Below are 56,524 nucleotides of genomic sequence, written 5' to 3' on the forward strand. Positions count from 1 at the left end.
CCGTACGACCGCTTGAGGTTCTGGGGCCGTAACCTGCTGGCCCTGAGCGCCTCCGCCCTTGACGGCTCACCCAGCTCGCGCACGGGGGGCGGTCCGTACCCCCCTGCCGCGCGGTGTGCCATGAGGTTCGGGTCGCGTTGCCGCCCCGAGCCGCACGCACTGCCTTTGGCGCCTCGGGCGGGGAGTAGGTCGGCAGTTCTTGATCATGTTCAGGTAAGGAGGATGAGCCGGTGTGCTCGGTTTCAGCCAAGGTGACGCCCTCGTGGCTCACAGCCCTGAGGGGTGAAACTGCTGGCTTGGGATGCGCGTCGAAGAGCCATGACCTGGAGAGCTGGAAAGATCATCGTCGCCCTCACCCTGGCTGCGGGGGTGCTTGCAGGATGCGCCCGAGCGGACGAGGACGTGAACACCGGCCGGACGGTTCCCTTCGACCTGTATACGCATTGCGGAATCAGGGAGGCGCGGATCGGTTCGACGTACTTCGAAGCGGAGACCCCACTCTCCGATGGGTCGGGAAACCCGCCCGCAGGGTGGGACAACCCAATCCAGCACGGCACGATGAGCTTGAACTCCGAAACGGAGGCCATCTTCACCGACGATGCTGGGCATGTGGTGAAGTTCCGTGCCCGGCCGGACGGGAGTGCCTTCAAGCACCTCTGCGCGTAGCCGGGGGTTGGATCGCTCCGCTCGATGTGCGGCGCGGTGGTCTTTCCGATGCTGACCGGCATGGCAGGTGGTCCGCCGATGGCACGTGGGAGAGGGTCTTGAGTGCCGTCCTCGGCGGCGTTGCTGCTGCTTCCAGGCGGGCTTGTCGAAGCATCGCATCGATGAGGACACGGCAGGAAGACCGCCCGCGGGGCTCACTCCGTAGGCCTCGCTGAAGGCTCCGTCTTCGGCGGCGCCCACGTTATCGCCGCACCGAGGGCTCCCCGCGGACCTACGGACGTGCCCCCCGGCCCGACCCTGAGCTCAGTGTTGCTGGTCATGGGTGGTGCTGGGCGTGGCGTAGGGTGGGGACCACCGACGCGGGGTGGAGCAGCTCGGTAGCTCGCTGGGCTCATAACCCAGAGGTCGCAGGTTCAAATCCTGTCCCCGCTACTGAAGCGGCGTGAGGCCCGGATCCTGTGGATCCGGGCCTCACGTGTGCACCTGCACCTCAGGCCGTCCGCCGGACGAAGTTCACTGCGACGGTCGTGGGGTGCATGCTCCGTGGATCGCGCTCGCCCGCGCGGCTTCTGGGGCGTAGCCGTGCTGAGCGGGGACTGTTCCCCCGATGTCGGCGCCTCGTCCCGGTTCGCAGCGATGCCGGGTAAGGCGCCGTCGGTAACCTCGCGGTGGACCAGTCCTGCGGTACGACGGTTGGTCCGAAGGCGGGGGCCTCCCCCGCCGCCAGGAGGCGTAGCCGAAACCGGGCCGGTGCGGCCTGATGGACTCCGCCACTCGGGCCGCAGACCATACTGGTCGAGCCCTGATCACCCACCTGGACGGTTCCATGGCCAAGAGCAGCTCCACATCGACCACTGTCCCCGATACCGTGTGGCTCGGGCGTGGGCGTCACCTCGGATCCGAGCCCGAGCGGGACGTCCGGCGCAACCTGCTCGCCCTCAAGGCGGCCGGGGTGATCGATGACTTCTCGGACCTCGACCCGATCGAGGCGGCCCGTTCGACCGATCTGTTCCCTCGGGACGAGTCCGCCGATGCCGGCCCGTCTGCACGCCGGCTCTTCGAGGCCCGCTGGCTCGTGGCCGACGGTGTCACCGTGCGCGCTCAACTGACCACGTACGAGCCGGAGTCCCGCCGCGTCGAGCGTGACGGCGTCGCATGGGTGCTTGCCGCCGAGGCAGAGCGGGCGTGGGAGGCGAGCTGGCCCTCCCCCGCCACCATGTTCTGGCCCGACAGCGACCAGGTCGCCTGGGATCACGATCGGATGCCGGGCGTACGGCTGCGCAGGACGAACCACCTTCCGAAGGACGACGGCGAGTTGCGGCGCCTGCTGCGGGGCTGCACCCGGCAGAGCTGGTTCATCCATGTCGTGGTGCACGAGGCGATGACGCCCGACGCGCGGGGGCGGCGGCCGATCACGGCGTTCCTGCCACCGAGCCTGCGGCACCAGGTGGTCGAGCACCGGGCCGCGCCGGAGCAGGCGCTGATCGTCGACTTCGCGATGAAGCGTGAGCTGGGCGTGGGACTACCGCGCGGCGGAGCCGTCGTCCTGCCCTCGACACCGCAGGTCCCGGGCTACGACGCGGAGCGCTTCACCGTACGCGATGTCTTCCTGGACGGCACGGAGCCGACCGAGCTCCTCGGGGCGATCGCGGGGTTCGCCTCGCTGCCGCGACCGCTGCCGACCGACGCCGAACAGGTCCTGACACGACTGCGGCAAGGCTGGCACCTGCTCACCCGGGACGAGGAGCTTGTCCACGCACGGGCCATGGTCACCAGGTATGCCAAGGCGCTCGAGGCCATGACGGCGTCCTGTGACCTGTACCGTGAAGCGGCCGAGTCGGCGCTCGCCGCGCTCGCCGAGACGCCCGGCGGCAAGGACGCATCCCGGACACTCTCGCCGGCTGCGGCCGAGCAGGGCACCTCACCGCTGAAAACCCTCACGAAGAAGCTCGCCCTCTTCCGCAGCCCGAACCGCTAGAGCGCCCGATCGTGCATACGACTGTCAACAGGCCACAGCTGCAGCCATCGAGCCGTAGAAGACCCCGTCAAAGAGCAAACTGTTCGCTCACCGCATCGGGCGCGTGGCGGAGGGCCTGCCCCGGCGGCCTGTGCGGGGCCGGGGCAGCCGGTGGGTGGGACGCCGTGGCGGGGTCAGCGGCAGGCGCCGGTGTCGTCCGCCGTGCCCGGGAAGGCCGCGGCCTTCGTCTGGGCGAAGTTGGTGACGAACGCGTCGTACACCGCGGGCGTGCTGATCCGCAGCATCGTCTCGTCGTTGTCGCGCAGGGCCGGGCCGCTCCAGTTGTGGCTGCCGGTGAAGACCAGCTTCTCCCGCGCCCCCGCGTACATGCCGTCGATCATGAGGTTCTTGGAGTGCACGATGCGGTTCGGGGTGCCGGAGACGGAGTCGTGGTCGTGCTGGTAGCAGCGGGGGGTGAGGCGGGACTGGCCGTGGAGGGCGGTCCAGGTGCCGGTGTCGGTCTCGCTGTAGACGATGTCGACCGTGCAGCCGGCCGCCGCGAGGGCGCGCAGTTTGTCGGCGACCGCCTGGCGGGTGATCTTCAGCATCGCCACGCGGATCGCGGTGCGGTGGGTCCCGGCCGAGTCGCTCCAGGTGCAGCCGACGTTGTCGAGGGTGTTGACGACGGTGTCGGTCTCGTCGGTGGTTCCGGCGCGCGGGAAGAAGTACGCCTTGTAGTCGCCCGCGCCGGCGTACGTGTAGTCCCAGGCGGCCCGGTTCTGCTGCGTCAGCTTGGCGAAGTACGAGGTGTACGCCGCGTAGAGGGTGGAGTTGCCGGCGAAGCCGACGGCGCTGTTCCAGTAACGGGAGTAGTTCGAGGGGGTCAGGTTCGAGGTCGTCTGCAGGACCACCTGCGTCGCCGCGCCGCCGCCGACGCTGCTGAACAGCAGGAACTTGTTGTGGTTGATCCCGCTCGTGGTCGAGCCCAGGCACGACCGGCCCTGGGCGCAGAGGGTGACGTACGAGGTCTTGGTGATGTCGGTGCCGAGCACCGCCTTGAGCGTGTCGTACGACGCGGGGTTGCCCTCCGGGGCGCTGACCGTCGTCTCGTCGAGGACCACCTGCACGGCTATCCCACGGGTGCTGTGGGCACTTGCGAGGTCCTGGGCGATGGTGGCGTCCCAGAGGTGGTACATCGCCATGCGGATCGTCGAGCCGTCGTCGGCGGCAGAGACGAGTTCGCGGACGCGGTTCCTGATGGCGTTCTGCGCGGCCGGGTCGGCGGACGTCGGGGTGTTGAATAGCGGCCCGAGCGCCGGTACGGCGGCCGTCTCGGCCGACGCCGTCTCCTCGGCGGTGGCGCTCTGCGCGGAACCGATGGCCCCTGCGGTCAGCACCAGGGCGATAACGGCCGCTGACAGGCGTCTGCGGAGGCTGGTCCTCATAAACTCTCCTCGTAGGAACTCCACTTGTAATGATCATGACCCTAGCGCCTGCACGTCCGCGCGCGTGATCGTGTGGACATGAGAGGCGAAGGGCCGCCGCGTGAAGCGATGACGCGCTCCGGCCCCGCCGGGCACGTCATCGTGTCGGGTCACTGAACGCGTCAGCTGACCCGACGACCGACCGCCAGCGTCAGTTCGAGGACCCGGTGTGGCGAGGCGAGATCCGGAAACAGCTCCCGCAGCTGCGACATCCGGTACCGGACCGTCTGGGGATGGACGAACAACGCCGCCGCCACCTCGTCCCGCCTGCCCTGGTGCAGCAGCCACGCCCGCAACGTCTCCTCCAGTCGCCGTGCGGTCGCGACGGGCAAGGTCCGCAACGGTGCGAGGGCCCGGGCGCGCAGGTCTGCGAACGCGTCCACGTCGGCGCTCAGCACCAGCTCGGGCAGGTGGTCTTCGGTGTCGCGGATGTCAGGGGAGAGGGAGCGCGCCCGTGCGGCTCGGGCGTACGAGGCGGACGCACGCGTCCATGGCCGGGCCGGGCCGACCACCGCGGTACGGTCGGTCAGCTGCCGCAGGAGATGGGGCCGGTCGGCGTCGGGGACGAGCAGCACACCGGTGGCGTCCGGCAGATCGTCGAGAACGAGGGTGCTCGGGTCGAGCGTGCGGTAGGCCGGCCGGGCCTGGGCGGCGGGCAGCAGGACCGCGGTCAGCGAACCCGGGGGCTGCCACCCGGCCCGTTGAACAGAGGTCAGCAGCACGTCCGGGCTCGCGCCGGCGAGGAGGTCGCGGGCCAGGTGTTCCAGGTGGCGCTCGTGGGCTCTGCCCCGGGCGGCCAGTTCGTCGGCGTGGCCCGCGGCGCTCGCGGCGGAGAGCTCGTCGATGTAGGCGAAGGTCAGTTCGGCGAACTTGGCGACCTCGGCGGCGGGCAGACCTGCGGCAACGGCACCCGCTGCCAGGCATCGCCAGGCCACGCGGGCGCCGACGCGGTACGCGCTGAGCAGGGCGTCCATCGAACGGCCGTCGCGCACCTCGCCGCGGCCCAGCTCGTAGGCTGCGTCACCCCCGTCGCCGCCTGTGGCGTTTCCGCTCGCGAGGTCCAGGTAGTGCCCCAGGGCGGTACGGACGGCTCGGCGGATGGTGCCGCCCATGCGGCCCGAGAGGGCGTTGGCGTAGGGGGGGACCTCGTCGATGATGGCCTGAACGACCTCGTCGGCGGTGGTCTTCAGCGCGGCCCGAAGTGCGGTGACCGTCGTCTCATTGAGGGCCAGTTCGCCGGCCCTCCGGATTGCATGACTCACGTTTGTTCCCCGCGAACAATTCAGCCGACCAGATTCACATCCTGCGGTCAGGACTTTACCCCCTGCGGCGTAGCAAGCTGGAGTCATGACGAGTGCAGCCCTCCGCAGCAGGGCGTGGAAACTACTGGAGATGGTCACGACGCCGCTGCTGCCGTCGGACTACCTCGACCTGGTCAGCCCGCTGCGTGCGGGAGCCGACCTGCGCGGGCGCATCGAGGCCGTCCACCCCGAGACGGGGGACGCCGCGACTGTCGTGATCAGGCCGGGACGCGGCTGGCGCGGCCACGCAGCCGGCCAGTACGTGCGGATCGGCGTCGACGTCGACGGGGTGCGCCTGTGGCGTGCCTACTCCATCACTTCGCCGACGAACCGCCAGGACGGCCGCGTCACGATCACCGTGAAGGCGATCCCGGACGGCAAGGTCAGCAACCACCTGGTCCGCAGGACGAAACCGGGCACGCTGATCCAGCTCGACCAGCCGACCGGTGACTTCGTGCTGCCGGAGGCCAAGCCCGCCAAGGTGCTCTACCTGACGGCCGGCAGCGGCATCACGCCCGTGATGGGCATGCTGCGCGACAGCGAGTTCGACGACGTCGTCATGGTCCACTGCGCGCCCAAGCCGCAGGACGTGATCTTCCGCAACGAACTGCACGACCTGGTCGCGGACAAGAAGCTGCGGCTCACGGAGGTGCACACCGACACGGACGGCATGCTCGACATCGCCCGCCTCGACGAACTCGTGCCCGACTGGGCCGAGCGCGAGACCTGGGCCTGCGGGCCCGCGGGCCTGCTCGACGCCGCCGAGGAGCACTGGAACGAGCACGGCGTACAAGAGCGCCTGCACACCGAACGCTTCCGCCCCGGCATCGTCGTCGCCGGCGACGGCGGCGAGGTCACGTTCAGCGCCACCGGCAAGACCGTCGACGCGGACGGCGCCACGCCGTTGCTGGACGTCGGCGAGGAGGCCGGCGTGCTCATGCCCTCCGGGTGCCGCATGGGCATCTGCTTCGGCTGCATCACGCCGCTCAAGGCCGGCGCCGTCCGCGACCTGCGCACCGGCGAGATCACCGAGGCCGAGCCGGGCGTCCTCATCCAGACCTGCGTGTCCGCCGCAGCGGGCCCCTGCGACATCGAACGGTAGGAGCACCTTGACCGCCATCGACCCCACCGCCCACCTGACCGCCGAGCAGATCGAGGAGCTCGGCCGCGAACTGGACGCGATCCGCGACGAGGTGATCGCCGACCGCGGCGAGAAGGACGCCGCCTACATCCGCAAGGTCATCTCGGCGCAGCGCAAGCTCGAGCTGGTCAGCAGGGGCGTACTGCTGTTCTCGATCTTCCCGCCCGCGTGGCTGATCGGCACCGCCGGTCTGTCCGTGGCGAAGATCATGGACAACATGGAGATCGGCCACAACGTCCTGCACGGCCAGTGGGACTGGATGCGGGACCCGAAGATCCACTCCACCACCTGGGAGTGGGATCACGTCTCGCCGTCCGAGCAGTGGAAGCACTCGCACAACGAGCTGCACCACACGTACACCAACGTGATCGGCAAGGACAACGACCTCGGCTACGGCATCATGCGCGTCGACGAGGACCAGAAGTGGCACCCGTTCCACCTCGGCCAGCCGCTGTGGAACTTCATCAACGCCTGTTTCTTCGAGTACGGCATCGCCGCGTACGACCTGGAGCTGGGCAGGAACCTGCACAAGCGCCGCCGCAAGAACCCGGAGTTCCGGGCGCGGGCCAAGGCCGTGGGCCGCAAGATCCGCAAGCAGGTGCTCAAGGACTACGTGATCCACCCGCTGCTGTCGGGCCCGTCGTTCCTCACCACGCTCGCCGCCACGTTCACCGCGAACCTGGTCCGCAACATCTGGTCCCACTCGGTGATCATGTGCGGGCACTTCCCCGAGGGCGTGCAGGTCTTCGAGCGCCGTTCGATCAAGGGCGAGACGCGAGGCCAGTGGTACCTGCGCCAGATGATGGGCTCGGCGAACATCAGCGGCAGCAGGGCCATGCACTTCATGACCGGCAACCTGTCGCACCAGATCGAGCACCACCTGTTCCCGGACCTGCCGAGCAACCGGTACGCCGAGGTCGCGGTGAAGGTGCGCGCGCTGTTCGAGAAGTACGAGCTGGAGTACGTCACCGGCCCGCTGCCCAAGCAGGTGTTCTCCGCGTGGCACAAGGTCTTCCGGCTCTCGCTGCCGAACAAGAAGCCCAAGGTCGAGACGCCGGACCGCGAGCAGCAGCTCGTCGCGGCCTGATTCCCGTATCGGTTCAGATCCTTCGACCGCACCGGGGGGGCAGCCCTGGCCGGGCACCCGCCGAACCGGGGCACATCGCGACGGCCGTGGCCAGGCGCAGGCGCACGTACCGGATCGGGTGCGGGAACACGCGCCACGGAGGACGGACGTGTCGGCGCTGATCTCCGCGGCGAGGTCGGGCCGGACGAGGGTGGTGTCGAGGACATCGCGAGTGCCCCGGGGCATCGCGAGTACCCCACGACGAGGAAGAACCCGGGCCACGTGCGGCCCGCCGTCGCGCCGGTCCACGGATGGCCGGTGCCGGCCGGGTGAGGTGCTCGGCGAGCACGCCGGGCGGCGTGGGCAGGCCAGGGCCTCAGTCGGCGAAGGGGGCGGTGTGGCCGGGCGACTGTTGCCCCGGGTGCAGGAACCGCCGACCGCCCTGTTCGTCACGCACCGCGAGGAACCCGACGTCCGTCAGCCGCTGTGCGATCTTCTCGCGGCGGATCGCGCCCACCGTGAACGCCACGGTGACCAGCAGCGCGACCGCCCCGCCGGAGGCGACCGCTTCGACCGGCGACTTGTCGACGAGCATGAGGGCGGTCAGGACCGCGCAGGCGAGGTAGACCATCACCTTCTGTCTCCGGTCGGCGACGTACAGGGCCATGACGTCGAAGGTGATGAGGTCCTTCAGCACGGCCACGGCACCGGCCGCTTCGGGGAGCGGCTTCAGCGAGCCCTGCTCCAGCCCCGGCACCGTCCCACTGTTGCCCGCCTGCGGATGGGCGGTGATGGTTGCCGCCTCACGGACGCGCGCGTCGTGGTGTGGGTCCCGGTACATCCGGACCTGGACGAGCGCGTTCTTGAACCCGGTCCTGTACGCCGTGCCGTAGGTGTAGCCGTACTGCTCCGCCACGTGTGCCAGGGCTGCCGCCTTCGACGTGGAGCCCTGGGGGGCGATCTCGACGATGTCCTGCTGACGGGCGATCTGCTGGAGCATCCCCGCTATGTGACGTTCTACGGACATCCTGTTCCCCGCCCCCTGGGACCCCGCGCCTGGGGCCGACCGGCGCACAGCCTATGGGGTGCCCCGCCGATCGGTACACGTGTCATCGGCCACCGCCGCCGGGGCCGGCGCCACCACAGGCCCGCGGGCGGCGGGCGCAACGCCCGGCGCGGGAGGTGGCAGCGCCACTACCTGACCATGCAGGAACCCGACCACTCTCATCCGGCCGTGGTGCGCGTCAGCACACGGCCAAGAGAGCGCATTGTGCCGCCTGTCCGTACGAACCCGCGTGTCTTGGGCGGCTGAGGGAACCGGGCACTGGTGAAGTCTGCTGCGTCCCTGTCCTCCGCTTCCTGGAAGGAAAATCATGCTGTCTTTCCGTAAGACCTTCACGACCGTCACTCTGGCCGCTGCAGCGCTGATGGCCGGCTCCGGTGTCGCCTCGGCCAACGACTACTCCGAGCGGGGAGCGGAGCCGTCGCTCGTTGCGCAGTGCAATGACTTCACCACGCAGCTCGGCGTCGTGAACTTCAACCAGGGCCCGGTCTGTGTCGACTTCGGTTCCTCCTACGGGCAGGAGGACAAGAACGGCGGCGGGATGGACTTCTCCTGCAACGGGGCCGTTACGCAGCTCGGAGTGGTGAACTTCAACAAGGGCCCTGTCTGCGTCAAGTTCTGACGCGCGCACCCGTCGGGCGGGCTGCCCTGGGCGCGCCCCGAGGACGGCCGCGCGTGTGCGGCCGGGAAGGGCCGGCACTCACCGCTCATGCCGCTACGGCCCGGCCCCCAGGCAGCACCCGCTGAAGAAGCCGGACACGTGCCGGGCCCGGACCTCGCGTGGAGGGCCGGGCCCGGTGGCGTGTTCACCGTGAGGTGTCGTGCCCATCCCCGCGGTGCCGCACTGCCCGGAACCAGTACCCGCGCGGGCAGGCCGTCAGGTCCGTGGAGTGAGGTCTACCGGGATGTGGCCGGCCGCATTCCACCGGTGTGCGCGGTCGCCGCGTCATCCGACCCGGGCGGCATCGTCGACCCGGATCGGACACCGGGCGGACGTACGGTCACGGCTGTCGCTGCTGCGCCGCGGCCCGGGCCTGCTGGGCGATGTGCTCCAGCACGACCTTCGGTTCGGCGGACGGCGCCACCGCCTTGCCGATGTTCCTTTTCACGGTGTCGCTGACCTGCAGCCAGGACGGATCGTCGACCGGATAGAGCCGGGCACCGCGCAGAGCACCCAGGAACTGGTCGACGCTGGGGTCCGCCGCGGCGTCCTGGGACGCCTCGGCAGCGCTCACCGTCGACGGCAACAGGTGGTAACGCCGGGCGAAATCAGTGAGGTTCTTGTCCTCGTAGATGAAGTTCAGGAAGAGGCCCACCAGTTCTCGATTGCCGCTGTGCTTGAAGGCCATCATCCAGTCGGCGACGCCCACGGCCGGCGGGGCCTCCTCGGCGTCCAGCGTGTCCGACACCGGCATGCGCAGGGTGTCGACCTTCATGCCCTTCTTCCGGGCCTCGTGGAGGAGGGAGGGATAACCGTTGAGCATCCCGACGTCGCCGCGCAGGAAGGCCGCGAAAGCGTCCTTCCGGTTGAGCTCGGCCGGCGGGACGGGGCCGGTCAGCGCAGGCGAGACCAGGTTGTCCCTGATCCAGCGGAACGTCTGTGTGTTCTGTTCGGACGCGAGGCTGTAGTTGCCGCGGTCGTCGGTGTACCCGCCGCCGTTGCTCAGTTCCCAGATCAGGGCTTCGGCGTGTGCCTCCTCGGGGCCGAGCGGTAGGGCGTAGGGGTAGAGCACGCCCTCCTCCTTCAGCGCCATGGCCGCGTCCTTCAGGTCGGACCAGGTCTTCGGCGCCTTCGCCCCCGCCTTCTCGAACAATTCCGCGTTGTAGAAGAGCAGTCGGCTGCTGGCTACGAACGGGAAACCGTAGAGGGTGTCGTCGACCGATCCCGCATCCGCGAGTGCGGGCAGGAAGTTGGCCTCCGTTCTGATCGACATGACCTCACTGGCGGCGTAGAGACGGCCCTGCGCGGCGAAGTCGGAATACGCGCCCATCAGGGCCACGTCCGGGGCGTTGTTCTCCTTGACCATGCGGGTGACTTCACGGTCGACGTCGGCCCACGGGTGGATCGTCACCTCGACCCTCTTGCCCGGATGGGCGGTGGTGAAGGCCTTGGTCAGCCCGTCCCAGTACGCCCTGGAGCTGGTCGTGGGGCTGTCGCCGTACTCGGGGACCACCAGGCGCAGCGTCGTCCCGCCGCTCTCGAACGAGCCGCATGCGGTGACGAGGGAGCCCAGCAGTCCGAATGTGGCCACTGATGCGGTCACGCCGAAGAATCTTGGTCGCACGGATCGTTCCTCTTGTTCTTCTGGACAGTGCGCCGGGAATTCTCTCCGACCCCGGGGCGAATTGCGCCCCCTGGTGAACGTTTGTGGTCGTAGCTCCAAGGGGGGCGCATCCGAGTGGTGTTTTCCGATATGCCGACACTGATTCCGGCGCGCGTAAACCACGCCACGATGTCCAGAAGGACTCCGGTGAGGAGCGTTGACCAAGGGATGGGGAGTGACGCCATTGGCTTCTTGGTCGGTCACCGTGGGTCGCGATCCGCGCATGCGGGGTCGCCGACCGTCCCTCGGAGCCGGGCTCGGCGCCCACGGCCCGACTCGCTACGTGCCGGGCCTGGCTGCTCCGGTGGTCAGTGCGCAGCGCCGCGTCCAACGGGAGAGTCAGGACAAGGACAAGGGTGGCGACCCGTCCGGGCATGGGGTCATCCGTGCAGCTCGCCTGCTCGCGTTCTCCGGGCAGGCGCTACACAGCCGAGCTGCGAGCGGCCCCACTCCCGCTATGACCGCGATCGCTAGCCGCCCGCATTCCGTTCCGCGATCCGCAGATTGTCGGCGATGTCCACACGCACCGGATGCCCGATCGGCAGGCCCGCGCTCTGGGCGTAAGCCCGGCGCAGGACCGTGAGGCCGTCGCGGCGGAGGCCTGCGGCGAAGAGGGTCGAGCCGAGGGTGTTGGCGGTGGTGAGGGTGGATTCGTGGGCTGCTCCGAGCCGGCGGGCGCGGCGCTGCCACGTGTCGTCGAGCACCGCGACAGCCTCGGAGACGTCGCCCTGGATGGCCAGGGCCGCGCCGAGGTTGTGGGCGCAGTCGAGGGTCGCGGGGGCGTCCGGGCCCCAGGCGCGGGCCGCACGGTCGGTGGCCTCGCGGGCGACCTGCGCGGACGCAGCCGCCCTGCGCTGTTGGTAGAGGGTGGAGCCGAGCAGGTCGAGCAGACCGATGGTCTCCTCGTGGTTCGCTCCCAGCTCCGCCTCGCAGTCGGGCAGCAGGCGGCGCAGAAGCACCTCCGCCGCGGCGAAGTCGCCGGTGTCGAACAGGACACGCGCCGTGCGGAGCTGCCGACGCAGGCCGGAGCGGTTCGGGCCTTTACGACGCCACACGACGCCCCCTCGCCCACGGCGTCGTCGCCGTGTCGCAGTTCCGGTGGTGCGGCCAACCATCGTATAACCGCCGCACGTTGCTCAGGAAGGGCGCGGGCTCGGGCCGCGCCGCGGTGCCACTTTGCTGTTCGGCTCTGCGACGGAAGGGGCGGTGCGTCCGTATGACGGTGTCGCGGGCACCCTCCGCGAAGGTGTTTCCTGTCAGAACGGGCAGTCGCTGACGTGTGCCAGGTGCTCGTCGCCCGTGATGTACACGTTGTTCACCCAGCCCCAATGCCGGCTCGGTGACTCCAGGTAGGTCCACCACCGACTGCTGTAGCCCGAGTCGCTGATGAGCTCTCCCTGCTTCTGGCAGTAGGCGGTCACGGTGGTCTGGGACACCGTCGCCACGACCTGGCAGTTCTGACGGGAGGGGAAGGTCTTGCACTGCTCGAAGGGGGCTCCCGAGGCGGCATTGCGGACGTTGACTCCGGTCGCCCACACGTGGACCTTCGTGAAGTCCATCGCCGCCGAGGCGGCGGCGGGCTGCGCGGTCGCCGTCGCGGTCGCGGTCGCGGGACCGGCCAGTGCCGCGGCGGTGACGAGGAGGGCCGTGGTCAGCCCTCTGGACATGCGTGGTGACAGCTTCGTCATGGTGGAGGCCTCTTCCGGCGTTGGTCGCGGGCGGCGGGTGCCGCGCCGTTCACACCAGCGACGGGAGGTGGGCGCCTCTCGTATGAGTACGGTGCCGCAGCGCTCGTCGTAGGACGGCTGCCTCAGGGCCCCGGAGTGTCCCGTGGCTCCGGGAGCTCCAGCGCTTCGCGGGTGCCGAGCCGATGGAAGATCTCGTACGCCTCATGCTCGAACTCGCGTCCCGTTCCGGTCTCGCCCTGGGCCAGTGCGGCGCGGGCCAGGTCCCGCAGGGTGCGGGCACGCCACAGCGGCAGTTGCAGCTCGTCCCACAGACCCAGGGCCCGCCGCAGGGTCTCGGTCGCCGTCTCCCAGTCGGACGCGACGAGGTGCCACTCGCCGATGGTGCGCAGGACGAGCGCCTCGCCGAACATGTCCTGACGCTCGCGGGTGATCTCCAGACACCGGTCGAGCCGCTGCCGGGCTTCGGCCATCCGGCCCTGCCGGAACTCGACCTTGGCCAGGGACTGGCTCGCGTACATGACGCCGAAGGCGTCATCCGTCTCCTCGAAGATGGCGAGGGACTGCCGCAGGAGGGGCTCCGCACCCGCAAGGTCACCCCGCGCCCGGTGACACAGGGCCAGTGAGCGCAGCGCGAGCGCCTCGCCGTGCCGGTCCCGGGCGGTGACGTACAGGCGGTGGGCACGCGAGAGGGCCGCCCACGCCTCGTCGTCGCGGCCCTGTTCCCGGTGCACGTACCCGATGCCGTACAGCACATGGGCCATGGACGTGGTGTCCTCCGGCTCCCGGTACTGTTCGAGCGCCGAGGTCAGCAGGGGCAGCGCCTCGTCGAAGCGGGCCTGTTCGCGGCGGGCCGCACCCATTCCGGCCCGCGCGTCCGCGCAGCCGATGCGTACGGATCGCTCCTCGAACAGCCGCAGCGCCAGGGCGAAGAACGCGTACGCCTCGTCGAAACGGTCCTGCTCCAGGCGGAGTTGACCGAGACCGTTCAGCAACCAGGCTTCACCCTCGACGTCCCCGCCACGGCGTACCGCCGCCAGGGCCACGTCGTGGGAACGGGACCAGGCGTCGAAGCGGTTGTAGAGGGCCACGGAGGCAGCCATGAGGGTGGCGGCGAGTTCGCGGGCGGCGTCGTACATTCCGTGGTCCGCGCAGTGGATGACGGCGGCCAGCAGACACGGCTGCTCAGCGGCGAACCACGCGGCCGGCTCGTCCGTCAGGTGGACCCACGCCTCCGTCGGCGGGGCCGACCCGTCCGAGACCTCCGCGCCCCAGCCCGCGACCTGCGCCGACCCGCCCGAGAGGTGCACCGCCCCGTCGGCGCCCCGCGCGGCCCCGCCCGTGACCTGCGCCGACCCGTCCACGGCCCGCGCCAGGTCGCCCGCGCCCCGCAGGGCCCCGTCCCCTACCCGCGCCGGCCCGGCCGTCGTGGTGACCGGCAGGAGCCGGGAGGCGCCGCCCGGGCCGTGGGCCGCCGCGACGCGGGCCATGGCCAGCCAGCGGGCGACCAGTCTGCGAACCGCCGCCTCCCGTTCCTCCCTGGCCTCGTCGGCCAGACAGCGTTCCCGGGCGTACTCGCGCGCCAGATCGTGGATGCGGTAGCGCGTTCTGCCCGTCTCGTCGGTGGCCACGACCTCCACGAAGTGGCAGTCCACGAGTTGTTCGACCGCGTCCTCCGCGTCGTCCTCGCTCACGTCCAGGAGCGGCCCGGCGACCCACGCGGCGAAGTCGGGCAGATCCATCAGGGCCAGTCGGCGCAGGGCGCGCTGCTCCTGCTTGTCCAGGTCCGCGTAGCCCAGTCCGAGGCTCGCGCGCACTTCCAGGTCGCCCGCCTGCAGTTCGTCCAGTCGGCGGCGCTCGTCCCTCAGGCGCGACGCGAGCCGCGCCGGTGTCCAGTGGGGGCGGGCGGCGAGACGGGCACCGGCGATCCGGACGGCGAGCGGCAGCCGGCCGCACAGCGCGACGATCTCGGCGGCCCGGTCGGGCTCCAGGGCGGGCCGTGCCGGACCGGCCACGCGGGCCAGCAGGTCCAGAGCCTCCGTCTCGGACGGCACTCCCAGATCGAGGTGGGCGGCGCCCTCCAGCGCGATCAGCCGGCGCCGGGCGGTGATCAGCACGGCCGAGCCGCCGCCCGGCGGGAGCAGCGGGCGCAGCAGGGCCTCGCTGACGGCGTTGTCGAGGATGAGCAGGACCCGGCGACGCGCGATGTGGGTGCGGTACAGCCCGAGGAGGTCCTCCTCGTCGCGTGCCGGGCTTTCCGGGTCCACCCCGAGGGCGCGCAGCAGTCGGGCCAGGGCGTCCGCGGTCCTTACCGGCTCGGAGTCCGAGGCCCGCAGGTCCACGAAGAGCTGTCCGTCGGGGAAGAGCGCGGCGGTGCGATGGCCCACGTGGACGGCCAGGGCGGTCTTGCCGGTGCCCGACCGGCCGGAGATCACCCCGATGGGCGGCGCGGTGCGCAGTGGGTCGCGCACCTGCTCCAGAAGGGCGGTCGCCCAGGCCGTTTGCCCGGTACGCCCTATGAAGTCGGCGACGTCGGGTGGAAGTTGGGTGGGCGCCGGATGACCGGTGCCGTCGTGGGACCGCTCGGAACGGCGGGGCGCCGGTGTGTCCTCGTCCGAGCGCGGGGGAACCACCGCCGGTGCGGGCACGGGTCCCTTCCCGGCGGGTGCGGCCTTTCGGGCAGCCGGCGCTCCCAGCACCGTCGTGTCCGCCCGGAGCAGGGCCTGGTGCAGCGCGCGCAGTTCCGGGCCGCAGTCCACGCCCAGTTCCGTACGGAGCAGACGGCGGCCCTCGTCGTAGCAGCGCAGCGCGTCGGGCATCCGGCCGGCGCGGAACAGGGCGGTCATCAGCTGGCCGCGCGGGCGCTCCCGAAGGGGGTGGGCGGCGACGTGGGCGACGAGTTCGGAGACGAGGTCCGTACGCCGGTCCAGGTCAAGTTCGACGGAGAAGCGGAGTTCTGCCGCCTCGAGCCGGAGTTCCGTCAGGCGCATCGCCTCGACACGGGCGAAGGACTGACCGAGCCCTTCTAAGGCGTCCCGGCCACGCCACAGGCGCGACGCCGCCTGCAGGATCTCGACAGCCTCCTCGGCCCGCCCGGCGGCGGCCGCCTTCCGGCCGGCCGCGCACGCCTCCTCGAAACACCGGGCGTCCACGGCGGAGGGCGGGAACTCGGCGACGTAACCCGGGGAGCGGGTACGGATGGCCTCCGCGCCCTCCGTACCGGCCAGGGACCGGCGCAGTCCCGAGACGTGCGAGGCGACGAGCGCCCGCGCGGTGGCGGGCGGCTCCTCCTCCCAGACCAGGTCGACCAGCCGCTCGACGGACAGCACCTCACCGAGATGCACGACGAGGGCCGCGAGGATCACGGTCGGTTTGGCGCCGTTCAGCGCGATCCGGCGGCCCCCGCTCACCACCTCGACCGGACCCAGAAGGCAAACGTCCACCGTGTCCCCCGATTTCACGTTTCCGCAGTCGGGGCCAATTTATCGGCCCCCGCGGACACTCACGCCGGACATCGGACAGCTGGTTTCACAGCTGGCCAATGTGGCCTGCGGGGTGGCCGGAACCCATCAGGTCTGCCGGTGCGGGTGGCCCGTTCCCGGCGCTGCATCCGTCCTGCAGAGGATCTGCATCGATCCTGCATCGCCCGCCTCCACGCTGTGAGCGTGACGGACATCATCCTTCTCTCGGACCCCCGGGTCGCCGCCACGCGTGTCATCGAGAACGGTGACCCCCTGGTCGACGCCCGGGAGGTCGCCGCACTGCGGGTCGACACGCGGCAGACCGACCGCGACGGCTCGTACGCCCATCTCAGGGCCGACGTGCTGCGCCGGCTCCTCCTCGCACAGGACGCGCTGCCTCCGGGCATCCGCCTGCTGATGGTGGAGGGCTTCCGGCCGCCCGCCCTGCAGCGCCGCTACTTCGACGAGTACGCGGCGACGCTGCGCGCGGCGCACCCGGACGCCGGAGCGGACCGGATCCGCGAGCTGGCCAGCGCGTACATCTCGCCCCCCGAGGTCGCTCCGCACGTCAGCGGCGGCGCGGTGGACCTGACGCTGTGCACGGACGACGGTGCCGAACTGTCCCTCGGTACGGAGGTCAACGCCACCCCCGAGGAGAGCGAGGGCGGCTGCCGCACCGCCGCGCTCAACATCGCCGCCGACGCCCGTGCCAACCGGGCGGCGATGGTCCGGGCCATGACGGCCGCGGGGTTCGTCAACTACCCCACCGAGTGGTGGCACTGGTCGTACGGGGACCGGTACTGGGCGCTCCTGACCGAAGCGCCGTCGGCCAAGTACGGTCCCGCCTCCCTGAGCCCAACCACAGTCTGAGACAGCCGGACCCCGGGGGAACACCGTGGAGAACACCCGCATCGCGACGACGATGACCACGTCGTCCAAGACCTCCTGCACCACGACGCCGAGCACGACCACGAGCACGACGACGGCGGCCTTCACCGACCACATGACCGCCACCGAGTTCGACGAGGCGTTCACCGCCCTGATGCCGAGGCTGCGGCGCAGACTGCTGGCCCTGACCGGCAATCCGCACGACGCCGACGACCTGCTGCAGGAGACCTACCTGAGGCTCTCCCGCCGGGCACGTGCCCGCACCCTGACGCGTCAACAGCAGCCGTACGCCTACACCTGCGCGGCGGCACTGAACCTGCTGCGCGACCTGTGGCGGCACCCCTCGCGTCAGGAGCGCTGCACCGACCGGCTGCCGGAACACGGCTGGGACGGCGGCTTCGCGAGGCGGGAGGCCGAGGCCGTGACGGCCGCGCTGCTGCGCGGGCTCTCCCCCAAGGAGGCGGCGGCCGTGATCCTGGTCGACATCGAGGGCCTGACCCACGACATGGCGGGGGAACGGCTCGGCGCCCACCGCGGCACGGTCCAGCGCAACCGTATGCGCGGCCTCGCCAAGATCCGCGCCGCTCTCGACACCTAGGAACCGGCCGCCGCAGGGCCGCCTCCACGACGACCACCCACGACCACCGACGACCACCCACGACCACCCACGACCGCCGACAACCACCGACAGCAACCGGCGACACATACGACGGCAGCAAGAGGCAGCTCAACCGGCTACCGAACGCCGCCGCCCCGTACAGCACCCGCGCACATCGCACCGACCAACCAAGGGGGAACCCCATGCACCGCACCAACCGCACTCTCGCGACGGCGGGAGGGCTGCTGCTTGCCACCGCGTTGACATGTACCGGTACGGCGATGGCCGCCTCGTCGCCGGTCTCCTCGACGGCCGTGGCCGCCGACTGCCGTCCCCTGGCGGACGCGCCCGCCCAGGCACAGGCGATCGTCAACGCCGCGTGCTCGCAGATCGGGGTGCCGTACTCGTGGGGCGGCGGTTCCGTCCACGGGCCGACGTACGGGCAGGATTACCCCGGCGGCGGCCCGGGCGCCCACGACAGCCAGGTGAAGGGCTTCGACTGCTCGCACCTGGTGCAGTACGCGGCGTGGCAGGGAGCGGGCATCGCCCTGCCGGAGGGCACGTGGAACCAGGCGAGGTGGAGCGGTGCCACCGCCCGGTTCACCCGCGCCCAGGGGATCGCTCCGCTGCAGCCTGGCGATCTGCTGCTGTGGGGGACGGACCCGGCCAACCTCGGCAGCGTCCACCACATCGCCATCTACCTCGGCAACGGCAAGATGATCGAGGCCCGGGAGTCCGGAACGCTCGTGATGGTCAGTGACGTACGGATCAACTCCCAGTACGCGGGGGCCCTGCGCATCGCCGGCGCCGAGCAGCCGCCCACGGGCACCAAGCGGTTCATGACCTGGGGCACGGATGTGAGCCTGCGTCCCGACCCCAGCACCCGGCAGCCTCCCGTGGGCCGGCTGCCCGGCCCCACGGCCGTGGACGTGCTCTGCCAGGCACGCGGGGAGTCGGTCACCGCCGAGGGCTACACCAACGACGCCTGGTCCTACCTGCCGAAGTACAAGGCCTGGATCTCGAACATCTACATCAACGACCCGGCGGCCTGGCTCCCCGGGGTTCCCACCTGCTGATCCACGGGATCGGCATCCCAATTCCCCCACACACCCGACACCGCTCACACCCGACATCGCTCACAGAGGAGACTCCGCCATGCGCACACTCCCGCGCACCAAGTCCATCGGCCTGCTCGTCGCCACGGTCGTCGCGGCCGGGCTGGTCCCGCTCGCGGCCGGCACGGCCGGCGCCACCCCGGTCGCCGCAGCCGCGGCCACCGGATCCTGCCCGACCGCCGGCACGGTGACCCAGTGGTACCACTCCGGGCACGACGGCGTCGACATCGCCAACAACCGCGGTACGCCGATCTACTCCACCGGGGCCGGCACCGTCATCGTCTCCGGCACCGCCAGCGGCTACGGCCAGTGGATCCGCATCAGGCACGACGACGGCACCGTCACCGAGTACGGCCACATGTACGAGCGTCTCGTCTCCGTGAACCAGCGGGTGAACAGCGGTCAGCTGATCGCGCGCATGGGCTCCGAGGGCCAGTCCACCGGGCCGCACCTGCACTTCGAGGCGCACGCCTCCACGGCCAGCACCCGGGGCATGGACCCCGTCCCCTACCTGGCCGCGCGCGGTGTGAACCTGCCGTGCACCCCGGGCAGCGGAACGCCCGGCACCAACTTCACCACCTGGGGCACATCGGTGCGGGTGCGCCAGGAGCCGCGGCTGAACGCGGCGGTCGTGCGCACGCTGACCGGGCCGACTGCGGTCTACGTGCAGTGCCAGACGCGCGGCGACTCGGTCACCGCCGAGGGATACACCAACGACGCCTGGTCCTACATCCCGGCGCTCGGCGGCTACATCACCAACATCTACATCGACCACCCCGACTCGTGGCTGCCGGGGGTGAACCAGTGCTGACCGTGCCCCTGAGCCGTCTCCGCGCCGGTACGAAGGGCGCCGCGGCGGTCGCACTGGCCGCCGGGCTGCTCCTCTCCCCCGCCCTCACCTCGTCCGCGCAGGCCGCCGACTCGGCGCCCTGCACCCCCGACCCGGACTACAGGGGCATGTTCCGGTGCCCGATCTGGGGCTCGAACGTCAACCTGCGGTCCGCCCCGGATCCGCAGGCCCCGGTCATCGCCACGTCGCCCGCCGACGGCTTCCTCAGAGTGCAGTGCCAGGTCAAGGGCGGCCGTGCGACCTACGGCGCCTATTGGCACACCTGGTGGGTCAAGACCCCGGCGGTGGGCATGGCCCCGTCCGCGTACATGAGCGAGATCTTCCTCGTCGGAGGCGGCAACGACGAGCGGGACTCGGGTCTGCCGAACTGCTGAGCCACGGCCCGCGCCGACCGGATGCCCCCGGGACCACGACAGGTTCCCGGGGGCATCCGGCGTTCGGGCTCCCGTACGGACCCCCATACGGACTCCCCTCCGGGTGCTCATACGGCACGGGACGTATCCCCGTCCTCCGTGTGGTGCGAGCGACGCGTCTCCGCCTCCGCCTTCACCTCCACCACCTCCCTCTCCCCCGATTCCGAGGACGACCATGATCACCTTGAACAGCGCACGGGGCGCGGTGCGGGCGGGCGTGCTGACCGCCGCCCTCGCCGCGCTCCTGTGCACCACCGCGACCACCGCCTCCGTCGCGTCCGCCGAGGCTCCCTCGCCGCGCCCGGCAGCCGCGCAAGCCGACGTGCCGGCCGGGGTGACGGCGGGCGTCGCCGTCTTCGACCGGCAGACCAGCACCTTCACCGAACAGCTGAACACCGCCACGCAGTTCAGGTCCGCGTCCGTGGTGAAGCTGCTGATCGCCCTGGACGTGCTCTGGAACCGCAGCCCCGACGCCCTGTCGGCCACCGACCGGGCCCGGATCGACACCATGCTGCGCGGCAGCGACGACACGGCCGCGAGCACGTTCTGGTCGAACAACGGCTCGGGGGCGATCATCGACCGGATGGTCACCCGGCTCGGCCTGACGGACACCGCCCGGCCGCCGTCGACCCACCCCGGCTACTGGGGCTACACGGCTCTCTCGGCCCGTGACACCGTGAAGATCTACCGGCATCTCCTGGACTCAGCCCCGGCGGCGACACGCGACTACCTCCTCGGCGACCTGCGGCAGTCCACCCGCTGCGCCACCGACGGCTACGACCAGCACTTCGGCATCGCCGGCTCCTTCAACCGCCCCTGGGCCGTCAAGCAGGGCTGGTCGGGCTTCAGTTCGGGCGGCTGCACGACGCCGACCACGACGGCCGCCGCCAAGACCGCTGAGGCCGCTGAGGCCGCTGGCGAACCGGCGGGAACGGCCGGCGCCCGGACGTCGGCGGGCGCCGAGGCCGTGGACCTCTCCCGTCCGGCACTGCACACGACGGGTGTGGTGGGTGCGGGTGACCGTTCCATCGTGGCCGTCTTCACCCTGCACCCCAGCGGAACGCCCTACGGCAAGGCCTACACGGACATCGGCCGGCTGACCCGTTCGCTGAACGTCCCCGGCGCCTCCCGCCCCGCCGGCACATGGATCGGTACCTGGGGCAGCGGGGTGCGGGTCCGTACCCAGGCGACGACCAGCTCCGGGGCGATCACCACACTGCCCGCCGGAGTCGAGGTCCTGGTCGGCTGCCAGAAGCGCGGCCAGCAGGTCAGCCAACCGCCCTACGTCAACGACTGGTGGGCCCACCTGCCCCAGTACAACGGCTACATGACCAACATCTATCTCAGCGTGCCCGAGAACCAGGTGCCCGGAGTACCGGTCTGCTGAGCGGGCCGGGGGAAACCGGCCGGGGCTCATACGGCGAGCGCCGACTCGCCGTCCCGATGTGAGACAACCTTCGATCAAGGAGAACTGAGATGAACAAGCGTGCACTTGGAGCCCTGGCCGCGGCGGCGGCGATCACCGGCGTCCTGGGGGCCGCGCCGACGGCCTCGGCCGCAGAGGTTCCGCCGGGCTGCGACAAGGGCTACTTCTGCATCTACTCGGGTGACTACGGGACGGGTCGGCTCGTCCTGAAGTCGGACGGCAACTGGTCGGGCAGTGTGACCGGCCGGTCCATCTTCAACAACGGGGCACCCTTCCCCGGCTTCGACCACATCCAGGTCGAGTGGCAGGGCAGCGGCAGCGGCTCGGAGTGCGTTCACTACTACCCCGGCCCGGGCCACTACGGCCTCACCTTCCACTACGACGTCGTCATCAACAAGGTGACATGGCGCGGAGAGTGCTGAGGCCCGTATTCAGAAGTGATCCTCTGAGCTCCTCGTGAGCGGTGTGCGCCGAGTTCCTGCGGGTCCACACAGCCCGGTGGGCCGGTCTGCGGCCTCCCCGGCGAGACACCCAGGCATGGATCCGGGCGCTCGGATGCGCGGCCGCATCGCAGGCCGCGGGCTGTCGCCGCTTCGGCGTCGGCCTGTCGGCCTTGGGCACCGTCCTTGACGGACACCCCGTCCGCCGCCGGCTCCGCGGCGGTGAGAGCGGTGCAGCCATCCGGGCCCGCCCCGCCGCGGCCGGTGTCACCCTGCCCCGATGGACTGCGGGATCCGGGCCAGCCATTGCTGCCCCTGCCGACCCGTTCCGGCGAGCTCCGCCTGCACAGCTGGCGGAGCTCGCCGGAATCAGGCCCGGGCGGCGCCGACTCGTCGCCAGTCGGCCGACACCCGGCGCTCCGCAGGTGTTCCTTCAGCGGAGGGGTGAAGGTCAGGGCGCGGACTCCATGGAAGCCACTCCCCCGTCCGGCCTCGCTGGTGACGGCCCCCTGCCGATTGCAGGGGGCTGCCCACTGATGAACCGTCGATGTGAGGAGATTGGACCGCTGGTCAGGGGAGTGGCTGCATCGACCGGAGCCGGTCGGCGATGTCATACACCGACAGCCGCAGCCCGCGGACATCGCGAATCAGTGCCTCCCACGGCTCGAAGTCGTCATCGACACTCGCTCCGGAAGCCCGGATGTACGCCACCGCCACGCCGTACGCGAAGAACGCGTTGCGGGTCGGCAGGGGCCGCAGCAGTACCAGGGCATCCAGCAGCGCCGCGGCGCGCCAGTAGGCATCGGGCTCGCCGGCGTCGAGACCCGGGGTGTTCACCTTGTGCCGTGCGACGGCGGCCACCAGGCCCGACCAGTCACGGACACCGAGCTCCTTGCCGAGCAGTTCCTCCTGGCGGTCGAGGAGCCACCGGAGGTCGACGTGCAGTTCCAAGGTCAGGCCACCCGGCGTGCGGCATCTCGGGGGGCCGGGGCGTCGTCGGGGAACGCGGCATCGAAGGCCTCCGCGATGCCCGGCCGCCCGGTGACCTCACGGAACACGGCGGTCGCCCGGGTCAGCTTCAGGTGGTTCTCCTCCTGGACGGCCAGGTCCGCCAGGAACGCGCGCAGGCTCATACCGTGCGCCTCGGCGACGGCGGCCAGCCGGTCCCTCGTCTCGGAGCTGACCTTCACTGTGGTGTCTGCCATGCTCCGAGTATGCACCGATAGGCACCCTCATGAATACCGGTTGCCCGTGAAGCGTCGCCACCGGCCGGACGAGCGGTGGCACCGCTCGTGCGGCGAGGCTGACCGCGCGCAGTGAAGGGATGGGCACCCCCGTCTCCGACCTCCGCCGACAGACCGTCGCCGACAGCGAGGGGCTGTCCAAGTGGCACGCTGCGGCGCGCTCTGGCCGCCCGCCTGCCACCTCCGCACGGTGTTCCCGCTCGCCAGCGGTGTGCGGAGCGCCGCCGGCGCGAGGATGCACGAGGCGCGCTGGGCATCGGCTGTGTATCCATCGGGGCGGCCCGAACGACGACGGTGCGGTCAGGTGGCCGCGTCGAGGAGGTGGGCGCCGTTGTTGCGGACGTTGTTGACGGCCGTGGAGACAGGCCGGGCGTCGAGCCGGCCGTCGGCGGGCTGGATGAGCAGGGCGCGGAGGTCTTCGATGTCGTGGTGGCGGGGGTCGAGCCAGGCGTCGTAATGGACGGGGCTGAGGGCGAGTGGCATGCGGGGGTGCACGCGGCCGGCCGCGTCAGTGGCCTCGGTGGTAAGGATCGTGCAGGTCGTCAGCCAGGCGTCAGGGTCGTCGTTGTCCGTGACGTCGGGGTTGCGCCAGTACTCGTAGAGCCCCGCCATGGCCATCACCTGACCGTCGGCTGGGTGGATGAAATACGGCTGCTTGCGGGTCTTGCCCGTCGCCTCGTCCTTCACCGGGTCCCATTCGTAGAAGCCGTCGGCCGGCAGCAGGCAACGGCGTTTGGCGAAAGCACGCCGGTACGCCGGCTTCTCGTGCACGGTCTCCACGCGGGCGTTGATCATCCGGGAGGCGACCTTGGGGTCCTTCGCCCACGAGGGCACCAGCCCCCACCGCAGCGCCCGCAGCTGGCGGCGCACCTCGTCGCCGTCGTCCCGCGCGGTGCGTTCAAGGACCGCGTAGACCCCGTCGGTCGGGGCGACGTTCCAGCTGGGCGCCAGCGTCTCGTCAGGGTTCCAGTCGGTGACCTGGAAGAGCCGGGTCAGGTCCTCGGGACCACGGGTCGAGGCGTAGCGGCCGCACATGAGGCCACTGTGTCACGGGGACGCCTCCGTCGGGGCGCTCGGGTCCCGGGCGCTGGAGGCGTCCGCGTGACGACGGTGCGCGGCCTCCCCGGGCCCGGGGCCCTGAGGACCCGGGCGGCGCAGCCGGCGACGAAGGGGTGCCGGGATCAGTCGGTCTCGATGCCGCGCGCGGCGAAGACCTCCGCCGCGTCCGGCACGGCCAGGACGCCGTCCTCCACGAAGGTGACCTCCCGCAGGTTGGGCAGCAGGACGAGGTCGTCGAGGGAGCGGACGTCGAACAGGTCGTCCTCGCCGTCCCAGGCGGGGGCGCAGTGCCGGAAGACGTCCGCCCCGGCGTCGAAACACAGCTCCTCGACGCGGGCGAGCAGCTCGGCCGGGATCTCCAGGTCCTCGAAATGAGCCCGGGACTCCGGCAGTACCTCCGCGTGGAGGTCGTTCTCCAGGACGTAGGACGTGGGGTCGCCGATCCCCCGCTCGGCCAGTCGCGCGGGCAGGTCGTAGACCGGGAGGAGCGGATCGGGGCCGTACATGAGCTCCTCGATGACGAGGAGCTTGAGGTTGAAGTCGCGGAATCGGCTCATGCGACATGAGTACCACGGGGGTACGACACGGGTGACGACACGGGTCCGGCGCCCGGCCCCAGGTCGGGCAAAGGAAGACGGTGGCGGGCCGGGCCCCGGCCCGGCCCGGCCCGCTCAGCCGTCAGAGGCTCAGTCCGGCCAGCCTGCGCCGGTCGAGCGGGGACGCACGGCGATCGAGGCGTTGTTCGAGGAGGTGGCGGGCGGTGTCGCTGTGGCCCGCCTCCACCAGCGCGTACAGGAGGGTTTCCTCGACGACCTCGCGCTGCGCCGCGCTACCTCCGACACGGCGCAGTGAAGGCAGCAGTCCGCGCAGTTCCCGCACCGCGGTGGCCCATTCCTCTTCGAGGACCGCTTCCAGCGCGCTGCAGAGCGGGACGACGACCTCCCGCTGCACCGGGTCCGCGCCGGCCGCGTGGGTGCGCAGGCGGCGGAGTGCGGGGAGGTCGCCGGCGGCGGTGAGGGCGACGGCGCTGTGGAGGGCCGTGAAAGCGGTCGCGGGACGTTCGACGAGATCGCGGGCGACGGTGTCGAGCACTCCGTCGACGGGGACGCGGCCGGCCCAGCTGCGGGACATGCGGGCCCTCCACAGCAGGGAGCCGGAGTCCACGAGGGCCCGCACCCCGTTGACCTGGCCGGGCGCGAGCTGGGCGAACCAGCGGCGGCGTACAGCCGCAGAGTCGTCGAGGGCCAGTTCGTGGAGCGCCACGTGCCAGGAGAAGTGTGCCCGGTGGACGGCGCCCCGCCCCTGGCCCCCGATCCAGCCGTCGAGCCAGTCCCGGCCGGTGCGGTGCTCACCGGACTCGTAGTGGACGTGGGCGAGGGCGTGCACGGCGTGCCCGGAGGCGGGCTGTGCGGCGAGTGCTGACCGGGCGAGTTCACCGGCCTCCTCGATCCTTCCTTGCTCCTGCCGGACGAAGGAGAGGAGTGAGGTGTGGAACCAGTGCCCCTCGTAGGCGGACGCGGTCCGCTCCACCAGATCGAGGGCGAGTGTGCCGTCGAGATCCGTGATGCCGGAGAAGGCGATGGTGGGAACGGCGATGCCGAGCACGAACGCGTCGGCGGGGAACCGGCCGAGGTGGTGGATGAGCGCGGTGTCACCGTCGCCCGTTCCCTCGCCCACGGCGCCCGCGTGGGCTTCGCGGTCCCTGATGCGGCGGGTGACGACGTCGACGAACGACCGCTCCCGCTCGTCGCCGCGTTCCCGCACGCTGCGCTGGGCGTCCGCAAGCTCCCGGGCGACGTCGACGTCAGCTCCGCACTCGTGACCGAGCAGGGCGAGAGCGGCGTGCCCGAGCGCGAACCCGGGGTCCAGTTCGGTGGCGCGCGCGAACGACTCCGCCGCCTTCGCCCGTACGGTGATCACCCGGGTGAGTCCGCAGCGGAAGGACGCCGCAGCCGCGGCATGGGTGGACAACGGCAGCCCGAACTGGTCGGTGGGCCGGCGGCGTACCGGCCGGGGAGCACTGGTGAGCGGCTCGAGTACGGCTTCGGCGACCTCCTCGGCCTGGATACGGATCTCGGGGATCGCCGTCGTCTCCCACAGTTCGCCTCGGCGGGGCGCGCCCAGCGTGAACAGCGGCCGCTTCAGGCACCCCTGGGCGTCGAGCAGCCTGCCGCCCTCGGTGGACACCCCGATGCCCAGCGGTCCGGGTACGGCGAGGCCGTCGGACAGCAGCCCGCTCCACAACGGATCGCCGCCGGCGTCGGCCCGCAGCCCCGGCCCCGTACAGTCCACCACCCAGCCCACGCGCAGCTCACGCCCGTCGGCGAGGGAAACGACCAGGCCACCGTCGTCGCACGGTCCCGCGGCGGTGACCCGGCCGGCGTGGACCTGGAGCCTGCGGGTGGCGCGTGCCCGGGCGATGGCCTCGGCGGTGGAGGGTGCCATGCGATGCCGGTGCACGTTCCACGGGGTGGCGTCACGGCCGAGGAACTCCGCCCGCTCGTCGTGGGTGAGGCCCTGCCAGAGCCGTACGATCTCCGGCCTCAGCCCGTCGAGTGCGGGCCGCCAGTCGCCGTGGGCCCGCCGCGTGGCAGCGAAGTGCCGCATCAACTCCCTGCGGAGGCGGTGGAACGGGAGAACCGCGAGCCCTGGCGGCGGCGGTACGGGGGGCAGCGGGGCGACCGCGTGCGGCTGGGGCAGCAGCCCGCTGCGGGACACGGCGTGCACCGTGCGGCCGGGACGGTCGAGGGTGAGCGCGAGATCGACGGCGGTGAGACCGGTGCCGACGAGGAGGACGTCGTCCGACTCGCCTACGGCGTCGAGCGCGCCCGGCATCCAGGGGCGGGGGACGAACCGGTCGGAGGCGACCAGCTCGGGCGGAGCCCAGCCGGCCCGGCCCGCCGCGGGCCCGGTGGCGAGGACCACGCTGTCCGCCGTGATCGTGCCACCGTCGGCGAGCCGGAGCTCCAGGCGTTCCCCGGCCGCGTCGGCGCATCCGGTCGCCCTGGTGCGCAGTCGCCGTACGGAGACCGTGCCGTGCGCCCTGATGGCGGCTCGGCCGAGCGTGTCGGCGAGATACGAGCCGTAGCGGTACCGGGAGACGAAGTCCGCCGCGGTGACGGTGGATTCGCCGTGACGACAGAGCCAGCGCCGGAAGTGGCCCGGATCGTCCGGGTAGCAGCTCATGCCGCCGACGGGCACGTTGAGCCGGTGCTCGGGTACCTCGGTGGCGTACGCGGTGCCCCGGCCCGCCTCCGGCGCGGGGTCGACCAGGACCAGATCGAGCGGGATACGGCGTCGGCCCGCCGCTTCGCACAGCTGGACGGCGGCGAGTGCGCCGGCCGCGCCCGCGCCGACGACTGCCACGGTGGTGCGAGGGCGGGCGGACTCGGCGGACGGCGAGGACACGACAGGTACCACGGAGACCTCCGGACCAGAGCTGGGTACTGCAGGCCAATGTTCACTATGTCGATGGACAAAGTGGAGTGGCAACGCCGCTTCCGGACAACAACGCCGCGACGGCATCCTGTTGACGAGCCCGCGAACGCCGCTCCAGGTCAGGTTCCCCCCCACTCGTGAGACATTGAGTCCGTGAGGATCTCAGCACGAACGGACTACGCCATCCGGGCCATGGCCGAGTTGGCCTGCTCGTCGGACCGGCCCCTCAAGGCCGAGGACATCGCCGGACGCCAGGACATCCCCGTCCGCTTTCTCTTCGTCGTGCTCAGCGACTTGCGGCAGGCGCGTCTGGTGCGAAGCGTGCGCGGCCCCGACGGTGGTTACATCCTCACCCGACCGCCCGCGGAGATCACCCTCGCCGACGTCATCCGCGCGATGGACGGGCCGCTCGTCAGTGTGCGGGACCTGAAACTGACGGGCCTGGAGTACCAGGGTGCGGCGGCTCCCATGCCGGACGTGTGGCGTGCGGTGCGGACGAGTCTGCGCCAGGTACTGGAGAGCACGACCCTCGCGGACCTGGCGACAGGCACCCTGCCGGATCTCGTACGGGACCGGGCCCGCGACTACAACGACGACGTGCGCACGTACCCGTAGCGTCTGTGGCCGTTCGGCGTCCCGCCGCCTACGCTCACGGGTGTGCTGTCCCCCACCGAACCTTCTGAGCCCCGCGGGCCCGTCGGCGGCGGCCGACCGCGCCGGCTGTTCGTCCTGCGGCACGCCAAGAGCGCCTGGCCGGAAGGCGTCGCCGACCAGGACCGTCCGCTCGGCCCGCGCGGACTGCGCGACGCCCCGGCCGCGGGGCGCTTCCTGGCCGAGACGGACGGACTGCCCGACCTCGTCCTGTGCTCCCCGGCCCGGCGTGCCCGTGACACCTGGAAGCTGGCCGCCGCGGAGCTGGAGAGCCCTGTGCCGACCCGCCACGAACCGCGGCTGTACGGGGCGGACGGCCCAGAACTGCTCGATATCCTCCACGGCGTACCGGACGAGGTCGCCACCTTGCTCCTGGTCGGGCACAACCCGGGCCTCGAGGATCTGATCCTCCTTCTCGCGACCAGGGCGGTCGGGGACGGCATGGACCGTGTACGGACCAAGTTCCCGACCTCCGCGATCGCCGTCCTGACCTGGTGCGGCACCTGGAGGGACCTCCGTCCCGGCGAGGCGCTCCTGGCGGACCTGGCGATCCCTCGCGGAGCCCGCGACTCGTCCTGACGGAGTTGCGTCCACTCGCCGGGGCGCTCGCCACCTGCGGTGAACGCAACAGGAATGCGGCCGCCGCCGCAGCGGCGCCGAGGTGTGTGGGCGAGGCCATGAAGTTCGCGCCCGCCGACGGCCGGATCGACCCCGGACTGGACCCGGACGGTACGGCGACGTGGATCATCGCCCTGATCGCCTCGGTCCTCACCAGCGCGGCCACCAGCCCGGGCTTCCATCCCGCGGACCAGCTACCCACCCTCCGCCTCATCCTGACCCGCTTCCTTCAGGCGAAGCCGCACGGCTCCTACAGGTCACGGCGATGACCAGCGCGGTCTATCGCGTCGAGCACGGACGCATCGTCGAGTACTGGATACAGATCGACCGGCAGGGAATCACCGCTCAGCTACAGCAAGCGGCAACCCAGCACTGATGCCGTCCCGTTACCAGGGCAAGGGCCGGCCGGCCGATCTCAGCACGCGAATCCGGCGGTCGGATTTCGAGCCGCTCAGCCGGTCGTTCGTGAGGTGTCCAGGGACCGGCCGAAGCCGGCGAGCATGTGGAAGTGGTTCTCCTGTAAGCCGAGCCGCGGGTCGACGTGGTGGAGGAGCCCGGGCCCTTGGTGGTGGGCGGTCACGTACGTCTGGTCCAGCTCGCTCTGCTCGTCGTCCACCCACACGAAAGGACGGCCGCCTGCAAAGTCCACCACCGGCCCGGTCTTCCAATGGATTCCATCCGGGCGTTCCTTGGATGCGCCAGTACCTGTCGCGCAACTGAGCCCAGCAATGAAGATCGGAAGATCACCATGGCCGATCCACAGATGGTCTACCTGCTCTGGCACGTACACCATCACGTGCCGGAAGAAACGGAAGTCGAACACTTCAAGACTCCCGACGACTTCTGGGCCGATGAAGAGGCGGGGGACGACGTCAAACTGCTTGGGACCTACTCGAGCAGGGACGCCGCACGGGCACGGATTGAACGAGCCCGCCAACTCCCGGGCTTCAGCGAGGAACCGGACTGTTTCCACGTGGAAGAGTTCGTCATGGACAAGGACGAGTGGACTGAGGGGTACGTATCGGACTGAGCAGTCGGACAGCGTCGACCATCTGGCCGAGACCGCCCACCCCGTCGGCTCCTTCTCCCTCTACCCGAGTTCACCGAGACGGAGGACGTCCCTTGTCTCGCTGAGCTTCACGGTCGTCGCTGGGGTCTGCTCCTGCGCTTGTTCAGCGAGTCGGAGGGCATCGTCGATCTCGCTGAGCTTCGCCGAGGACAGGACGGCCGCCCGCTCTATCAGGTCGTCCCGTGACACAGTGGTCAGCCACGTGCAGGGGGTGAAGCCTGGACGCGGGAACGCGAGCCGCAGCACGCCTTCGAACGGCACTCCTTCACCGGCCCCCACCATCACTTCGATGCCCAGACCGCCAATGTCGACGCCCGCCGGAGCGACGACCTGCATCACCCGGATCCCGGACGCGTCGTCTCCCGACAGCAGCACGACCAACCTCCGCTCGTCGAATTGGACCCACCAGACTTCGCCGCGTTGCACAAGTCCTCCAGACACAGGACGGCAGACAGGCGCTGCGCGAGCCTGACGCGCTGTGGAGACGGGTGCGGCCGCCGTTGATCATCGGTGTGTGAAGACTGAAGATCACGCTGTGGCCGCAGGTCACAGCGTAAACCCTGCCGACTGGCAGGAGGCGTTCGAGGGCCTGACGAGCCGGATACGGGACGGTGCACGCGGGTCGAATCCCGGCGCCGAGCCCGGAAGGTGGTACTCGGCCTGCTGTCTGACCTGCCGCGCAAGAACTGCTGGACTATCGCCGAGTGGGCCGGGGACAGGACCCCGGACGGCATGCCGCACCTGTCCGGGCGGGCCGAGTGGGACGCCGACCAGGTCCGCGACGACCTGGGTGACTACGTAGTGGAGCATCTGCGCGACAGCCAGATAACCGTTTACCTCACCCACTCGACCCCGCGAGGGCACGCGGCCATCGACCGGGAACTCCATGTTCCGCGTTCCTGGACCTCCGACCCCGACCGCTGCCGGGCCGCCGGACTCGGTGACAAGACGGAGTTCGCGACCAAGCCAGAGCCGGCCGCCCGCATGGTCACCCGATTCCTTGACGCCGGCCACCGGGCCGCATGGGTCGCGGGAGACGAGGTCTACGGCGGCAACCCGGGCGCTGGTGGGCGGGGAGGGTGAGGGCCACGCCGGATGCCCGGCCGGGCAGGCCTAGGGAGAAGGCGATGCAGAGCGCGGGGTCGGAGTACGCGAGGACTGGGGACCCAGGGCCCCCCACCCGGAGCGCCGCCCTCGTCACGCAGGGTCGGTGTTCCGTGAGGACACCCTACGAACCAGCCCGCCCTCCGGGACATCGACGACGCCAGACCGGGCACTCGTTCGACAGATCGAGCATCGGGGAGTACGCCATGGCACGCGTCAAGCAGTACGCCGTCGCCGCTTCCGGGCAGTGGACGGACGAGGAGGAAGGCAGGCGCCGCCTGCCCGCGGGCGAGGTGCACGCCTGGGAGCCCGGCATGAACCAGACCGTGTGCGGTCTCTCCCTGAGCCGCTCCCAGCTCGGACGCTTCCCGCACATCACCTGGACGGACACCTTCCCGGAGTCCGGCGGTGCGGCGGATCGCGTCCAGCGCCAGTGTTCGCGCTGCGCCTCGGTCGCCGGGCGTCGCGGCGGCGATACCCGCCCTCGGTGGCACCGCAGAGATCCCAGGCCCTGAGCCCCCCACCCAGGGGCGGGCGTCCACAAGGAAAGGGCGCCTCCTGTACCTGAACAGGCCTCCCGCCTCCCGCCCCGCACGGTGTAGCGCTTGAAGAGTGAAGTGCTGGTGGAAGGGTGTGCTTCCGACTATCTAGGGGATACGGGTCGACATGTCGACAGGTAGAACCGCACCCCCGACGGCCGCGACAGAGACCTCCCTTCAGCGGGCCCTCACCACTCCCCTGCTCTTCTTCTTCATCTTGGGAGACGTCCTAGGCGCCGGCGTCTACGTCCTGGTCGGCCAGGTCGCCGCAGACGCGGGCGGCGCCGTGTGGGTGCCTCTCATCGTCGCCCTCCTGCTGGCTCTCCTGACGGCCGCCTCGTACGCCGAGCTCGCGACGAAGTACCCGAGGGCCGGCGGAGCGTCCCACTACGCCACACGGGCGTTCGGTCCGGCCGTCGGCTTCGTCGCCGGATTCTGCATGCTCGCCGCGGGAATCGTCTCGGTCGCGGCACTCGCCCGAGGCTTCGGCGGCGCCTACCTTTCGGCATTCGTCACGCTTCCCGTCGGATTGGTCGCGGTGGTCTTCCTGGGCGCACTCGCGCTGGTCAACGCGAGGGGCATCAAGGAATCGACCCGTGCGAACGTCGTCGCCACCGTCATCGAGGTCGGCGGTCTCGTCGTCATCGTCGGCCTGGGCGTCTGGCTGCTGGCGCGCGGCGAAGGCGACACGAGCCGGCTCACCCAGCTCGGCACTTCGGATAAGGGAGCTGCCGCGGCTGTCCTGAGCGGTTCGGTGCTGGCGTACTACTCCTTCGTCGGTTTCGAGACCTCGGTGAACGTCGCGGAGGAGACCCGAAACCCCCGCCGCTCCTACCCGCGAGCACTGTTCGGCGCACTCGCTACGGCGGGCGTCGTGTACGTCCTCGTGGGGATCGCGGCCTCCGTCGCCGTGCCGACCGACACGCTCGCCGGGTCCAGCGGGCCGCTGCTCGAGGTCGTCAAGGCGGCGGGCGGCGTTCCGACATGGCTCTTCAATGCCGTCGCACTCGTCGCCGTCGCCAACGGTGCACTGCTCACCGGCATCATGTCGTCCCGCCTCGCCTATGGCATGGCACGCGACGGGCTGCTGCCGACCGGACTGACCAAGGTACTGCCCGGTCGCCGGACGCCCTGGGTCGCGATCGTGGCCACCACGGGGCTGGCGATGCTCCTCGCGCTGACCGGCAGTGTCGCCGAACTCGCCTCCACTCTCGTCCTGCTGCTCCTTGTGGTGTTCTCCATCGTCAACACCGCGGTCCTCGTCCTGCGTAGGGACTCGGGCGAGACCGACCACTTCCGGGCTCCGACCGTGATCCCCGTCCTGGGGCTGATCTCTTGTGTCGTGCTCGCCACACAGATCGAGGCGCAGGTGTGGGTGCGTGGTCTCGCGGTGATCGCGGTCGGCGTGGTGCTGGCGGCGGTCGCCACCAGGCGGGCGAAGGCCACCGACGGGAGGCGGGGAGACGCCCTCGGCACGAGGCGGGGTGCAGCGGTCGGCACGAGCGGCTCGGACGAGGCGCCCGGTGCGGGCCCGACTGACACGATTTAACGGCGGCGATTGTCCGGTGACGGCGGCCAGCCGTCGAGCACCGGCGCTCTCCGACCGGCGTGGCGGCTATGCCGGTGCCCAGCGACGTCGGATGCTCCGAACGCCCTGGGAGGTTCGCGGTCGGGCCCAAACGACCGCGGGTCTCGCCGGACGTCTGTCCGAGTGAAGCCCCGTGCGGTGCCCGGGAGCGGCTGTGGGTGCCGCACCGTTCGCCGCTCGTGGAGACCACCTCTGGCCCACGACAGCGCGCCGTCACGTGGTGCAATGTGACGTGTCCGGTCGCCCTGGCACGGATCTACGCCCCTCCGGACACAATCCCGGCCGGCATCGAGCAGTAGAGGATCGATCGTTGTGAGCTCAGAAGGGTTGGACGGCGGGCAGGCCCCTCGTCCCACCGCACGCGGGAGCCTCCAGGGCGGAACGATGACTTTGGCCGGGGCCTTGGAGGCGGCGGAGGCCGCAGCCCCCGTGGAGTCGCTCGACGTGGTCGCGCGCATGCTGAAGGAGCACCTCGGGGCGGCGTCGGTGTCGTTCCTGATCACTGACTTCACCGGCAGTTCGGTCGTGCGGCTGGGGGCAGCGGGCAGCGTCGAGACCGATGAGCCGGCCCGACGTATCTCTCTGCGCGGCACCCTCTACGACGACGTGATCCGCAGCCAGCGGCCGAGGGTGGAGGACGGGGGCGGAGGTCGGCTGGTGCGGGTCGTCGCCCCGGTGACCAACCGCGGCGACGCCATCGGGCTCCTCGAACTGTTCCTGCCCGCGGTGCCGGGCGTCGAGGTGATGCGGGAGATCGGCGAGACCGCGCACGCGCTGGCGTACATCGTCATCGCGAACCGGTCCCACACCGATGTGTACCAGTGGGGCCGGCGCACCACCCCGCTGAGTCTGGCCGCGGAGATCCAGCACCGGCTCCTCCCGGCGTCGCTGGCGTGTGAGGCGGCGCAGTTCGCGGTCGCCGGGGCGCTGGAGCCCGCCGAACACGTGGGGGGCGACACCTTCGACTACGTGATCGACCGGGACACCGTCCAGCTCTCCGTGACCGACGCCATGGGCCACGATGTCGACGCCGCGCTACTGGCCACCCTCGTGGTGGGTGCCCTGCGCCGGGCGCGGCGGGCGGGCGCCGGACTCGCGGAGCAGGCCCACCAGGCCGACCAGGCCATGCGGGAGCATGGTCGCCAGGGCTACGTCACCGGGCAGCTGTTGCGTATCAGCCTGCTCGACGGCCGGACCGAGTTCGTCAACGCCGGGCACCCCTGGCCGCTGCGGATGCGGAACGGGGAGGTACAGGAGATCGTTCCCCGCGTCGACCTGCCGTTCGGTCTCAGCCCTCACGCCGCACGCGCACACATCTACCGGGTGCAGTCGCTGGATCTGCGGCCGGGTGATCGGCTGGTGATGCTGACGGACGGCATGCTGGAACGCAACGCCGAGAACCTCGACCTGTCGGACCTGATCGTCCGTACTCGCGAGCTGCATCCCCGCGAGGCCGCCCGCACTCTCGTCGGGGCGGTCGTCGACGCCGGCCGAGGCCACCTGGACGACGACGCCACCGTCATGTGCCTGGACTGGCACGGTGTCGCCCATACCCAGCGGGACGCCGCCACCGGCGCCGACCTCACCGACGCCTCGGAACCTTCGAGGACGGAACGGCCCGCTGCCGGATGACGAAGCCCGCGGTGGACGGAAAGAGGGTGGCCCAGGGCGGGGAGTCGCCGCGCTGACCCCAGGAGCTGGTGGCCCTCCGGAACGTGGCCCGTCCCGGAGCCGGCTCCGGTAGGGCACTCGTACGGACCGTGCCGGCCACCGGGCGGTGCGTCAGGCGGTGCGCGGCCTTCTGAGGGGGGCTCCCGCCGCGTGGAGGCTGGCCAGGCTCTGGCGGTAGGAGGTGATCAGGCTGGTCTCCAGGTAACTGACTCCGAGCTCCTGGCAGTACGCGCGGACGATGACCTGGGCCCTGCGCAGGTGCGGGCTCGGCATGCTCGGGAAGAGGTGGTGCTCGATCTGGTAGTTGAGACCGCCGAGGAGGATGTCGGTGAACCGGCCTCCGCGCACGTTGCGGGAGGTGAGGACCTGGCGCCTCAGGAAGTCGGGCCGGTCGGCACCTCGCAGGATCGGCATGCCCTTGTGGTTGGGGGCGAAGATCGAGCCGAGGTAGACGCCGAAGAGACACTGGTGGACGAGGAGGAACACCACCGCCTTGCCGGGCGGCAGCACCAGGAACAGCGCACCGAGGTAGGCCGCGAAGTGAGCGGCGAGCAAGGCCGCCTCCCACACGCGGTGCTTGAGCGAGCGGTCGAGCAGCGACCGCACCCCGGACACGTGCAGGTTGAACCCCTCCAGCGTGAGCAGGGGGAAGAAGAGGAACGCCTGGGAGCGGCCGAGGAGCCTCGGCAGTCCCTTTGCCTCGCGGGCCTGGTCCTGCGTCCAGACGAAGATGTCCGGGTCGAGATCGGGATCGAGGTCCTCGTGGTTGGGGTTGGCGTGGTGGCGGGTGTGCTTGTCCTGCCACCAGCCGTACCCCATGCCGATGCCGAGGTTCCCGGCGACGCGTCCGGACACCTCGCTTGCCTTGCGGAGTCGGAAGACCTGCCGGTGGGCGAGGTCGTGCGCGAGCAGGGCCACCTGCCCGAACACGAAGGCGAGGAAACCGGCTGCCAGCAGCGTCCACCAGCTGTCGCCGATCAGGACGAAGACCGTCCACCCACCGGCGTACAGGGCCGTCACGGCCGCGATGCGCAGCGCGTAGTACCCGGGCCGCCGGGCCATGAGGCCGGCGTCCTGGATCTTCCGGGAGAGCCGGGCGAAGTCACTGCCCGTATCCATCCTTACGGGAGCGGGCCCGACCGTTTGTGAAGGGTTCATGATCAGATACCACTTTCCGTAACCCGGCGGAGGAGGGGTGCGACCGATGAGGGTGCGCGCGGTCGCGAGCGCGGCCCGGGCGGGGGCGGGCCGCCCGTGCCGAGGTCCACACCCGATACGCGGGTGGCGCTCCCCGTACTGCGCATACCCGGGATGACGGACTTGACGTACGTCTCTTCTCGCCCCTTCCGCTCCGGTCTCCGGGCGAGCAGAAGCGCGGGCGGCACGCTCCCGAAGGGGCGGAGTACCACCGATCGCGCGGAGTACCGCCGAAGGCGAGGGGTAGTCGCGCAGGAGCCGTACTGGAGGAGCTGAGATCCATGGTGATCCACATCGATCGGGGTCTGACCGCTCGCGTCTCGGACCCGGCCCACACGCTGCGTCAAGGAGCCCACGATCAGGTTCTCGGCCTGCTGATGCTGGCGGTCGGCGTACTGCTGGTGCTGATGCCCATGGCGACGCAGCTCGGCCCCAAAGACGCTCAGGTGAACGAGTTGCTGGTCGGGCTCGTCGTCGCGTTCACCGCAGGCCGGCGCATGTACCGGGGCTCTGGACCGTGGTCCGACGCCGTGATGGGCATCGCGGGTGTCTGGCTGGTGGTCTCGCCCTTCGTCCTGGATGCGCAGAACACCGCCGTGCACACGGCGGACCGGATGCTCGCCTTCGTGACCGGCGGTGTTCTGGTCGTTCTGAGCCTGGTGTCCGCGCTGATCTGGCGGTTGGACCACAAGCGCCGCTCCCGGTGACCCGGGCTCCGTACCGCGTGACTGCCCGACCCTCATCGACCAGTCCCCGTACCGGGTCCGTGGCCGTAACCCCCGCGGGCCCGGCGGGCTTCCGGACGGCGCGACCAGCCCCTCGACTCGGCCAAGCCCCGCCGCGCCAGGTCCTGGTCCGACAGGGCCGTCGTAGAGCCGACGGGAGTCAGTCCTGGACGTTCGCCGACGTCACGATTCGCCCGCCCGCCGCCCCAGCCCGAGGAACGGCCGGGGCGCGGGCGGTGTGTCCGCGCCCCGGGAGGTCAGGACGTGGCGCAGGAGGTGCCGCCGAGGGTGAAGGCGGCCGGGGCCGGGTTCGTCGCGCCCTTGGTTCCTATGAAGCCGACGGTGACCGCACCGGACGGGGCGATGGTGGCGGTGTAGGAGGCGGGCGTCACCGCGACCGCGCTGCCGGTCTGGGTGGCGGTGCCGCCCCAGGCGTGGGCGACGGTCTGCCCGGCGGCGAAGGAGAAGCCGAGCCTCCAACCCTGGATGGGGGTGGTGCCGGTGTTGCGCAGGGTGATCTCGCCCTGGAAGCCGCCAGGCCACTCGCCGACCGCGCGGTAGCCGACGGCGCAGCTCACGCCGGGGACGGGGGTGCCCTCGTCGGTGGTGACATCGACGGAGGCCGAGCGGGGGGAACGGTTCCCCGCCGCGTCGCGGGCGTACACGGCGAAGGTGTACGTGGTGTCGGCGGTGAGGCCCGTCGCCGTGACCCCGGTGGTCGCGGTGGACGCGACCGGGGTCTCGGTGGCGCCGCCGACCCGGACGACGTCGTAGCCCGTGACTCCGGTGTCATCGGTGGCCGCGGCCCAGGTCAGGGTGACGGAGTCGGCGGTGACGGCGGTGGCCGAGGGTGCGCCGGGGGCGGTCGGGGCCTGGGTGTCCGGGGAGCCGCCGCCGAAGACGGTGGCCTCTCGCGAGGTCTGGGCGATGCCGTTCGCGCCGTGGAAGATCCGCTCGCCCCAGCCGCTGAGGCGGCTCGGGTCGAAGTCGACGGCGAGGTCGAGGACGGGATCGGTGTTCCCGCTCCATGACCAGGCGAGGTAACCGAGGCGGAGTTCCTCGGCCGCGGCCATCATGGTGTCCTCGTCGGGGTCGCCCCACTGGTCTGCGGGTCCTCCGAACTCCCCGATGAGAATCGGGAGCCGGGCGGCGGTGAACGCCCCCAGGTAGTCCCTGATCTCCTGCGCGGTGTCGAAGACGCTGTACATGTGGATGGAGAAGACAAGGTTCCCGGTGGTGTCGGCGGCGTAGACGGAACGCGCTTCGGCCTTCATGACACCCTGCCAGTCCTGACCCCAGTTGGGTGCGTCCACCATGATCGTGTGCGCGAGGCCGGCGGCGCGCAGCTTCTTCACGGCGGCGATGGTGGGGGCGGTCCAGCCTGCCGGGTCGGCGTTGCCCCACGGCTCGTTGCCGATGTTGACGATGATGTGGTCCTCCTGGCCTGCGAGGACGCTCTTCAGTCCGATCCAGTAGTCGGCCGCCTGGTCGAGGGTGCCGGCGGCCGCCTCCTCTCCGTACCCGGTGGTGTCGTGGACCTCCAGGACACAGATCAGCCGGTTGGCCTTGCAGTCGGCGACGACGGCCCGGACGTCGGCGGGGCTGTTCGCCGACCAGCGGTGGCCGTTGGAGAGCACGACCCGGACGCTGTTGGCGCCGAGGGCCTTGATGTCGGCGAGCGCCTGGGTCTCGCCCGGGTACCAGGTGTGGGCGTGGTTGACGCCTCGCATCACGAAGTCGTTGCCGTTCGCCTCCAGCAGCCGTCCGTCGCTGACGTGGAGTCCTGTCGCCACGGCGCCGGCGGTCCGGGCCTGCGCGTGGACGCCCCCGAGGAGGACGTACGCGAGGAGAGTCGCGATCCCGGTCACGAGGGTGAGGACGGCACGGGGCATGGGCGCTGCTCGCGTATTCACGGGGGCCTCCAGTCGGTGGGATGCTCCAGAGCGGTGGGAGCGCTCCCATGAAGTCATCGCGACGCCTACACGTCAAGACTTTTGGCACGTAACTGTGTTGCTCAGAAGCTTTTTTGATGTGCTGTCAGGCGGCGCGCCGATCTGCGATCGTGGGCGCCGCCTGGTCCCGCACACTCGTCGCTCCGGGCATCGTGTCGCGCAGGGCGTGCGCGGTGTCAGCGACCTGCTGCGGCCCCACGTCGGACGCGGGCGCCTGAAGGTCCACCACGAGCGGACACAGCCGGGCCCCCGACCTGGGGGACAGATCGGGGGCCCGGTCCTGCGCGGGGTGCCGCTGCGCGTGCCTAGTGCCGGAAGGTGTCCTTGACGTCCTCCTTGGCCTCGCGGGCGTTGCCCTTGGCCTGGTCGGCACGGCCTTCGGCGGTCATGCGCTCGTTGTCGACGACACGGCCGACGTTCTCCTTGGCCTTGCCCTTGATCTGCTCCGCCTGAGCCTTGCTCTTCTCCGTGCCCGACATCGGGGACCTCCTCGTGACGTACCGGATGGGTCTCAACCCCCTCCTGCTCCCAAGTACCACCCGTAAACCCCCCACTCCCCCGGGCATCCCGGTCCAGCCGTCGCACAGGGGCAGAAACCCCGGGGGGCCACCTCGTGGTGGGCCGGCCGGTGGGCGGCGGCGTCCTTGCCGCCGGCACACCGCGGACGAAGACCTTGTCCTCCGCCGTACGTGCGGGGTGTTCGGGGCAGACGTACAGGAACGGCCGATGGGCGGCCGGGCAGGAGGCGCAGTCATGGCACAGGAATCCCGACCCGTCCCGTCGGCCGATGCGGCCCGGTCGGCCCTGGAGGAGGTGTCCGACCCCGGCACGAGGGCGGTGGCGCTCGCGCTGCTCGCGGTCTGCGACGAGCTGCGGGCCGTGTCCGAGAGGACGGGCAGCATGGACGCGCGGCTGGAGCAGGTGAACCAGTACCTCGGGGCCCTTGCCAACAAGCCCTGATCTCCGGCCGCAGGGCAGACGGGTCGGCTCTCCCCGGTCTCAGCGCGGTCCCACCTCGGACCACCCCGCCTGCCCTGCGGCCACCGCCGCCACCCCCGCCACCGCGGCCACCGCGAAACTGCCGCATGACCGGTACGACTCCGTCGAGTCGTACCGGGGCACCGCGGTGGTGACGCTCCGCCGCCCAGGTGCCCCCTTCGCCCGGACTCCCGGCATGGGCCGTCGCTCAGTCCTGCCAGTAGAACAGCAGGGTGTCGACGTCGAGGGGCCCACGACCACCGAAGTGGTAGACGCACAGGTCGGTGACGCGGATCGCGCCTGTCGTGGTGTCGATCCAGCGGAAGCCGGCCGCGGCGAGGGCCTCACGGACCGCGTCCTGGCCTTCGGTTCCGCCTTCGGACTCAGCGGCTGAGGCGAACATGCCGAGCGTGCTGACGAACACCCTGCCCGCGCCGCATTCGATCACGTGATAGGTCCCCCCGCCCTGCTGGTGGAACTCCCCGCAGGAGATCGGTGCTCTCGGCGCGAGACCCGCAGTGGTCAGCGCGGCGGTCGCCCTTCGGAGCCGCTCGTCTTCATCGGGCAGGAAGGGCGGGTCGGTGCAGAGGGCTTCGACGCGCCACCGGGGGTCGCTGTTCCGCTGGCAGCCGCTCGCGTACGCGTGCACGATCGCGCTGCGGACTTCCTCGTCCAGGCCGGCCACCTCGACCCGGGGGCGCCCCAGCCCGTCGTAGATCGTTCGCGTCTCGGCCGCGTCCCCGGTGATGCGGTGCAGGGCGTACGCGGTCCAGAGCTTCGCCCCCGTCGTCGGCGCCTCCCCGAGGTAGCGGCGAAGACGGTCCGCGTCCGAGACGAGCGACTGGGCGAGGTACGCGACGCCACGATCAGGGTCCGCCAGTGCGTCGGTCACGTCCGCCCCCGAGCCGTGGCGCGTACGGATACGGAAAGCACGGTCCTCCGGCCGTTCGTCACCGACGTCGGCCAGGACCGCCTCGGCCCCGTAGCGCGTGACCAGCGCGTCCAACCCGGCCGCGCCGAGCGCCTGCTGACGTGGCCACGGTGAGGCCGCCAGCGCCGCCAACTCCGCTGCGGCCGAGCGGTCGCCCAGGAGACCACGGGCCTTGAGGATCGCCTCGGGCAGGCCGTACGACTCCTCCCGCCGCCGGTCCTCGTGCCGCAGCCACGGCAGGAGCTCCTCCCGGCCGGCGAGGAGGTCGAGCAGGGCGATGCGCACCTCGCCGACGTCACCCGAGTCGCGGACGCGGGCGATCAGGTCGGCGACGTGCCCCTCCGGCACCCGCCCGGCCAGCGCGTGCACGCACGGTCTGCGCCGCCACCACGGGTGTGCCGGGTCGACCGCGTACCGAGCCAGTTCCGCGGCGTCGACCTCGCGCAGGCCGACGGCGTCCGCGTGCCCCGCCTCCGGCACCAGCTCCTCGATGTTGCGCATCCGCGGATGCTACTTTCCCGAGGCGGCGCCCGTCGGTCGATATGTCGCGGGGCGGGCGGGTCCGGTCGGGTACTTCAGGTACTCACGCACTCGGGGCACAGCTGAGTACCGGCGCTCTGGGAGGTGAGCGGCCGGGCGGGCAGGGTGGAGCCATGGAACGACGAATCGATGGAACCGCCCGACTGTCGGCCGCCCTCGTGACGGCCGTGGTGGCGCTGGGGGCGTGGGCCGGCTGGCTGGGCTGGGACCAGCATCGGGATGTGCACCCCGACGGGTCGACGACCGGGCCGTACGAGGCCTGGCAGGTCATCGGGCTGGTCCTGGCGCTGCTGGCGGCGGTGTACTGGGCGGCCTCCCGGCGCCAGGCCGCCGGCGCGGTCCTCGGCACCACGGCCGGTCTGACCCTCGCTGCCGCCGTCGACTGGTCGGACGACGCCAGTGGCCTCTTCGTGATCGGCGTGGGGACGGTCGCGGTGGGAAGCCTCGCCGTCACAGCCGCCGCGGCTTCGGTGATCGCTTCCCTGACCGCTTCTCGCGGGCGCGGCAGGGGAGGGCGCGGGACGGGGCGGAGCCTCGCGTGACCGCACGCGGTTCAGGAGGACTCCGTACCTCCGTACCTACGGGCCTCCGTCGCGTCGGCGGGCGTCGCGAACGGGCCGCGTCGGTTCTGGCGCGGTACACCTATCCGTAGCCCCTCAGCCCCTTACCGTCGGCCGCCGAACTCCCACTCGTGGACCTCGATCTCCGCGTACCGATCCGGAGTGAGTACGGCACGTGCCGTAGCGGCGTCCGGCGCCCGGACCAGCGCCACCGTACCCAACCAGGCGGTGGTGTCGTCGGAGAGCAACGGCCCGTACGCGATCAGCTCGTCCTTGCACGCAGGCACCGCGAGGTCCGCGGCCTCGCCCGAACCGAGGCCGAGCACCAGATACCGGTTGCCGCCGGTCGGACCACCGGGAAAGTCCCCCATGGTGCGCCCCAGCGTGTTGTGCCACCGACGCACCAGCACGTCGCGGTACACCCCGGCCTGGTAGTTGGGCTCGTCGAAGGCGAACGAGCGCGCCGCGGCGGGGTTCGGCAGGTCGACGATGTGCACACTGCCGCTCGGCGTCCCGCCACCCTCGGCGAAGGTCGGGCCCCGGGCTCCACGGACCCTCTCCGAGTCCTGCCGCCATGGCAACGGTGATTCCGCGTCGGCCGCGGCCCCACTCCCGCCCGGGTCGGCCTCGGCCCGCCGTCCGGGCGGTCAGAGGCCGAAGGCCTCGGGGGAGGCGGCCAGCGTACGGAAGACCACGCGCGGGTCGGGCACCAGCTTGCGCGCCGTCAGATCGAGCAGACCGCCGACGCCCGTCACCTCGGCGGCCACGGTTCCGTCCGTCTTCCGGATGGTCTGCTCGATACGGAAGGTCTTGCCCTCACCCCAGACGAAGGCACACGTCACCTCGACCTCGTCGCCGGCCCGCAACTCCCGTCGGTAGCGGACCGTCACCTCCAGGGCCACCGGCCCCACGCCCTGCTCCAGCAGATCCGCCTGCCGGATCCCGCTCTTCTGCAGGAGCGACCAGCGGGCGTGCTCCGCGTACTGGAGGTAGACCGCCTGGTTCAGGTGCCCCTGCGTGTCGGTCTCGTATCCGCGTACGACGACGGGTACCGAGAATGGCTCTGCCACGGTCTTCCTCTCGACGACAGCACATGTTGAGCGCTCGCTCATCCAAGCAACCGCCGCGCGGCACGCGGCATTCCGCCACGGGCCGACGCGTCCTGGGCTCGCATCCCTCTGCCGGCACCGAGGCCGCCGGAGACGGCGGGAGGAACGGGCGGCGGCAGAGCGTCCGGGGCCGAAGGAGGTCGGCGGGGCCGCTCGCCTCCGTCAGGGGTGCGGGACGACGTCGTCACGTGCCATGTCGGAAACGGGCGCCGGTGTAGGGGCGTACGTCGATGACGGGCATGCCCGCCGCGTGGGCCGCCTCGATGCCTTCGTCGCTGTCCTCGTAGACGGTGCAGCGGGAGGGGTGAGCCCCGAGCATCTCGGCCGCGCGCAGGAAGATGTCGGGTGCGGGCTTTCCGCGGTCCACGTCGTCGCGGGTCACCAGGGCGTCCGGCGGCCCGGCTTCCAGGAGCAGGACGCTGCGGGCGGGGTCCTCGCTGAGCCGGGCGGCGACGACGCTTCCGGCCGCGCCGGCGCCCACCACGATGAAGTCGTAGGTGCTGAAGCCATGCATGGATGTGTCCTTCGCTCCCCTGGAAGGGGATGGGGAGGTGAACGGGTCAGGTCGCAAGGAAGCCGCCGTCGACGCCGATGACCTGCCCGTTGACGTACGAGGAGGAGGCGGAGAACAGCCACAGCGCCACGTCGGCGACCTGGCGCGCGGTGCCGATCTCACCGCACGGGATCAGTCCGCGCCAGGTGGTCGCGCCGCCGACGGCAGCCTCCGAGGCGGCCAGCATGGCGGACTCGACGGGGCCGGGGGCGACGGCGTTGACGCGGATGCCCTCGCGCGCGTGCTCCATGGCCGCCATACGGGTCAGAGCCACCGCCGCGTGCTTGGAGGCCACGTAGGCGCCGATGCCGGGGAAGACGGTACGGATGCCGTGGACCGACGTGTTGTTGACGATGCTGCCGCCGCCTCCCTGGGCGGACATGAGCCGCAGCTCCTCCCGCATGCAGAGCCACAGGCCCCGGGCGTTCACGGCGAAGGCGCGGTCGAAGGTTTCGGGCGTCAGCTCGGCGAGGCGTCCGTCGCCCGGCACCCCCGCGTTGTTGAAGGCGCAGTCCACCCGGCCGTGACGCTCGATCACCCGGGCGAACAGGTCGTGGACCTCGTCCGGGAGGGTCACGTCGCAGCGGACGAAGTGCGCCTCACCGCCACGTGACCGGATCTCGTGCGCGGCCTCGGCGCCGCGGTCCTCGCGGCGGGCTGCGAGGACGACCCGCATGCCGGCTTCGGCGAACGCGACGGCGGACGCCCGGCCGATGCCCGTGCTCCCGCCGGTGACGACGACGACCTTCCCCCGCAGGGAGTCCGGGGCGGCCGGGGCGCCGGCGTTCTCGCTCACCGGTCCGCGCCGACGGGCCGCTCGGGGTGGCCGGCTTCGAGGGTGAGCAGGCGGCCCATCCCCCGGCAGGCACGCTCGATCTCGTTCTCGGTGACGTCGTTGAGGAAGCAGACCTGGCCGATGCCGGTGAGCATGGGCAGGTTCTGTCGACCGTCGCGGTGCAGCACGGTGTCCGCGAGACCCTCGAGGACGAGTGCCACGTCGCAGAAGAGGGGGTGGGACGGTTCGAGCCCCAGGCGCCGTGCCACCGCCACGATGCGCTCCAGCTGGGCGGTGTCGATCAGACCGCGGTCGGCGGCGATGAGGGCGGAGAAGACGCAGTCCATGGCGACGGCCTCGCCGTGGAGCAGCTCGGGAAGGGCTCGCATCTCCACCAGGGGGGAGAAGGAGTGCCCGTAGTCCACGGATCGCTGGAGGTCCTTCTCCCACAGGTTGGGCTGCAGTTCCTCGGCCATTCCCGCGATCGCCCGGCCGATGACCTCGTCGGCCACCGAGCCCGGCAGGCCGGTGCTCCCGGGCTCGGGGTCCTGGAAGCGCGTCTCGATGAGGTCGGCGCCGTGCTCCTCGAGGAGCTCGAAGAGCCGCAGGTCCTTGATCAGGCCATCTTGAAGATCTCGCCCATGCCGTTGCGCAGTTGCCGTTCCGGGACGGTGGCGAGGAAGCGGCGGTCGATCAGTGTCCTCGGGGGCGGGGTGTAGGCGCCGAGGCGGTTGCGGTATCCGCCGTAGTTGATGCCGGACTTGGCGGCGACACTGACGTCGACCTGGCCGAGCAGGGTGGTGGGCACGCGCACGAAGGGGATGCCGCGCCGGTAGAGACTGGCGACGAGCCCGACCACGTCCGCCACGACACCGCCACCGATGACGACGGGCGGGGAGCTGAGGCGGTTGGTGCCGACCTCGTTGAGCTTGTTGACCACTTCCAGGACCCACTCGATGGACTTGTTCTCCTCCGAGCCGGGAAGCGTCAGGTATTCGACCGCAACCTCGTTTTCCGAGAAGTAGTCCCGAATTTTCTCGCCGTATAACGCGTCGACGGAATGGTCGAGGATGACGAGGCGGGTACCCCCCACCCTGCCTCCGCCGGGAATGGTCAGGAGTTCGGGATTACCAGGGTCGAGCAGGCCGTGGCTTTCGACTATCTCGTACTCGACGGGCAATTCCGTCTGGATCTTCCAACTCTGCTGCCGCAGGGCGTCGTTCATGGTCGTTCTCCTCCTGGCCGGGCGTCCGGCACGGCGTCGCGTTTGTTGCAACTCGGAACACAGGCCGGGAGTCGGCACCCCGACAACCGGGAGGATTGCGCCATACGTCCGCTTCTGGGCGTCCCCTTGTGTACGTGATGAGTCCTCCTGCCCCTCCGAGGCGTCCTCGCGGACGAGCCGGGGGCGCCATACGCGATGGCCGGAAAGGTCTCCCTCACTCCCCCACCACCCGCGACACGAAGGCCCTGAGAGCCGCTGCGACTCTCCCCCGGAAGGGCTGAAAGTACCTGGTCGCCAATTTCCGCGCCGGAAGCTCTGCGCGGGAGATGGGGGCGGTTCGCATACGGTTCAACTCACGACGGTGTGGCGGAAGTCACCGTCGATTCACATGGCGCGTCGTGCGAGTCGAGACAACCGAGCGGAATTATTCCGCAACACCATCGATCGACTTCCGATGCCCTCCGAAAGGCGACCGGGAGAACGCAGCTCGATCCGAAAGGCCGTTCTGGGCGCGGGGGAGGTGAACGTGGCGACGCGCTGGGGTTCGAAGCGTTGCAGGAACCATTCGTCACGAGACGGTCACGAGATGATCCGTTTCGGTGGAGCGCTGCCGAGGCGCAGCGCCCTCCTCCCCCATGCGCGACACACCCTCGGAGCAGCTGACCATGAGTTACGGGAACACCCTGCGCGACGACATCGCGAAGCCGGGCACCACGCCCCTGATCGGCGTGTACGACATGTACTCGGCGTCCGTGGCGGCCGGGCATTACAACGGACTGTTCGTGTCCGGGTTCGGCTTCGCGGCCTCCTACTACGGGCTGCCCGACATCGGGTTCATCGCCTGGCCCGAAATGATGGCCTTCGTGCAGCGGCTGCGCGGCGCCTTCCCCCACCACCACCTCCTGGTCGACATCGACGACGGCTACGTCGATGCCGAAGTCGCCTGCCACGTCGTGGAAGGCCTGGAACGGATCGGCGCCCCGGGCGCGGGCCCTGGCCGCCACGGATGCCGATGTCGTCCTCGTCGACGGCGTCCGCAGCATCGAGTGGATCGAGCGGATCCGCGAGGTGGTCGACGGCAAGCCGCTGCTGTTCAATCAGATCGCCGGCGGCAAGTCCCCGCGTCTCTCGCTCAGCGAACTGGACGGCCTCGGGGTCGACGTCGCGATCTACAGCACCCCGTGCCTGTTCGCCGCGCACCGGGCGATGGACACCGCCCTGGCCGAACTCCGGCTCGCCGATGGACGTCTGCCGGCCCGTGAAGGAGGCGCTGAGGTCGGGGTGGCCGAGTCCACTCGCCTCCTGACCAAGAACCTGGCCCGGCACCGCACTGCCCCGGCTGCACGGGACGGGTCCGACGTGAAGGGGCGTCCGGTACGCGCATGAGGTCGGGGGCGGGTGGTGTCCCGGGGCGACGACCCGAAGAAGACGCAGGCGCGTCATGGCCGGGGCGGGGGTCGGCCAGCCGGAAGGGGGAAGACGTCCATGACCTCGTCGAGGACGGTGCGGCAGAAGTCGAGCTGTCCGGCCGATCATGTCGGGTGGAGGCGTACGTGGGTGGGCCGGCGGACGCCTTCGGTTCCCCGGCGCCGCTCGTCGGCGCGCGGCGACGGCGTGCTGCGGGGGATGCGGCGCGGTGCGGCGGCGCCTCGGGCTGCGGGCGGGCCGGGTCCCCGCTCTCCACACGCCGACGGCTCCCGTCCCGCGAAGGGGAGGGGAGCCGTTCGGGTATGTGGAGGGCGTACGCCGTCAGTGGATCACGCGTGGCGGTGCGAGTGTCGGTTGCCGGTGAAGAGGCGGTAGAGAGCGAGGAGGATGACGGAGCCGATGATCGCGGCTATCCAGGTGGAGAGGTCGAAGAAGCCGTCGATCGAGTCGACACCGAAGATCACCTTGCCGAGCCAGCCGCCCAGCAGACCGCCGACGATGCCGATGAGCATGGTGACGATGATGCCGCCCGGGTCCTTGCCCGGCATCAGGGCCTTGGCGATGGCGCCGGCGAGGAGGCCGATGATGATCCACGCGATGATGCCCATGGTGTGTCTCCGCTTCGTCGTGTAAAGGCTGTGTTAGGTCAGCGTCTGCACCGATTCCAGCCGTACAAACGTCTTCATCACGAGGACCGTGAAACTGGCGTCGCGGATCCGTGCCATCCGGCTTCCCCCCTCGGGTGTCACGGACTCGTGCGTCCCGGGGGCGGCCACCGCAGGTAGACGCACTGCACGCGGGCTGCTGCGCGGGCTGACGCCCCTGGCCCTACAGGTGCCGGGCATCGGAGCCAGGGGAAGAGGCAGGCTCCGCCACTGACTCCCCCACGACAGCGATGCGGTTCCGGCGTACGGGCCGGACGTCGACGTACCGCGGTGGAGGTCGGGCCGGTGCGCCTGCGCCCCCAGGGCGGGCAGGCGCACGGCAGACGTCACCGTCGCGGCGGTAGTCCCCGCGCCAGGGCGTAGCCCCTACACCCGCCGGCGGGTGCTACGCCGGTGCGTTCTCGGCGGTGGGCGGCACGTCGGTGTCCGGTTCCTCCCGGGGGAGGGCGAGCTGCTCGCGTACGTAGTTCCAGATCACCGCGATCAGCGCGGCCGCGGGTACCGCGAGGAGGCTGCCCACGATGCCGGCCAGGCTGCCGCCCAGCGTCACGGCCAGCAGGACGACCGCCGCGTGCAGGCCGAGGCCGCGGCTCTGGATCATGGGCTGGAACACGTTGCCCTCGAGCTGCTGCACCACGACGATGATCGCGAGCACGAGCAGCGCGTCGGTCAGGCCGTTCGACACCAGCGCGATGAGGACCGCGACAAGGCCGGCGAAGAGGGCTCCCACGATGGGCACGAACGCGGAGACGAACGTCAGCACGGCCAGCGGGAGTACCAGGGGGACATCCAGGAACCACAGCCCCAGGCCGATGAACAGAGCGTCGAGCAGGCCGACGAACGCCTGCGAGCGTACGAACGCGCCCAGGGTCTCCCATCCGCGCGCGGTCACGACCGGGATGTCGGTGGCGAGGCGGCCGGGGAGCTGGCGGGTGAGCCACGGCAGGAAACGCGGGCCGTCCTTGAGGAAGAAGAACATCAGGAAGAGCGCCAGGACGGCCGTGACGAGACCGTTGAAGACGGTGCTCACGCCCGAGACGACGGTGGTGACCATGCTGCCGACACTGTCCTGGATGCGGGCGACCGCGGCGTCGAAGGCGCCGGAGATCTGGTCGTCCCCGATGTTCAGCGGCGGTCCGGCGGCCCACTCGCGGACCTTCTGGATGCCCTCGACCACCCCGTCGGCGAGCTCTCCCGACTGGGAGGCGACCGGCACCGCGATCAGTGCGACGATGCCCGCGACCACCAGGAGGAAGAGGACGGTGACCACGGCCGCGGCCAGGGCGGGTGCCCACCCGCGGTTGCGCAGAAAGCGGGTGAGGGGCCAGGTCATCGTGGTGAGGAACAAGGCCACTATGAGCGGCCAGACGACCGACCACATGCGGCCCAGGATCCACAGGGCGACTGCTGCCATCAACAGGACCAGCAGCGACTCGGCGGAGATCCGCGCTGTTCTTCGTAGTGCGGCGGCAGTCTTCGTTGAACTCAACATGGCAGGCATGGGGCTCACCCTATTGATGCCCGCCGTCCGGCCCTGTATCGCCCCCGTGCACCGTCTCGCAGCCGTCGGGGCGGCGGAGCGACCGACATGTGGGGTGGGTACCGCTCGATGTTCGGGGCACACGACGCTCATGCACGGACAACATGCGCGTCCCACGAGCACACTGTTCGGCCCAGCCCCCACGGCCCAGACACCGCCCTCCGGACGAGCCGGTGCCAAGCACTCACGCCGAGGCCGCCTCGTCGGCCGGCTGCACCGTCGCCTCCTCGCCTACCGGGCCATCGACTTCCTGTCCACGCACATCCCGGACCACTCCGGTCCGGGCGAGGAATGCCTGCTCCTCGTCCACGGCCGCCAGGTGGTGGGGCAGGTTCAGTACCGGATCTGCGCCGACTGCGCGCAAGGCGTGATCACCGCCATCACGCTCGACGAGCGCTTCTGCAGCACGGGGCTGGACACCCGGGCGCTTTCGCACCTGCGTTCCCGCCACCCGGGCGTCGCGTGGCGCAGCACGCTGAGCAGGCGCACCACTCGTGACCTCCTGCGCCGGATGCGCATTCCCACCATCCCGGTTGACACACCCTGTCCCCATACACCCCGACCGCTGTCCACCCCGGCACTCGCCGACGGCTGACTCACATGTCCTGCCCGCGGAGTGATCCGCCGGACGCACCACGGCCACCTGCGGTGACCCGCCATCGATCGCGGATACTGGGGAGTAGGCGCCTGCGCTGGTCGACTTCGCCGCCTGGTGACATGGTGGGAGGAGCGGCTGTGGACGGGCGCCGCCGCGCCCGGCTCGCGGAAAGCGCCTGATGCGGTCTGTGTCCGAGCCAGGGGCACGCCTCGCGGGTCATGCGGGTCGCGGATCGCCGTACGCGGTCGCTGTTACGCCGTGTCGACCTCGGTAGCTCGCACGGGAGGTGTCGGGCATGACGACCGACGAAGGTGGCGGCCGGGCCAAGACCCAGGGGCAGCGTGTGGCCGACAGCCGGGCCATGGAGGTCGCCTCCAGGGTCGGGCTCTGCGCCCGGGGAGTGATCTACATTCTGGTCGGTCTCCTCGCGGTGAGAATCGGTCTCGCCGGTGACAGCGGCGGCAAGGAGGCCGACAGGTCCGGCGCGGTGCGGACCATCGGCGAGCAGCCGTACGGACGGGTGCTGCTGTGGGCGCTGGTGGTGGGGCTGGCGGCGATGGCGCTGTGGCGACTGTCCGAGGCCGCGTTCGGGCAGTCGACGGCAGGCGGTGACAAGTGGACCCGGCGCCTGGGCTCGTTGGGAATGGCCGTCTTCTACGTCGTGATCTGTATCAGCGTGGCGCAGACCGCGCTGGTCGGCGGAGCAGCCGGGACGCGCGCCAGTGACGAGACCTCGAAGGACTACACCGCGCGGGTGATGGAGTGGCCCTTCGGGCGCGTACTCGTCGGCGCGTTCGGCGTCGTGCTGGTCGTCGCGGGCGTGGTGATCGTGGTGCGCAGTGTGATGCGGAAGTTCGAGAAGAACCTCCGCACGGACCGGATGGACCACAGGACACGGCGTGTCGTCGCCATCGTGGGCGTCATCGGAGGCGTTGCGTGCGGGGTCGTCGCGACGGCGATCGGGGTGTTCGTCCTCCTGGCGGCGGTGCGCTTCGACCCCGGTCAGGCCAAGGGGCTGGACGAGACACTGCGGTCGTTCGCCGACACGCCCGCCGGGCCCTGGCTGCTGATCGCCGCGGCGCTGGGCCTCCTGATGTTCGGCCTCTACTCCTTCTGCGAAGCCCGCTGGCGCAAAGCCCCCGAGCACCACCCTGCGGCAGGGCAGTCGGTCAGCCGCGGCAACGGCTGACTGAGACATCCCCGCCATTCATCCCAGGAACCGACGCGCGATCGACTCATGGCCGCCGGCGTGGTCGCCCGGCCGACTCCTCCGTGGGCGCCCCCCGTGTGGGTTACGGCGGTTTTGGCCTTCCGCGAGGAGGCGCGTCCTGCCGGGGCGTCATGTGCCGGGAGGGCAGGCCTGTGTCAAACATCGATTTCTGGATGTTTTAAACGGTCAATCGACATATGCGGCTGTTTGGGTGTCCTGGTCGCGTCGCATGTACCAGGGGCAGGACGCGACGAGGAAAAGAGGCAAGCGTGGCTGATTGGAAGAACATCTCCGGCGGTCTGACGACGATCTCGGTGGGGTCGCGGACCCATGTGTGGGGGGTGAACTCCTCGGGTCAGATCTACCGGTACACCGGACACGACGCCAATCCCTGGGTGGGCATCCCGGGCAGCGCGGTCGACATCGGCGTCGGCGCCGACGGCACGGTGTGGCACGTCAACTCCGCAGGCGGTATCTACCGTTACACCGGGGACCAGGGCTCGACCAACTGGGTCAACGTCTCCGGCGGCCTGACCCGGATCTCGGTGGGGTCGCGGACGCATGTGTGGGGGGTGAACTCGTCCGGTCAGATCTACCGGTACACCGGACACGACGCCAATCCCTGGGTGGGCATCCCGGGCAGCGCGGTGGACATCGGGGTGGCCGCCGACGGCACCGTCTGGTGCGTCAACTCCGCCGGCGGCATCTACCGCTACACCGGGGACCAGGGCTCGACCAACTGGGTCAACATCTCCGGCGGTCTGACCCGCATCACCGCCGGTTCCCGCACGAACATCTGGGGAGTCAACTCCTCCGACCAGATCTACCGCTACACCAACCACGACACCAACCCCTGGATCGGCATCCCCGGTGCCGCGGTCGACATCGGTGCCGCCGCGGACGGCACCGTCTGGTGCGTCAACTCCGCCGGCGGCATCTACCGCTACACCGGAGACCAGCCGAGCTGAGCGAGAGCGACCTGCGCACCCTGCGCCACCGAATGCGGGTCCCCCGGGCAGCCGGCCCGGGGGACCCACCCCGCAGCTCGGCCGGTGCCACCGTTGAGCGCTCCTCCACCTGGAGGCTGCACCACGCGGTGACCCGTGTGGTCCTCCGCTCCGGCGCACCGAGGTGAACGGACGCCCGGGGCCGTGACCGCTCACCCCACCAGATCCGGCGCTCGCAGCATCTCGGGCGGGACGCCCCACGCGTCGACGAGGTCGACCGCGAGGGGCCGGACCTTGCGGCAGAGGTCGTTCACCTCACGGGTGATCGCTTTGGAACGCTGAACGGTCAACCGGCCGTGCTCCATGAACCAGGCCCGGTCCGCCTCGATCGTCGACAGGGCGAACAGATCGCACAGCAGGGCGAGCGCCGCCTTCTCGTCGCTCTCGGGCATCGCACGCACCTTGCCGACGAAGGCCTCCGTCACCAGCCGCTCGACGTGCGCGCGGGCGAGCGCGATGACGTGGTCCTGCACCTGTCCGAAGACGACGCCGGGATCGCCTCGCTGGTCGATCCCGCGCTTGATCCGGCGGGCCACCCCGGCGACCATGTGCTCCTCCCGGAAGCGGAGCATGGCGAGCTGGTACTCCGAGTCGAGCAGACCGGCTTCCCGGTCCCAGTCGTCGCCGCCGGGCAGCAGGTCGCGTACCCGCTCGAGCAGTTTGTGGGCGGAGGTCCGCTCGATCACCGTCTCCACGGCGAGGTTGGTGACGTACCGGACCATGCCGAGCTGGTCGAGGTCCTCGAACTCGCTCGCGTGATCGGTGAGCAGCCCCTTCGCCACGAGCTGCAGCAGGACGTGGTTGTCGCCCTCGAAGGTGGTGAAGACGTCGCTGTCGCCCTTGAGGGCGGCGAACCGGTTGACGGCGAGATATCCGGCGCCGCCGCAGGCCTCGCGGCACTCCTGGACGACCCGGGTGGCGTGCCAGGTGGCCAGCGCCTTGAGGCCCGCGGCCCGTGACTCGAGCCGCCGCCGCTCCCGCGCGTCGTCCTCGACGCCGGAGAAGACGTCGTGCAGCTGCGAGCGCACCACGTCCTGGGCGAAGTGCAGGGCGTACGTCCGCGCGATCAGCGGCAGCAGTCGGCGCTGATGCAGACCGTAGTCGAGGAGGACCTGCTCCTCGGCGTCCGCCGCCGCTGCGAACTGCCGTCTCCGCACCGCGTACTTCGTGGCCACCGCCAGGGCGACCTTGGCGACGTTCACCCCGGCACCGGCGACGCTGACACGGCCCTGCACGAGCGTCCCGAGCATGGTGAAGAAGCGCCGGTCGGGGTTCTCGATCGAGCTCTCGTAGACCCCTTCCGGGCTGACGTCGGCGAACCGGTTGAGGAGCGCCTCTCGTGGCACCCGTACCCCGTCGAACCAGATGCGGCCGTTGTCCACGCCGTTGAGGCCCATCTTGCGGCCGTCGTCCTCGATCCGGACGCCCGGGGCCACCTCCCCCGCGACCCGGACGGGCACGACGAAGGCGTGCACGCCCTCGGACTTCCCACCCACCTCCAGCTGGGCGAAGACGACCGCCAGTTCGGCGTGCCGGGCCGCGTTGCCGATGTAGTCCTTGCGCGCCTGGTCGCCGTGGGTGGTGACGACGAACTCCTGGCGATCGGCGTCGTACCGCGCGACCGTGCCGAGTGCCTGCACGTTGGAGCCGTGTCCGGTCTCGGTCATCGCGAAGCAGCCCATCAGCTCCCCGGTGATCAGTCCCGGCAGGTAGACGTCGTGGTGGCGTTCGGTGCCCAGGTGCAGGATCGCGCCGCCGAAGAGCCCGAACTGCACGCCGACCTTCACCAGTACCGACAGGTCACCGAAGGCCAGCGTCTCGAACGCGGCGATCGACGCTCCGACGTCGCCGCCCCCGCCGTACGCCGCCGGGAAGCCCATGCCCGTCTGGCCGGTCGCGGCCATCTCGACGACGACCTCCCGCACCCGCTCACGGAACGCGTCGATGCCGAGGTCGTCGGCCTCTTCGAGGATGGAGGCGTACGTGGCCAGGTTGGTCCGGACGAGGTCGCGGATCTCGGCGTACTCGCCGTCGAGCACCGCGGCCAGTGTCCGGACGTCGATGTCGGGCTGCACGTAGCCGGTCGCAGGGGTGGATGCGTTGTCGGTGGCCATGCCGCTTCGCTACCCCGCCGCGAAAGGATCAACCGGGGACGACCGAGTGGTCGGCGTCTCGGCGCGCTCTCTTCACAGAGGGAGCGTCTGACCGTCGAAGGACCGGGACACCTGGGCCGTACGGCGTACTCGACGAGTGCGTCCCCGGGACGGGGAGAGGGCCGGTCACTCCTCCGTTTTTCGCCTGTCTCGGCGTGCGGCCGCTGCATCGGCTTCTTCCAGTGCCCGGCAGTAGGGGCAGGGGGTGCGGTCGTGGCTGTCCCGGTCGGGCATGCCTGTCCGGTACGCGTCCAGAAGCTCGGCGCGCACTCCAGAGACGTACTCGTCGTGTTTGCGTGAATGCTTCGTCATGTTTTGCCAACCGCAACCTCGGCGTCGTAGGTGCGGGCCGTTGCGTTTGCCAGCCGAGTAGAGACATCCGCACATCTTGGAGCTGACTGCGTCACAACCTGATCACAGGAGGTGTCGAGCGCGATCACTTTATTCCGCGACGGGGGCGACTCGTCCCGGTCTGGGCGCAGCCGTCCGGGTGACGGCGAACCGTCCGCTGCGGGGCGAGCCCCTGCGCTGTTCGGCGGACAGGCGGACATAGGGCGCAGGAGGTGGGGAAGGGGATGTCGGGCAGAAGGTCACCCGAGTCACCGCCGGAGGAGCGAGCACCGTGGACCGTACCGAAGGGACCAGCCGGAGCGCGGCCGTACGCGAGGGCGGGGCGGAGGGACCACAGGGCCTCTCGTCCCCCGTGTCGCTCCTGGTCAACGGGACCACGCACGCTGTGCAGCTCGACAACCGCACCACCCTCCTGGACGCCCTGCGAGAGCACCTGGACCTGACCGGGTCCAAGAAGGGCTGTGACCACGGGCAGTGCGGCGCCTGCACGGTGCTCGTGGGCGGGCGGCGCGTGAACAGCTGCCTGGTGCTGGCGGTCGCGTGCGACGAGCCCGTCACCACGGTCGAGGGCCTCGCGGAGGACGGTCGGCTCCATCCGCTCCAGGACGCGTTCGTCTCCCGGGACGCCCTCCAGTGCGGCTACTGCACGCCCGGCCAGATCTGCTCGGCCGTGGCCATGCTGGACGAGGCGGCCGCCGGGCATCCCTCGCACGTGACGCCACCGGACCAGCCGGACGGTGTCGGCCCGGTGGCCCTCACCCCGGAGGAGATCCGGGAGCGCATGAGCGGCAACCTCTGCCGCTGCGGCGCCTACCCGAACATCGTGGACGCCATCGAGGAGGCCGCGTCGTGAAGCCCTTCGGTTACCTGCGTGCCGAACGCGCCGACCAGGCACTCGCCGCGTACGCGGCCCACCCCGGGGCCCAGTACCTCGCCGGCGGCACCAACCTCGTCGACCTGATGAAGCTCGGGGTGGCCGGCCCTCCGTTCCTCGTCGACATCAGCCGGCTGCCGCTGGACGACGTGGAGGAGACACCGGACGGCGGCCTGCGCGTGGGGGCGACCGTGCGCAACACCGACCTGGCCGTCCATCCCCTCGTACGGACCCGTTACACCGCGCTGTCGCAGGCGCTTCTCGCCGGCGCCTCCGCACAACTGCGCAACGCCGCCACCACCGGGGGAAACCTCCTCCAGCGCACCCGCTGCCTGTACTTCCAGGACACCTCGAAGCCCTGCAACAAACGCGAACCGGGCACGGGCTGCCCCGCGCGCGAGGGAGTCCACCGCGACCTGGCGGTACTCGGACACTCCGCGCAGTGCGTCGCCACGCACCCGTCGGACATGGCGGTCGCCCTCGCGTGCCTCGACGCGCGGGTGCACCTGCTCGGACCCGACGGCGAGCGCACCGTGCCCGTCACCGACTTCCACCAGCTGCCCGGGGACCGGCCGGAGCAGGACACCGTCGTCCGCCCAGGTGAGCTCGTCACCGCGGTGACGCTCCCCCCGCCCGCCGGGGCCCGCAGCGCCTATCTCAAGGCCCGCGACCGGGCCTCGTACGCCTTCGCGCTCGCCTCCGTCGCCGCCGTCATGACGGTGGAGGACGGCGTCGTCCGCCACGCCGCTCTCGCCTTCGGCGGCCTCGCCCACAAACCCTGGCGGGCCCGTGCGGCCGAGGAGGTTCTGCGCGGAGCACCCGCCACGCGGGAGACGTACGCGGCGGCCGTCGACGCCGAACTCGCCGCGGCCCGGCCGCTCCGTCACAACGGCTTCAAGGTGCCGCTCGCCCGGGGCCTCGCCGTCCGTGTGCTCACCGATCTCGCGTCCCGCCCCTGAGGAGGCCGTCATGACCCCGGCTCCCCCGCCCCAGTCCTCGCCGCTGCCCCCGCTCGTGTCCGACATCGGCGCAGGCGCCGTACGCCGCGACGCGCGGCAGAAGGTCACCGGCGCGGCCCGCTACGCCGCCGAGCACACCCCGCCCGGCTGTGTCCACGCGGTCCCCGTACCCGCCACCGTCGCGCGCGGCAGGGTCACCGCCGTCCACGCCGACGAGATCCTGCGGCGGCCGGGCGTCCTCGCGGTCCTCAGCCACGAGAACGCGCCCCGCCTCGGCGAGGCCGACGATCCGACCCTGGCGCTGCTCCAGGACGATCGGGTCCCCCACCGGGGCT

The 56,524-nt window shown here is 70.9% G+C and carries 51 protein-coding genes, 1 tRNA gene and 5 pseudogenes (1 of these 57 running past the window's edge); 31 read left to right on the forward strand and 26 right to left on the reverse strand.

Translation table 11 applies throughout. The features are described from left to right. The first annotated feature begins 318 nt into the window (after positions 1-318). From ABZ567_RS21260 to ABZ567_RS21270, 3 genes are all read left to right on the forward strand, one after another. Positions 319-666, forward strand: a complete 348-nt coding sequence (locus ABZ567_RS21260; protein ID WP_360792189.1) for a hypothetical protein — start codon at positions 319-321, stop codon at positions 664-666. A gap of 358 nt (positions 667-1,024) precedes the next feature. Continuing rightward, a tRNA-Met gene (locus tag ABZ567_RS21265) sits at positions 1,025-1,098 on the forward strand. Between the two features lie 394 nt (positions 1,099-1,492). Next, on the forward strand, positions 1,493-2,644 hold the full coding sequence (locus ABZ567_RS21270; protein WP_360792191.1) for a hypothetical protein: 1,152 nt from the start codon (positions 1,493-1,495) through the stop codon (positions 2,642-2,644). Between the two features lie 173 nt (positions 2,645-2,817). On the opposite strand, the gene ABZ567_RS21275 is transcribed toward ABZ567_RS21270, so the two are convergent. Beyond that, entirely contained in the window at positions 2,818-4,068 is a 1,251-nt protein-coding gene (locus ABZ567_RS21275; RefSeq protein ID WP_360792193.1) for a phospholipase D-like domain-containing protein, read from the reverse strand. Positions 4,069-4,229: 161 nt separating this feature from the next. Further along, positions 4,230-5,369, reverse strand: a complete 1,140-nt coding sequence (locus tag ABZ567_RS21280; protein ID WP_360792195.1) for a helix-turn-helix domain-containing protein — start codon at positions 5,367-5,369, stop codon at positions 4,230-4,232. Between the two features lie 85 nt (positions 5,370-5,454). Here ABZ567_RS21280 and ABZ567_RS21285 point away from each other — a divergent pair, with 85 nt between their 5' ends. Next, on the forward strand, positions 5,455-6,510 hold the full coding sequence (locus tag ABZ567_RS21285) for a ferredoxin reductase (protein WP_360792196.1): 1,056 nt from the start codon (positions 5,455-5,457) through the stop codon (positions 6,508-6,510). Between the two features lie 7 nt (positions 6,511-6,517). Next, positions 6,518-7,636, forward strand: coding sequence for an acyl-CoA desaturase (locus tag ABZ567_RS21290; protein WP_360792198.1), 1,119 nt, complete (start codon positions 6,518-6,520; stop codon positions 7,634-7,636). A 355-nt stretch (positions 7,637-7,991) separates the two neighbouring features. Here the strand turns inward: ABZ567_RS21290 and ABZ567_RS21295 are convergent, their stop codons facing one another. Continuing rightward, positions 7,992-8,642, reverse strand: coding sequence for a hypothetical protein (locus ABZ567_RS21295; protein WP_360792200.1), 651 nt, complete (start codon positions 8,640-8,642; stop codon positions 7,992-7,994). Between the two features lie 346 nt (positions 8,643-8,988). Here ABZ567_RS21295 and ABZ567_RS21300 point away from each other — a divergent pair, with 346 nt between their 5' ends. Beyond that, positions 8,989-9,300, forward strand: coding sequence for a hypothetical protein (locus tag ABZ567_RS21300; RefSeq protein ID WP_360792202.1), 312 nt, complete (start codon positions 8,989-8,991; stop codon positions 9,298-9,300). Between the two features lie 379 nt (positions 9,301-9,679). On the opposite strand, the gene ABZ567_RS21305 is transcribed toward ABZ567_RS21300, so the two are convergent. From ABZ567_RS21305 to ABZ567_RS21320, 4 genes are all read right to left on the reverse strand, one after another. After that, positions 9,680-10,942, reverse strand: a complete 1,263-nt coding sequence (locus tag ABZ567_RS21305; RefSeq protein ID WP_360792204.1) for an extracellular solute-binding protein — start codon at positions 10,940-10,942, stop codon at positions 9,680-9,682. Positions 10,943-11,472: 530 nt separating this feature from the next. Next, entirely contained in the window at positions 11,473-12,057 is a 585-nt protein-coding gene (locus ABZ567_RS21310) for a tetratricopeptide repeat protein (protein WP_360792206.1), read from the reverse strand. A gap of 201 nt (positions 12,058-12,258) precedes the next feature. Beyond that, positions 12,259-12,690, reverse strand: a complete 432-nt coding sequence (locus tag ABZ567_RS21315; protein ID WP_360792208.1) for a hypothetical protein — start codon at positions 12,688-12,690, stop codon at positions 12,259-12,261. A gap of 122 nt (positions 12,691-12,812) precedes the next feature. After that, a complete protein-coding gene (locus ABZ567_RS21320; RefSeq protein WP_360792210.1) occupies positions 12,813-16,097 on the reverse strand; it encodes a BTAD domain-containing putative transcriptional regulator in 3,285 nt (1,094 codons plus the stop codon). A gap of 255 nt (positions 16,098-16,352) precedes the next feature. Here ABZ567_RS21320 and ABZ567_RS21325 point away from each other — a divergent pair, with 255 nt between their 5' ends. The 7 genes from ABZ567_RS21325 (at position 16,353) to ABZ567_RS21355 (ending at position 21,860) form a co-directional block, all read left to right on the forward strand. Further along, the gene (locus tag ABZ567_RS21325) at positions 16,353-17,018 is read left to right on the forward strand and encodes a M15 family metallopeptidase (RefSeq protein WP_360792212.1); all 666 of its coding nucleotides are present in this window, start codon (positions 16,353-16,355) and stop codon (positions 17,016-17,018) included. A gap of 133 nt (positions 17,019-17,151) precedes the next feature. Then, positions 17,152-17,634, forward strand: coding sequence for an RNA polymerase sigma factor (locus tag ABZ567_RS21330; RefSeq protein WP_360792338.1), 483 nt, complete (start codon positions 17,152-17,154; stop codon positions 17,632-17,634). 203 nt (positions 17,635-17,837) lie between these two features. Continuing rightward, the gene (locus ABZ567_RS21335; RefSeq protein WP_360792214.1) at positions 17,838-18,710 is read left to right on the forward strand and encodes an NlpC/P60 family protein; all 873 of its coding nucleotides are present in this window, start codon (positions 17,838-17,840) and stop codon (positions 18,708-18,710) included. 79 nt (positions 18,711-18,789) lie between these two features. Further along, complete coding sequence (locus tag ABZ567_RS21340; RefSeq protein WP_360792216.1) at positions 18,790-19,560, forward strand: M23 family metallopeptidase; 771 nt, start codon at positions 18,790-18,792, stop codon at positions 19,558-19,560. Next, the gene (locus ABZ567_RS21345; protein WP_360792218.1) at positions 19,554-19,973 is read left to right on the forward strand and encodes a hypothetical protein; all 420 of its coding nucleotides are present in this window, start codon (positions 19,554-19,556) and stop codon (positions 19,971-19,973) included. The genes ABZ567_RS21340 and ABZ567_RS21345 overlap by 7 nt, the downstream gene beginning before the upstream one ends. Positions 19,974-20,196: 223 nt before the next feature. Continuing rightward, the gene (locus ABZ567_RS21350; RefSeq protein ID WP_360792220.1) at positions 20,197-21,399 is read left to right on the forward strand and encodes an SH3 domain-containing protein; all 1,203 of its coding nucleotides are present in this window, start codon (positions 20,197-20,199) and stop codon (positions 21,397-21,399) included. A gap of 89 nt (positions 21,400-21,488) precedes the next feature. Further along, positions 21,489-21,860, forward strand: a complete 372-nt coding sequence (locus ABZ567_RS21355) for a peptidase inhibitor family I36 protein (RefSeq protein ID WP_360792222.1) — start codon at positions 21,489-21,491, stop codon at positions 21,858-21,860. Positions 21,861-22,448: 588 nt separating this feature from the next. Here ABZ567_RS21355 and ABZ567_RS21360 read toward each other — a convergent pair. The 5 genes from ABZ567_RS21360 to ABZ567_RS21380 form a co-directional block, all read right to left on the reverse strand. Continuing rightward, entirely contained in the window at positions 22,449-22,829 is a 381-nt protein-coding gene (locus tag ABZ567_RS21360) for a toxin Doc (RefSeq protein ID WP_360792224.1), read from the reverse strand. 2 nt (positions 22,830-22,831) lie between these two features. Further along, positions 22,832-23,083: an antitoxin MazE7 gene (locus ABZ567_RS21365; RefSeq protein ID WP_360792226.1), complete on the reverse strand. Its 252-nt coding sequence runs from the start codon at positions 23,081-23,083 to the stop codon at positions 22,832-22,834. Positions 23,084-23,422: 339 nt separating this feature from the next. Then, on the reverse strand, positions 23,423-24,157 hold the full coding sequence (locus ABZ567_RS21370; RefSeq protein WP_360792228.1) for an SOS response-associated peptidase: 735 nt from the start codon (positions 24,155-24,157) through the stop codon (positions 23,423-23,425). A 146-nt stretch (positions 24,158-24,303) separates the two neighbouring features. Continuing rightward, positions 24,304-24,738: a hypothetical protein gene (locus tag ABZ567_RS21375; RefSeq protein ID WP_360792230.1), complete on the reverse strand. Its 435-nt coding sequence runs from the start codon at positions 24,736-24,738 to the stop codon at positions 24,304-24,306. A 121-nt stretch (positions 24,739-24,859) separates the two neighbouring features. Next, positions 24,860-27,547 (reverse strand): FAD/NAD(P)-binding protein, encoded by a 2,688-nt coding sequence (locus tag ABZ567_RS21380; RefSeq protein WP_360792340.1) that lies wholly within the window; start codon positions 27,545-27,547, stop codon positions 24,860-24,862. A 225-nt stretch (positions 27,548-27,772) separates the two neighbouring features. On the opposite strand from ABZ567_RS21380, the gene ABZ567_RS21385 reads away from it, so the two are divergent. From ABZ567_RS21385 to ABZ567_RS21395, 3 genes are all read left to right on the forward strand, one after another. Beyond that, positions 27,773-28,234 carry an Rrf2 family transcriptional regulator gene (locus ABZ567_RS21385; RefSeq protein WP_360792232.1) on the forward strand — a complete coding sequence of 154 codons (462 nt, stop codon included), beginning with the start codon at positions 27,773-27,775 and terminating at the stop codon, positions 28,232-28,234. A gap of 42 nt (positions 28,235-28,276) precedes the next feature. Further along, positions 28,277-28,849, forward strand: a complete 573-nt coding sequence (locus ABZ567_RS21390; RefSeq protein WP_360792234.1) for a histidine phosphatase family protein — start codon at positions 28,277-28,279, stop codon at positions 28,847-28,849. Positions 28,850-28,947: 98 nt separating this feature from the next. Then, positions 28,948-29,157 carry a hypothetical protein gene (locus ABZ567_RS21395; protein ID WP_360792236.1) on the forward strand — a complete coding sequence of 70 codons (210 nt, stop codon included), beginning with the start codon at positions 28,948-28,950 and terminating at the stop codon, positions 29,155-29,157. A gap of 182 nt (positions 29,158-29,339) precedes the next feature. Here the strand turns inward: ABZ567_RS21395 and ABZ567_RS21400 are convergent. Beyond that, a pseudogene (locus tag ABZ567_RS21400) lies at positions 29,340-29,579 on the reverse strand (hypothetical protein); the annotation flags it as partial. A 57-nt stretch (positions 29,580-29,636) separates the two neighbouring features. Here ABZ567_RS21400 and ABZ567_RS21405 point away from each other — a divergent pair. Continuing rightward, entirely contained in the window at positions 29,637-29,918 is a 282-nt protein-coding gene (locus tag ABZ567_RS21405; protein WP_360792352.1) for a hypothetical protein, read from the forward strand. A gap of 60 nt (positions 29,919-29,978) precedes the next feature. Here ABZ567_RS21405 and ABZ567_RS21410 read toward each other — a convergent pair whose 3' ends face one another. Next, the gene (locus ABZ567_RS21410) at positions 29,979-30,383 is read right to left on the reverse strand and encodes a type II toxin-antitoxin system PemK/MazF family toxin (protein ID WP_360792238.1); all 405 of its coding nucleotides are present in this window, start codon (positions 30,381-30,383) and stop codon (positions 29,979-29,981) included. Positions 30,384-30,524: 141 nt separating this feature from the next. Between ABZ567_RS21410 and ABZ567_RS21415 the strand changes: the two are divergent. The 4 genes and pseudogenes from ABZ567_RS21415 to ABZ567_RS21430 all read left to right on the forward strand — a co-directional run. Further along, positions 30,525-31,016: pseudogene (locus ABZ567_RS21415) on the forward strand (transposase); the annotation flags it as partial. Between the two features lie 251 nt (positions 31,017-31,267). Further along, positions 31,268-31,576, forward strand: coding sequence for a hypothetical protein (locus tag ABZ567_RS21420; protein WP_360792240.1), 309 nt, complete (start codon positions 31,268-31,270; stop codon positions 31,574-31,576). Positions 31,577-31,727: 151 nt separating this feature from the next. Then, on the forward strand, positions 31,728-33,149 hold the full coding sequence (locus ABZ567_RS21425) for an APC family permease (protein ID WP_360792242.1): 1,422 nt from the start codon (positions 31,728-31,730) through the stop codon (positions 33,147-33,149). A 423-nt stretch (positions 33,150-33,572) separates the two neighbouring features. After that, on the forward strand, positions 33,573-34,820 hold the full coding sequence (locus tag ABZ567_RS21430; RefSeq protein ID WP_360792244.1) for a PP2C family protein-serine/threonine phosphatase: 1,248 nt from the start codon (positions 33,573-33,575) through the stop codon (positions 34,818-34,820). 150 nt (positions 34,821-34,970) lie between these two features. Here the strand turns inward: ABZ567_RS21430 and ABZ567_RS21435 are convergent, their stop codons facing one another. Then, the gene (locus ABZ567_RS21435) at positions 34,971-36,017 is read right to left on the reverse strand and encodes an acyl-CoA desaturase (protein ID WP_360792246.1); all 1,047 of its coding nucleotides are present in this window, start codon (positions 36,015-36,017) and stop codon (positions 34,971-34,973) included. Between the two features lie 320 nt (positions 36,018-36,337). On the opposite strand from ABZ567_RS21435, the gene ABZ567_RS21440 reads away from it, so the two are divergent. Continuing rightward, positions 36,338-36,763, forward strand: a complete 426-nt coding sequence (locus ABZ567_RS21440) for a hypothetical protein (protein ID WP_360792248.1) — start codon at positions 36,338-36,340, stop codon at positions 36,761-36,763. Between the two features lie 275 nt (positions 36,764-37,038). On the opposite strand, the gene ABZ567_RS21445 is transcribed toward ABZ567_RS21440, so the two are convergent. Together ABZ567_RS21445 and ABZ567_RS21450 are read right to left on the reverse strand one after the other, a co-directional pair. Continuing rightward, entirely contained in the window at positions 37,039-38,673 is a 1,635-nt protein-coding gene (locus tag ABZ567_RS21445) for a cellulase family glycosylhydrolase (protein ID WP_360792342.1), read from the reverse strand. A gap of 365 nt (positions 38,674-39,038) precedes the next feature. Then, positions 39,039-39,212: a CsbD family protein gene (locus ABZ567_RS21450; RefSeq protein ID WP_360792250.1), complete on the reverse strand. Its 174-nt coding sequence runs from the start codon at positions 39,210-39,212 to the stop codon at positions 39,039-39,041. 274 nt (positions 39,213-39,486) lie between these two features. On the opposite strand from ABZ567_RS21450, the gene ABZ567_RS21455 reads away from it, so the two are divergent. Beyond that, entirely contained in the window at positions 39,487-39,693 is a 207-nt protein-coding gene (locus ABZ567_RS21455; protein WP_360792252.1) for a hypothetical protein, read from the forward strand. 226 nt (positions 39,694-39,919) lie between these two features. On the opposite strand, the gene ABZ567_RS21460 is transcribed toward ABZ567_RS21455, so the two are convergent. Beyond that, positions 39,920-41,143, reverse strand: a complete 1,224-nt coding sequence (locus ABZ567_RS21460) for a hypothetical protein (protein WP_360792254.1) — start codon at positions 41,141-41,143, stop codon at positions 39,920-39,922. 152 nt (positions 41,144-41,295) lie between these two features. On the opposite strand from ABZ567_RS21460, the gene ABZ567_RS21465 reads away from it, so the two are divergent. Continuing rightward, positions 41,296-41,724 carry a hypothetical protein gene (locus ABZ567_RS21465; RefSeq protein ID WP_360792256.1) on the forward strand — a complete coding sequence of 143 codons (429 nt, stop codon included), beginning with the start codon at positions 41,296-41,298 and terminating at the stop codon, positions 41,722-41,724. Between the two features lie 122 nt (positions 41,725-41,846). Here ABZ567_RS21465 and ABZ567_RS21470 read toward each other — a convergent pair. From ABZ567_RS21470 to ABZ567_RS21490, 5 genes and pseudogenes are all read right to left on the reverse strand, one after another. After that, a pseudogene (locus ABZ567_RS21470) lies at positions 41,847-42,287 on the reverse strand (YciI family protein); the annotation flags it as partial. Between the two features lie 102 nt (positions 42,288-42,389). After that, positions 42,390-42,812, reverse strand: a complete 423-nt coding sequence (locus ABZ567_RS21475) for an acyl-CoA thioesterase (RefSeq protein ID WP_360792258.1) — start codon at positions 42,810-42,812, stop codon at positions 42,390-42,392. A 223-nt stretch (positions 42,813-43,035) separates the two neighbouring features. Then, complete coding sequence (locus tag ABZ567_RS21480; RefSeq protein ID WP_360792260.1) at positions 43,036-43,365, reverse strand: HAD family hydrolase; 330 nt, start codon at positions 43,363-43,365, stop codon at positions 43,036-43,038. 46 nt (positions 43,366-43,411) lie between these two features. Beyond that, positions 43,412-44,200, reverse strand: a complete 789-nt coding sequence (locus tag ABZ567_RS21485) for an SDR family oxidoreductase (RefSeq protein WP_360792262.1) — start codon at positions 44,198-44,200, stop codon at positions 43,412-43,414. Continuing rightward, positions 44,197-45,404, reverse strand: a pseudogene (locus ABZ567_RS21490) (sedoheptulose 7-phosphate cyclase). Before ABZ567_RS21490 ends, ABZ567_RS21485 begins: the two are co-directional and overlap by 4 nt. A 665-nt stretch (positions 45,405-46,069) precedes the next feature. On the opposite strand from ABZ567_RS21490, the pseudogene ABZ567_RS21495 reads away from it, so the two are divergent. Further along, positions 46,070-46,790: pseudogene (locus ABZ567_RS21495) on the forward strand (isocitrate lyase/phosphoenolpyruvate mutase family protein). A gap of 371 nt (positions 46,791-47,161) precedes the next feature. Here ABZ567_RS21495 and ABZ567_RS21500 read toward each other — a convergent pair. Next, positions 47,162-47,440: a GlsB/YeaQ/YmgE family stress response membrane protein gene (locus tag ABZ567_RS21500; protein ID WP_221743200.1), complete on the reverse strand. Its 279-nt coding sequence runs from the start codon at positions 47,438-47,440 to the stop codon at positions 47,162-47,164. A gap of 442 nt (positions 47,441-47,882) precedes the next feature. Next, positions 47,883-48,998, reverse strand: coding sequence for an AI-2E family transporter (locus tag ABZ567_RS21505; RefSeq protein ID WP_360792264.1), 1,116 nt, complete (start codon positions 48,996-48,998; stop codon positions 47,883-47,885). A gap of 130 nt (positions 48,999-49,128) precedes the next feature. Here ABZ567_RS21505 and ABZ567_RS21510 point away from each other — a divergent pair, with 130 nt between their 5' ends. From ABZ567_RS21510 to ABZ567_RS21520, 3 genes are all read left to right on the forward strand, one after another. Continuing rightward, positions 49,129-49,632 carry a hypothetical protein gene (locus ABZ567_RS21510; RefSeq protein ID WP_360792266.1) on the forward strand — a complete coding sequence of 168 codons (504 nt, stop codon included), beginning with the start codon at positions 49,129-49,131 and terminating at the stop codon, positions 49,630-49,632. Between the two features lie 298 nt (positions 49,633-49,930). Next, complete coding sequence (locus ABZ567_RS21515) at positions 49,931-50,824, forward strand: DUF1206 domain-containing protein (protein WP_360792268.1); 894 nt, start codon at positions 49,931-49,933, stop codon at positions 50,822-50,824. Positions 50,825-51,114: 290 nt separating this feature from the next. Beyond that, positions 51,115-51,813 carry a tectonin domain-containing protein gene (locus tag ABZ567_RS21520; protein ID WP_360792270.1) on the forward strand — a complete coding sequence of 233 codons (699 nt, stop codon included), beginning with the start codon at positions 51,115-51,117 and terminating at the stop codon, positions 51,811-51,813. 191 nt (positions 51,814-52,004) lie between these two features. On the opposite strand, the gene ABZ567_RS21525 is transcribed toward ABZ567_RS21520, so the two are convergent. Then, the gene (locus tag ABZ567_RS21525; protein ID WP_360792272.1) at positions 52,005-53,966 is read right to left on the reverse strand and encodes an acyl-CoA dehydrogenase; all 1,962 of its coding nucleotides are present in this window, start codon (positions 53,964-53,966) and stop codon (positions 52,005-52,007) included. Positions 53,967-54,708: 742 nt separating this feature from the next. Between ABZ567_RS21525 and ABZ567_RS21530 the strand changes: the two genes are divergently transcribed. The 3 genes in view from ABZ567_RS21530 to ABZ567_RS21540 are tightly spaced (at most 10 nt apart) and all read left to right on the forward strand, a layout consistent with a single transcriptional unit that may run on beyond the window. After that, complete coding sequence (locus ABZ567_RS21530) at positions 54,709-55,209, forward strand: 2Fe-2S iron-sulfur cluster-binding protein (protein ID WP_360792344.1); 501 nt, start codon at positions 54,709-54,711, stop codon at positions 55,207-55,209. Beyond that, positions 55,206-56,189, forward strand: a complete 984-nt coding sequence (locus ABZ567_RS21535) for a xanthine dehydrogenase family protein subunit M (protein WP_360792274.1) — start codon at positions 55,206-55,208, stop codon at positions 56,187-56,189. The genes ABZ567_RS21530 and ABZ567_RS21535 overlap by 4 nt, the downstream gene beginning before the upstream one ends. A gap of 10 nt (positions 56,190-56,199) precedes the next feature. After that, positions 56,200-56,524 carry the beginning of a xanthine dehydrogenase family protein molybdopterin-binding subunit gene (locus tag ABZ567_RS21540; RefSeq protein ID WP_360792276.1) on the forward strand. Its footprint extends 1,886 nt past the window's final position, so only the first 325 of its 2,211 coding nucleotides appear in the window; its start codon is at positions 56,200-56,202; its stop codon lies beyond the right edge, outside the window.

It is taken from the genome of Streptomyces sp. NPDC016459, assembly GCF_040632845.1.
In the GTDB taxonomy this organism is placed as follows: domain Bacteria; phylum Actinomycetota; class Actinomycetes; order Streptomycetales; family Streptomycetaceae; genus Streptomyces.

Excerpts from the sequence above, each read along its gene's own strand:
- ABZ567_RS21395 (WP_360792236.1), top strand. The coding sequence starts at position 28,948 with ATGAAGTTCGCGCCCGCCGACGGCCGGATCGACCCCGGACTGGACCCG.
- ABZ567_RS21505 (WP_360792264.1), bottom strand. The coding sequence starts at position 48,998 with ATGCCTGCCATGTTGAGTTCAACGAAGACTGCCGCCGCACTACGAAGA.
- ABZ567_RS21295 (WP_360792200.1), bottom strand. The coding sequence starts at position 8,642 with ATGTCCGTAGAACGTCACATAGCGGGGATGCTCCAGCAGATCGCCCGT.
- ABZ567_RS21480 (WP_360792260.1), bottom strand. The coding sequence starts at position 43,365 with ATGCATGGCTTCAGCACCTACGACTTCATCGTGGTGGGCGCCGGCGCG.
- ABZ567_RS21460 (WP_360792254.1), bottom strand. The coding sequence starts at position 41,143 with ATGCGCAACATCGAGGAGCTGGTGCCGGAGGCGGGGCACGCGGACGCC.
- ABZ567_RS21375 (WP_360792230.1), bottom strand. The coding sequence starts at position 24,738 with ATGAGCCGATTCCGCGACTTCAACCTCAAGCTCCTCGTCATCGAGGAG.
- ABZ567_RS21450 (WP_360792250.1), bottom strand. The coding sequence starts at position 39,212 with ATGTCGGGCACGGAGAAGAGCAAGGCTCAGGCGGAGCAGATCAAGGGC.
- ABZ567_RS21500 (WP_221743200.1), bottom strand. The coding sequence starts at position 47,440 with ATGGGCATCATCGCGTGGATCATCATCGGCCTCCTCGCCGGCGCCATC.
- ABZ567_RS21370 (WP_360792228.1), bottom strand. The coding sequence starts at position 24,157 with ATGTGCGGCCGCTACGCCTCGACCCGTGGTCCCGAGGACCTGACCCGG.
- ABZ567_RS21435 (WP_360792246.1), bottom strand. The coding sequence starts at position 36,017 with ATGAACCCTTCACAAACGGTCGGGCCCGCTCCCGTAAGGATGGATACG.
- ABZ567_RS21275 (WP_360792193.1), bottom strand. The coding sequence starts at position 4,068 with ATGAGGACCAGCCTCCGCAGACGCCTGTCAGCGGCCGTTATCGCCCTG.
- ABZ567_RS21440 (WP_360792248.1), top strand. The coding sequence starts at position 36,338 with ATGGTGATCCACATCGATCGGGGTCTGACCGCTCGCGTCTCGGACCCG.
- ABZ567_RS21425 (WP_360792242.1), top strand. The coding sequence starts at position 31,728 with ATGTCGACAGGTAGAACCGCACCCCCGACGGCCGCGACAGAGACCTCC.
- ABZ567_RS21465 (WP_360792256.1), top strand. The coding sequence starts at position 41,296 with ATGGAACGACGAATCGATGGAACCGCCCGACTGTCGGCCGCCCTCGTG.
- ABZ567_RS21515 (WP_360792268.1), top strand. The coding sequence starts at position 49,931 with ATGACGACCGACGAAGGTGGCGGCCGGGCCAAGACCCAGGGGCAGCGT.
- ABZ567_RS21340 (WP_360792216.1), top strand. The coding sequence starts at position 18,790 with ATGCGCACACTCCCGCGCACCAAGTCCATCGGCCTGCTCGTCGCCACG.
- ABZ567_RS21335 (WP_360792214.1), top strand. The coding sequence starts at position 17,838 with ATGCACCGCACCAACCGCACTCTCGCGACGGCGGGAGGGCTGCTGCTT.
- ABZ567_RS21300 (WP_360792202.1), top strand. The coding sequence starts at position 8,989 with ATGCTGTCTTTCCGTAAGACCTTCACGACCGTCACTCTGGCCGCTGCA.
- ABZ567_RS21420 (WP_360792240.1), top strand. The coding sequence starts at position 31,268 with ATGGCACGCGTCAAGCAGTACGCCGTCGCCGCTTCCGGGCAGTGGACG.
- ABZ567_RS21525 (WP_360792272.1), bottom strand. The coding sequence starts at position 53,966 with ATGGCCACCGACAACGCATCCACCCCTGCGACCGGCTACGTGCAGCCC.
- ABZ567_RS21285 (WP_360792196.1), top strand. The coding sequence starts at position 5,455 with ATGACGAGTGCAGCCCTCCGCAGCAGGGCGTGGAAACTACTGGAGATG.
- ABZ567_RS21405 (WP_360792352.1), top strand. The coding sequence starts at position 29,637 with ATGGCCGATCCACAGATGGTCTACCTGCTCTGGCACGTACACCATCAC.
- ABZ567_RS21315 (WP_360792208.1), bottom strand. The coding sequence starts at position 12,690 with ATGACGAAGCTGTCACCACGCATGTCCAGAGGGCTGACCACGGCCCTC.
- ABZ567_RS21445 (WP_360792342.1), bottom strand. The coding sequence starts at position 38,673 with ATGCCCCGTGCCGTCCTCACCCTCGTGACCGGGATCGCGACTCTCCTC.
- ABZ567_RS21270 (WP_360792191.1), top strand. The coding sequence starts at position 1,493 with ATGGCCAAGAGCAGCTCCACATCGACCACTGTCCCCGATACCGTGTGG.
- ABZ567_RS21430 (WP_360792244.1), top strand. The coding sequence starts at position 33,573 with ATGACTTTGGCCGGGGCCTTGGAGGCGGCGGAGGCCGCAGCCCCCGTG.
- ABZ567_RS21455 (WP_360792252.1), top strand. The coding sequence starts at position 39,487 with ATGGCACAGGAATCCCGACCCGTCCCGTCGGCCGATGCGGCCCGGTCG.
- ABZ567_RS21355 (WP_360792222.1), top strand. The coding sequence starts at position 21,489 with ATGAACAAGCGTGCACTTGGAGCCCTGGCCGCGGCGGCGGCGATCACC.
- ABZ567_RS21365 (WP_360792226.1), bottom strand. The coding sequence starts at position 23,083 with ATGGCAGACACCACAGTGAAGGTCAGCTCCGAGACGAGGGACCGGCTG.
- ABZ567_RS21330 (WP_360792338.1), top strand. The coding sequence starts at position 17,152 with ATGACCGCCACCGAGTTCGACGAGGCGTTCACCGCCCTGATGCCGAGG.
- ABZ567_RS21510 (WP_360792266.1), top strand. The coding sequence starts at position 49,129 with ATGCACGGACAACATGCGCGTCCCACGAGCACACTGTTCGGCCCAGCC.
- ABZ567_RS21260 (WP_360792189.1), top strand. The coding sequence starts at position 319 with ATGACCTGGAGAGCTGGAAAGATCATCGTCGCCCTCACCCTGGCTGCG.